The sequence below is a fragment of the Pseudaquabacterium terrae genome (assembly GCF_013266755.1).
In the GTDB taxonomy this organism is placed as follows: Bacteria; Pseudomonadota; Gammaproteobacteria; order Burkholderiales; family Burkholderiaceae_C; genus Pseudaquabacterium; species Pseudaquabacterium terrae.
In genome coordinates this window covers 1,065,059-1,112,709 of sequence record NZ_JABRWJ010000001.1, presented here as the reverse complement: position 1 = coordinate 1,112,709, position 47,651 = coordinate 1,065,059, and the positions used below count along the sequence as shown (strand labels likewise).

Annotated in this window: 41 protein-coding genes; 21 read left to right on the top strand and 20 right to left on the bottom strand. The window is 70.5% G+C overall.

Annotated features, from left to right (window positions below; genetic code table 11):
- Nucleotides 1–235 precede the first annotated feature (235 nt).
- A complete protein-coding gene (locus HLB44_RS05110; RefSeq protein WP_173121217.1) occupies nucleotides 236–1,003 on the top strand; it encodes a glucose 1-dehydrogenase in 768 nt (255 codons plus the stop codon).
- A 15-nt stretch (nucleotides 1,004–1,018) separates the two neighbouring features.
- Here HLB44_RS05110 and HLB44_RS05105 read toward each other — a convergent pair whose 3' ends face one another.
- Nucleotides 1,019–3,025 carry an OPT family oligopeptide transporter gene (locus tag HLB44_RS05105; RefSeq protein WP_173121215.1) on the bottom strand — a complete coding sequence of 669 codons (2,007 nt, stop codon included), beginning with the start codon at nucleotides 3,023–3,025 and terminating at the stop codon, nucleotides 1,019–1,021.
- 17 nt (nucleotides 3,026–3,042) lie between these two features.
- Entirely contained in the window at nucleotides 3,043–3,462 is a 420-nt protein-coding gene (locus HLB44_RS05100) for a VOC family protein (protein ID WP_173121213.1), read from the bottom strand.
- 169 nt (nucleotides 3,463–3,631) lie between these two features.
- Here HLB44_RS05100 and HLB44_RS05095 point away from each other — a divergent pair, with 169 nt between their 5' ends.
- Together HLB44_RS05095 and HLB44_RS05090 are read left to right on the top strand one after the other, a co-directional pair.
- On the top strand, nucleotides 3,632–4,954 hold the full coding sequence (locus HLB44_RS05095) for an MATE family efflux transporter (RefSeq protein ID WP_246312036.1): 1,323 nt from the start codon (nucleotides 3,632–3,634) through the stop codon (nucleotides 4,952–4,954).
- A gap of 89 nt (nucleotides 4,955–5,043) precedes the next feature.
- Nucleotides 5,044–5,628 (top strand): hypothetical protein, encoded by a 585-nt coding sequence (locus HLB44_RS05090; RefSeq protein WP_173121209.1) that lies wholly within the window; start codon nucleotides 5,044–5,046, stop codon nucleotides 5,626–5,628.
- Nucleotides 5,629–5,665: 37 nt separating this feature from the next.
- On the opposite strand, the gene pncB is transcribed toward HLB44_RS05090, so the two are convergent.
- The 3 genes from pncB to HLB44_RS05075 are packed head-to-tail and all read right to left on the bottom strand — an operon-like array spanning nucleotide 5,666 to nucleotide 9,839.
- The gene (gene pncB, locus HLB44_RS05085; RefSeq protein ID WP_173121207.1) at nucleotides 5,666–6,865 is read right to left on the bottom strand and encodes a nicotinate phosphoribosyltransferase; all 1,200 of its coding nucleotides are present in this window, start codon (nucleotides 6,863–6,865) and stop codon (nucleotides 5,666–5,668) included.
- A 57-nt stretch (nucleotides 6,866–6,922) separates the two neighbouring features.
- Nucleotides 6,923–9,130: a malate synthase G gene (locus tag HLB44_RS05080; RefSeq protein WP_173121205.1), complete on the bottom strand. Its 2,208-nt coding sequence runs from the start codon at nucleotides 9,128–9,130 to the stop codon at nucleotides 6,923–6,925.
- Nucleotides 9,131–9,149: 19 nt separating this feature from the next.
- The gene (locus tag HLB44_RS05075) at nucleotides 9,150–9,839 is read right to left on the bottom strand and encodes a haloacid dehalogenase type II (protein ID WP_173121203.1); all 690 of its coding nucleotides are present in this window, start codon (nucleotides 9,837–9,839) and stop codon (nucleotides 9,150–9,152) included.
- Nucleotides 9,840–9,929: 90 nt separating this feature from the next.
- Here HLB44_RS05075 and HLB44_RS05070 point away from each other — a divergent pair, with 90 nt between their 5' ends.
- Nucleotides 9,930–10,853: a LysR family transcriptional regulator gene (locus HLB44_RS05070; RefSeq protein WP_173121201.1), complete on the top strand. Its 924-nt coding sequence runs from the start codon at nucleotides 9,930–9,932 to the stop codon at nucleotides 10,851–10,853.
- Between the two features lie 17 nt (nucleotides 10,854–10,870).
- Here HLB44_RS05070 and HLB44_RS05065 read toward each other — a convergent pair whose 3' ends face one another.
- Together HLB44_RS05065 and HLB44_RS05060 are read right to left on the bottom strand one after the other, a co-directional pair.
- Nucleotides 10,871–11,185 (bottom strand): PsiF family protein, encoded by a 315-nt coding sequence (locus HLB44_RS05065; protein WP_173121348.1) that lies wholly within the window; start codon nucleotides 11,183–11,185, stop codon nucleotides 10,871–10,873.
- A gap of 120 nt (nucleotides 11,186–11,305) precedes the next feature.
- Entirely contained in the window at nucleotides 11,306–12,655 is a 1,350-nt protein-coding gene (locus tag HLB44_RS05060) for a serine/threonine-protein kinase (RefSeq protein WP_246312035.1), read from the bottom strand.
- A gap of 74 nt (nucleotides 12,656–12,729) precedes the next feature.
- Here HLB44_RS05060 and argS point away from each other — a divergent pair, with 74 nt between their 5' ends.
- From argS to HLB44_RS05025, 7 genes are all read left to right on the top strand, one after another.
- Nucleotides 12,730–14,436, top strand: a complete 1,707-nt coding sequence (gene argS, locus HLB44_RS05055; protein WP_173121199.1) for an arginine--tRNA ligase — start codon at nucleotides 12,730–12,732, stop codon at nucleotides 14,434–14,436.
- Nucleotides 14,433–15,080: an SPOR domain-containing protein gene (locus HLB44_RS05050; protein WP_173121197.1), complete on the top strand. Its 648-nt coding sequence runs from the start codon at nucleotides 14,433–14,435 to the stop codon at nucleotides 15,078–15,080. Before argS ends, HLB44_RS05050 begins: the two co-directional genes overlap by 4 nt.
- An 82-nt stretch (nucleotides 15,081–15,162) precedes the next feature.
- A complete protein-coding gene (locus HLB44_RS05045; RefSeq protein WP_173121195.1) occupies nucleotides 15,163–15,801 on the top strand; it encodes a thiol:disulfide interchange protein DsbA/DsbL in 639 nt (212 codons plus the stop codon).
- 114 nt (nucleotides 15,802–15,915) lie between these two features.
- On the top strand, nucleotides 15,916–16,539 hold the full coding sequence (gene lptA, locus HLB44_RS05040) for a lipopolysaccharide transport periplasmic protein LptA (RefSeq protein WP_173121193.1): 624 nt from the start codon (nucleotides 15,916–15,918) through the stop codon (nucleotides 16,537–16,539).
- Nucleotides 16,536–17,327 carry an LPS export ABC transporter ATP-binding protein gene (gene lptB, locus HLB44_RS05035; RefSeq protein ID WP_217283515.1) on the top strand — a complete coding sequence of 264 codons (792 nt, stop codon included), beginning with the start codon at nucleotides 16,536–16,538 and terminating at the stop codon, nucleotides 17,325–17,327. The genes lptA and lptB overlap by 4 nt, the downstream gene beginning before the upstream one ends.
- A 37-nt stretch (nucleotides 17,328–17,364) precedes the next feature.
- Nucleotides 17,365–18,909, top strand: a complete 1,545-nt coding sequence (locus HLB44_RS05030; RefSeq protein WP_173121191.1) for an RNA polymerase factor sigma-54 — start codon at nucleotides 17,365–17,367, stop codon at nucleotides 18,907–18,909.
- A gap of 8 nt (nucleotides 18,910–18,917) precedes the next feature.
- Complete coding sequence (locus HLB44_RS05025) at nucleotides 18,918–20,123, top strand: THUMP domain-containing class I SAM-dependent RNA methyltransferase (RefSeq protein WP_217283514.1); 1,206 nt, start codon at nucleotides 18,918–18,920, stop codon at nucleotides 20,121–20,123.
- A 33-nt stretch (nucleotides 20,124–20,156) separates the two neighbouring features.
- Here HLB44_RS05025 and HLB44_RS05020 read toward each other — a convergent pair whose 3' ends face one another.
- The 6 genes from HLB44_RS05020 to HLB44_RS04995 all read right to left on the bottom strand — a co-directional run bounded on the left by HLB44_RS05020 (nucleotide 20,157) and on the right by HLB44_RS04995 (nucleotide 26,437).
- Complete coding sequence (locus HLB44_RS05020) at nucleotides 20,157–20,498, bottom strand: TonB family protein (protein WP_173121187.1); 342 nt, start codon at nucleotides 20,496–20,498, stop codon at nucleotides 20,157–20,159.
- Nucleotides 20,499–20,514: 16 nt separating this feature from the next.
- Nucleotides 20,515–22,080 carry a methyl-accepting chemotaxis protein gene (locus HLB44_RS05015; protein ID WP_173121184.1) on the bottom strand — a complete coding sequence of 522 codons (1,566 nt, stop codon included), beginning with the start codon at nucleotides 22,078–22,080 and terminating at the stop codon, nucleotides 20,515–20,517.
- A gap of 140 nt (nucleotides 22,081–22,220) precedes the next feature.
- Complete coding sequence (locus HLB44_RS05010) at nucleotides 22,221–23,402, bottom strand: MFS transporter (protein WP_173121183.1); 1,182 nt, start codon at nucleotides 23,400–23,402, stop codon at nucleotides 22,221–22,223.
- The gene (locus HLB44_RS05005) at nucleotides 23,399–24,130 is read right to left on the bottom strand and encodes a 16S rRNA (uracil(1498)-N(3))-methyltransferase (protein WP_425500766.1); all 732 of its coding nucleotides are present in this window, start codon (nucleotides 24,128–24,130) and stop codon (nucleotides 23,399–23,401) included. The genes HLB44_RS05010 and HLB44_RS05005 overlap by 4 nt, the downstream gene beginning before the upstream one ends.
- A 52-nt stretch (nucleotides 24,131–24,182) precedes the next feature.
- Complete coding sequence (locus HLB44_RS05000) at nucleotides 24,183–24,722, bottom strand: hypothetical protein (RefSeq protein ID WP_173121179.1); 540 nt, start codon at nucleotides 24,720–24,722, stop codon at nucleotides 24,183–24,185.
- Nucleotides 24,723–24,760: 38 nt separating this feature from the next.
- Nucleotides 24,761–26,437 (bottom strand): long-chain-fatty-acid--CoA ligase, encoded by a 1,677-nt coding sequence (locus HLB44_RS04995; RefSeq protein ID WP_173121177.1) that lies wholly within the window; start codon nucleotides 26,435–26,437, stop codon nucleotides 24,761–24,763.
- A gap of 161 nt (nucleotides 26,438–26,598) precedes the next feature.
- Between HLB44_RS04995 and HLB44_RS04990 the strand changes: the two genes are divergently transcribed.
- The 3 genes from HLB44_RS04990 (at nucleotide 26,599) to HLB44_RS04980 (ending at nucleotide 32,132) form a co-directional block, all read left to right on the top strand.
- The gene (locus HLB44_RS04990) at nucleotides 26,599–28,800 is read left to right on the top strand and encodes a hypothetical protein (protein WP_173121175.1); all 2,202 of its coding nucleotides are present in this window, start codon (nucleotides 26,599–26,601) and stop codon (nucleotides 28,798–28,800) included.
- Complete coding sequence (locus HLB44_RS04985) at nucleotides 28,778–31,531, top strand: ATP-binding protein (protein ID WP_173121173.1); 2,754 nt, start codon at nucleotides 28,778–28,780, stop codon at nucleotides 31,529–31,531. Before HLB44_RS04990 ends, HLB44_RS04985 begins: the two co-directional genes overlap by 23 nt.
- Nucleotides 31,532–31,628: 97 nt before the next feature.
- Entirely contained in the window at nucleotides 31,629–32,132 is a 504-nt protein-coding gene (locus tag HLB44_RS04980) for a hypothetical protein (RefSeq protein WP_173121171.1), read from the top strand.
- A 10-nt stretch (nucleotides 32,133–32,142) separates the two neighbouring features.
- Here HLB44_RS04980 and HLB44_RS04975 read toward each other — a convergent pair whose 3' ends face one another.
- The 5 genes from HLB44_RS04975 to HLB44_RS04955 all read right to left on the bottom strand — a co-directional run bounded on the left by HLB44_RS04975 (nucleotide 32,143) and on the right by HLB44_RS04955 (nucleotide 35,845).
- Nucleotides 32,143–32,604: a type II toxin-antitoxin system VapC family toxin gene (locus HLB44_RS04975; protein WP_173121168.1), complete on the bottom strand. Its 462-nt coding sequence runs from the start codon at nucleotides 32,602–32,604 to the stop codon at nucleotides 32,143–32,145.
- A complete protein-coding gene (locus HLB44_RS04970; RefSeq protein ID WP_173121166.1) occupies nucleotides 32,601–32,894 on the bottom strand; it encodes a ribbon-helix-helix domain-containing protein in 294 nt (97 codons plus the stop codon). Before HLB44_RS04970 ends, HLB44_RS04975 begins: the two co-directional genes overlap by 4 nt.
- A gap of 74 nt (nucleotides 32,895–32,968) precedes the next feature.
- The gene (locus tag HLB44_RS04965; RefSeq protein WP_173121164.1) at nucleotides 32,969–34,405 is read right to left on the bottom strand and encodes an NAD(P)(+) transhydrogenase (Re/Si-specific) subunit beta; all 1,437 of its coding nucleotides are present in this window, start codon (nucleotides 34,403–34,405) and stop codon (nucleotides 32,969–32,971) included.
- The gene (locus HLB44_RS04960; RefSeq protein ID WP_173121162.1) at nucleotides 34,402–34,725 is read right to left on the bottom strand and encodes an NAD(P) transhydrogenase subunit alpha part 2; all 324 of its coding nucleotides are present in this window, start codon (nucleotides 34,723–34,725) and stop codon (nucleotides 34,402–34,404) included. Before HLB44_RS04960 ends, HLB44_RS04965 begins: the two co-directional genes overlap by 4 nt.
- A gap of 4 nt (nucleotides 34,726–34,729) precedes the next feature.
- The gene (locus HLB44_RS04955) at nucleotides 34,730–35,845 is read right to left on the bottom strand and encodes a Re/Si-specific NAD(P)(+) transhydrogenase subunit alpha (RefSeq protein ID WP_173121160.1); all 1,116 of its coding nucleotides are present in this window, start codon (nucleotides 35,843–35,845) and stop codon (nucleotides 34,730–34,732) included.
- A 106-nt stretch (nucleotides 35,846–35,951) separates the two neighbouring features.
- Between HLB44_RS04955 and HLB44_RS04950 the strand changes: the two genes are divergently transcribed.
- On the top strand, nucleotides 35,952–36,443 hold the full coding sequence (locus HLB44_RS04950) for an NUDIX hydrolase (protein WP_173121158.1): 492 nt from the start codon (nucleotides 35,952–35,954) through the stop codon (nucleotides 36,441–36,443).
- Here the strand turns inward: HLB44_RS04950 and HLB44_RS04945 are convergent.
- On the bottom strand, nucleotides 36,438–39,089 hold the full coding sequence (locus HLB44_RS04945; protein WP_173121156.1) for a M1 family metallopeptidase: 2,652 nt from the start codon (nucleotides 39,087–39,089) through the stop codon (nucleotides 36,438–36,440). The two genes, HLB44_RS04950 and HLB44_RS04945, sit on opposite strands and share 6 nt — an antisense overlap.
- Nucleotides 39,090–39,213: 124 nt before the next feature.
- On the opposite strand from HLB44_RS04945, the gene mnmA reads away from it, so the two are divergent.
- The 4 genes from mnmA to HLB44_RS04925 are packed head-to-tail and all read left to right on the top strand — an operon-like array spanning nucleotide 39,214 to nucleotide 44,220.
- Entirely contained in the window at nucleotides 39,214–40,317 is a 1,104-nt protein-coding gene (mnmA, locus tag HLB44_RS04940; protein ID WP_173121154.1) for a tRNA 2-thiouridine(34) synthase MnmA, read from the top strand.
- Between the two features lie 44 nt (nucleotides 40,318–40,361).
- A complete protein-coding gene (locus tag HLB44_RS04935; protein ID WP_173121152.1) occupies nucleotides 40,362–41,255 on the top strand; it encodes a DUF4394 domain-containing protein in 894 nt (297 codons plus the stop codon).
- Nucleotides 41,252–41,854: a methylamine utilization protein gene (locus HLB44_RS04930; protein WP_173121150.1), complete on the top strand. Its 603-nt coding sequence runs from the start codon at nucleotides 41,252–41,254 to the stop codon at nucleotides 41,852–41,854. Before HLB44_RS04935 ends, HLB44_RS04930 begins: the two co-directional genes overlap by 4 nt.
- Entirely contained in the window at nucleotides 41,851–44,220 is a 2,370-nt protein-coding gene (locus tag HLB44_RS04925) for a putative bifunctional diguanylate cyclase/phosphodiesterase (RefSeq protein WP_343051225.1), read from the top strand. The genes HLB44_RS04930 and HLB44_RS04925 overlap by 4 nt, the downstream gene beginning before the upstream one ends.
- Nucleotides 44,221–44,246: 26 nt before the next feature.
- Here the strand turns inward: HLB44_RS04925 and HLB44_RS04920 are convergent, their stop codons facing one another.
- Nucleotides 44,247–44,954 (bottom strand): alpha/beta fold hydrolase, encoded by a 708-nt coding sequence (locus tag HLB44_RS04920; protein ID WP_173121148.1) that lies wholly within the window; start codon nucleotides 44,952–44,954, stop codon nucleotides 44,247–44,249.
- 120 nt (nucleotides 44,955–45,074) lie between these two features.
- On the opposite strand from HLB44_RS04920, the gene HLB44_RS04915 reads away from it, so the two are divergent.
- A complete protein-coding gene (locus HLB44_RS04915; RefSeq protein WP_173121146.1) occupies nucleotides 45,075–46,031 on the top strand; it encodes a CysB family HTH-type transcriptional regulator in 957 nt (318 codons plus the stop codon).
- A 44-nt stretch (nucleotides 46,032–46,075) separates the two neighbouring features.
- Nucleotides 46,076–47,599, top strand: coding sequence for an amidase (locus HLB44_RS04910; protein WP_173121144.1), 1,524 nt, complete (start codon nucleotides 46,076–46,078; stop codon nucleotides 47,597–47,599).
- Nucleotides 47,600–47,651 lie beyond the last annotated feature (52 nt).

Below are 47,651 nucleotides of genomic sequence, written 5' to 3'. Positions count from 1 at the left end.
TGTCCGGTACATTCTGGATTCGGCATTGCCTCCGCCCTTCGTCAAGATTCAGCACCTCGACAAACGGGCATTCCAGGGGCAATGCCGTCCTCGCTTTCACGGGGGTAGCGTGAAATTTCCGGGCTAGAGGCGGTCTTCGATGCGGCCTACGCCGCGCGGCCGCTGGAGTGAAGTCCCCAGGATGCCGTCGCGTCGGTGACTGCCGGTGCGGCGGTGCCTGCCGCAGCATCGCCGGATGAACACTTCCACTCCCCTGGCCGGTCGCATCGCCCTGGTCACCGGTGCCGGCGGCGGCATCGGCCGCGAGATCACCCGGGCGCTGGCCACGGCCGGTGCCCAGGTGATCGCGCTGGACCTGTCGGCCGACGCGCTCGCCGCCACCGCGCAGGCGCTGCGCGAGCAGCAGCTCGCGATCACCACGCTGCAGGCCGACATCGGCTCGGCCGACGAGGTGCGCGATGCGGTCGCGCGCATCGTCGCGGAGCACGGCCGGCTCGACCTGCTGGTCAACAATGCCGGCATCGAGGAGGAGCACACGCGCCTAGCCGACGGCGACGAGGCGCTGTTCGACCGGCTGATGCGGGTGAACGTGAAGGGCACCTGGTTGTGCATGAAGCACGCGCTGGCGCCGATGCTGGCGCAGGGCGGCGGCTGCATCGTCAACATCGCCTCGGTCGCTGGCCTGGTCGGCGCGCCGCTGCAGAGCGTCTACGCCGGCACCAAGCACGCGGTGGTCGGGCTGACCAAGAGCGCGGCGGCCGAATACGCGCGCAAGAACATCCGCGTCAACGCGGTGTGCCCCGGCATCACCCGCACCGCGATGTTCGAGCGTGCGCTCGAACGCGCGCCGCAGCGCGCGAAGGCCATCGATCGCGCGCAGCCGATGGGCCGCATCGGCGAGCCGCAGGAGATCGCGCAGGCGGTGCTGTGGCTGGCATCCGACGCGGCGAGCTTCGTCACCGGGCAGGCGCTGGCGGTGGACGGCGGGCTCACCGCCGTCTGAGCCATTCCAGGCCGATCAGCCGATCAGCACGTTCAGGATCGCGTTGCCGATCCCCATCAGGGCCGCGCCGGAGATCAGCCCGGCGCAGATCGGCTCCATGCCTTCGACCCAGATCGCGTGGGCGCGGGTGCCGGGCGCCTTGTGGCGCAGGGCCATGCCCCAGAAGATCAGCGCGCCGACCCACATCGCGAAGGTCGACTCGGGCGGCAGCACGACGCCCAGGCCGATCGACACCGCCGTCAGCGGAAAGCGGCCCTTGGTCACGATGCGCGCGACTTCGATCACCACCGCGGCGATCGCGGCAATGACCATCGCGGTGATCGCCGACGCCGGCAGACCCTGCACGCCCTTGGCGATCAGCTCGGCGACGCCTTTCCACTGAATGATCGCCGGGAACGCGAAGGCGTCCGAGACCAGCGTCGCGGTCGAGCGCTGGCCGCTCGCATCGGGCGGCAGGAAGAGCAGGAAATACAGCGGCACGCAGGCCATCACGCCGGCGAACAGGCCGATCACGTGGCCGATGGCCTGGTGGCGCGGCTTGCCGCCGAGCATGTAGCCGGGCTTGATGTCCGACAGCAGGTTGGCCGCGTTCGACGCGATCTCGCTGGTCATGCCCGCCGGCAGCAGGTTGCTCGCCGGGTTGCTGCGGTCGAAGGCGCCGATCGTGAACTGCGTGATCTTCGACAGCGACCCGGTCGGCGTCCACGAGGTCAGCGCCATCGCGTTGGTGCAGATCACCGTCAGCACGAAGATCAGCGGCAGCGACACCAGCGCCAGCAGCCACGGCACGCCGAAGAAGGCATGCGTGATCCACGCGCCGAGCAGGCTGAACACCGGCACGCCGACCCAGGAGACCCACAGCGGCAGCTCGATCGCCGACAGCAGGTCGGGCCCTTTCGCCGGCGCGGCCGTCGCGGCCGCCGCCGGCGCACGCGGGCCCATCGACTTGAACGCGGCGCGGAACAGCTCCGGCCGCGCTCCCAGGCTGACCAGCGAGCCGACCACCATCATCGTCACGCCCCACCACATCGACCACTGGTTGACGATCTCGGCGCGCGAGATCGGCACCACCGCGCCGCTGGGCGAGATGCGCTGCACGATGTCGCCGGCCTGGATCATCCAGGGCGCGAGGATCACGAAATTGATGAAGGCGCCGAGCACGCAGCTGGTTGCCACCGCGATGCCCATCAGCCCGCCGACGCCGAGCATCGCGGCATCGAGCGTCAGCCGCAGGCCCAGGGCGCGGAAGTCGGTGCCGAGGATCTTCGGCGTCGCCCAGGCGAGCCTGGCGGCCGCTTCGTAGTAGTAGGTGTCGAGCCGCTCGTGGAAGGTCCACGGCTCCTTCAGGCCTGCCCACTGATGCAGCCGCAGCAGCTTGAACTGCACGAGCTTCATCCAGCCGTCGCCAACGAGCGCCTGGTACACCGCAGTGCCGACGGCAACGATGCCGAGCAGGCGCGCCTTGAACATGCCGGCGCCGGCGTGGCCCGAATACAGCGAATCGAGCACCACGCCGCTGGCGCGGCCTTCGGGGAACGGCAGCTGGTCCTCGTTGATGAAGCGCCGCTTCATCGGGAAGGCGATCAGCACGCCGATGATCGAGATCACGACCATCCAGACCATCATCTGCCACCACGGGATGATGTGGCCGGTGACCAGCATGTAGGCGCCGAGGCTGGAGTACAGCGGCGTGATCACGTAGCCCGCCGCGGTGGCGATCGACTGGGTGCAGTTGTTCTCGAGGATCGTGAAGTCGGGGGCCATGCCGACGCCGTGCATCAGCCGGTACATCGCGAAGGCCAGGATCACCGAGGTCAGCCCGACGCCGATGCCGATGCCGGTCTTGGCGCCGATGTACAGCGCGGTGGCCGCCAGCACGCCGCCGAGCAGGAAGCCGGTGAGCGCGGAGCGCAGCGTCAGCTGCGGCATGTCGCCGCGGAAGACGTTCTCCAGCCACCAGCGGTCCTTCTGCTCGCGGCTCCAGTCGCGGACCTGCTGCTCGTCGAGTTGCTGCAGCGCCATCTCTGGCTTCGCTGCGCCTACCAGGCGCCGGTGTTCGGCATCGAGGCCCACGGCTCGGCCGGGGCCAGCGGCGTGCCGGCCTGCAGCAGCTCGATCGAGATGTTGTCCGGCGAACGCACGAAGGCCATGCGGCCGTCGCGCGGCGGGCGGCTGATGAGCACGCCGTGGTCGACCAGGCGCTGGCAGGTGGCGTAGATGTCGTCGACCGCGTAGGCGATGTGGCCGAAGTTGCGGCCGCCGCCGTAGACCTCGGGGTCCCAGTTGAAGGTCAGCTCGATCTGCGCCTGGGCATCGCCCGGCGCGGCGAGGAAGGCCAGCGTGTAGCGGCCGGCCGGCACTTCCTTCTGCGACATCACCTGGAGGCCGAGGGCGTCGCGGTAGAAGCGCAGGGACGTTTCCAGGTCGGTGACACGCACCATCGTGTGCAGGTATTTCATCGTCGTTGTCCTCGAGAGCCCTGTTGGCGGGGCGATAGGGGCCGATCTTGCCGCGAAAGCAGTTACGTGACCTCGTCGATTCCACCGGGGGGCTGGATGCGCGTGCGTGCCGCGCTGGCTAGCATCGCCGGCTTTGCCGAAACGCATGACTGCCGCACACAAACCCCGTTTGACCAGCCTCGCTTGGCCACTCCTGGTCGAGCTGCTGCTCGGCATCGGGGTCGGCGTCGTCGGCACGGTGCTGGCGGCGAAGCTGTCCGATGCGAGCGGCGCGGCGTTCGCGCTGGCCAATCATGTCGCGGCCATGCTGTTCCTGCTGTTTCGCATCGTCGGCGCTGGCATCAGCGTCGTCGTGTCGCAGAACCTGGGGGGCGGCCGGCGCGACCGCGCCGACGCGGTGGCCTTGGCGACGCTGGGTGCCAGCGGCTGGATCGGCGGCGCCGGCGCGCTGCTGGCCGCGGCCGGCGCTGCGCCGCTGCTGCGGCTGATGAACGCGCCGGCCGACGTGCTGCCGCTGGCGCTGCCGTTCCTGGTCGCGCTGGCGCCGGCGCTGCTGCTCGACGCCTACAACGCCTCGATGTCCAGCGTGCTGCGCGCGCATCTGCGCACGCGCGAGACGCTGGCGGTAATCGTCGTGATGCATTGCGTGCACCTGGCGCTGCTGCTGCCGGCGGTGAAGACGTTCGGCCTGGTCGGCTATGCGCTCGCGCTGGCCGTCAGCCGGATGCTCGGCTTCGCGCTGCACCTCGTGCTGTGGCGCTCGCGGCTGGGCCTGAAGCCGCGCGGGCCCGACTGGCTGCGGCTGCCGCGCGAGGAGCTCGGCGCGGTGCTGCACATCGGCCTGCCGGCGGCGGCCGAGAACATGGGCTGGCGCGCGGCCTTCATGGTCAGCCTCGCGGTGGTCGGCCAGTTCGGTGCGCAGGCGCTGGCCACGCATGCCTACGTGATGCAGGTGATCCACGTGATCCTGCTGTTCGGCCTGGCGACCGGGCTGGCGGTGGAGATCGTCATCGGCCACCAGATCGGCGCCGGGCACTTGCACGACGCGCACAAGCTGGTGCGGCGCGCGCTGGCGCGCGGCATCGTCGTCAGCTTCGTGCTCGCGCTGGCCGCGGCGCTGGGCGGGCGTGCGCTGCTCGGGATCTTCACGCAGGACGAGCGCATCCTCGCGCTCGGTGTCACGCTGCTGTGGCTGACGGTGCTGCTGGAACCCGGCCGCACCTTCAACCTGGTCGTCATCAATGCGCTGCGGGCCACCGGCGATGCACGTTATCCGGTGGTCGCCGGCGCGGCGTCGATGCTGCTGGTGCTGGCCGGCGGCAGCTGGCTGCTCGGCGCTTACCTCGGCTGGGGCCTGCCCGGCGTGTGGATCGCCTACGCGGCCGACGAATGGATCCGTGGCCTGCTGATGTGGCGGCGGTGGGCGCGCCATGACTGGGTGCCGTACGCGCGCGCGACGCACCGGCGCATGCGCGCGAGCGCGCTCCCGTAGCGGTGCCGCTTGGGCGGTGCGCGTCACGTGCCTGGTCTTGACCCTGCGACGCGCGATCATCGGTGTCCAGCAACGGCGAAAGGCCTGCCATGCGACGCTCCACCTGCGCTTTCCTGGCCGCGATGGCCGGCGTCGCCACCGCCGGCGCGAATGACGCCCCGGACTTCGAGAACGGGCGGCTGACGCTGCCGCGCGTCGACACGCCGCAGCAGGTGGGCCGCTTCCAGGACGGCGTGCTGGAGGCGACGTCCGACGGGGTGTTTGGCTTGCGCAGCGTGCAGGAGCTCGGCAAGGGCCGGCTGGCGCCGGTGCTCGGCATCAGCACGGTCGAGGTGATCAAGACGGCGAGTGCGCCTGCGGCGGTCTTCGTGCGCGTCAGCGGCGCTGAACCGGGCTGCGGCTTCGCCGGCCCGGCGCGGGCGCATCAGCGGCGTGTGGGCACGAGCTTCGAGGTGCAGGTGAGCGTGCCTTACGTCAATCCGATCGATATGCCGCAGGTCTGTCCGGCGAACATCCGCCCCTTCCGCATCACGGTGCCGCTGGCGGTCTACGGCGCGCAGGCCGGGACCTACGGCGTCACGGTCAACGGCGTGCACACGGCGCAGTTCACGCTGGACCGCGTGAACGCCTTTGCGGACGACTGCGACGTGCAGAAGTACGGGAACTGCTCCTGACGCGCCCCGCCGCGCGGCGGCGGATCGGCGTCCCTCGTCAGCCCGGGTGGTCCGGCGGCACGTTGAACACCTGCCGCAGGTAGGCCAGGAAGGTCTGGTCCTCGCACAGGATCTTGCCGGGGCTGTCCGACAGCTTGGCCACCGGCTGGCCGTTGCACTGGGTCAGCTTCATCACGATGTGCAGCGTGTGCAGCCCCATGTCGTTGGTCAGGTACGTGCCGATGCCGAAGCCGCACTGCGTGCGGTCGGCGAACAGCCGGTAGAGGCGGAAGGCCTTCGGCAAGGTCAGGCTGTCGCTGAACACCAGGCGCTTGGTGTGCGGGTCGATGCGCAGCTTGGCGTAGTGCTCGAGTGCCTTCTCGCCCCAGGCCACCGGGTCGCCGGAGTCGTGGCGCAGCCCGTCGAAGAGCTTGGCGAAATAGAGGTCGAAGTCGGCGAGGAAGGCGTCCATGCCGACGACGTCGGTCAGTGCGATCCCCAGGTCGCCGCGGTACTCCTGCACCCACGACTCGAGCGCCGCCTTCTGGAAGTCGCGCAGCCGCACGCCGGTGGCCTGCCAGGTCTGCAGGTACTCGTGCGCCATCGTGCCGATCGGCACCAGGTTCAGGTCGCGCGCGAGCAGCACGTTCGAGGTGCCCTTGAAGTACTGCGGCACGTCGCGCTGCAGCTTGCTGACGACCTCGCGGTGCCACTCGCCCGAGAAGCGCCGCCGCACGCCGAAATCGAAGAACTCGAACGGATGGCGGCGCTTCGGCTCGCGGCCGATGTCGCGCAGCAGCTCGATCTTCTCGGCCAGGCGCCGCCGGCCCTCGGCCATCACCTGCGGCGTCTCGAAGTGCCGGAAATACAGCTCGTTGACGATCGCCAGCACGTGGATCTCGAAGGCCATCACGTGCACCTGGGGCCCGCGGGCGACGATCTCCAGCGTGCCGGCGTTGTCGCGCACCTCGATGAAATCGCGCTGGAACTGGAAGATGCGCAGGAAGTCGACGAAGTCGCTCTTGATGAAGCGCAGGCCCGCCAGGTAGTCGAGCTCGTCACTCTGGAAGCGCAGCGTGCACAGGTGGTCGAGCTGCTCGTTGATCTCGGCGATCAGGTGCGTCAGCGGGTAGTCGTGCGCATTGCGGCAGACGAAGACGTATTCACTTTGCACCGCGGGGTGCCGATGCAGCATCGCCTGCCACATCGTGAACTTGTACAAGTCTGTCTCGAGCAGACTGCGGATCACCGGTTGCATGGCGCAGTATAGAAGTGGGCCCTGCTGCGAAGGGCCCATTGGGACACCGGGGAAACCTCAGGCCGCCTTGACCTTCAGGCGCCAGGCATGCAGCAGCGGCTCGGTGTAGCCCGACGGCTGCTGCTTGCCCTTGAAGACGAGATCCAGCGCCGCGCGATAGGCAAAGCTCGAAGCGAAGTTCCCGGCCATCGGCCGGTACAGCGCATCCCCGGCGTTCTGCTGGTCGACCACCGCTGCCATGCGCTCGAAGGTCGCACGCACCTGCGCTTCGGACACCACGCCGTGGTGCAGCCAGTTGGCGATGTGCTGGCTCGAGATGCGCAGCGTCGCGCGGTCTTCCATCAGGCCGACGTTGTGGATGTCCGGCACCTTCGAGCAGCCGACGCCCTGGTCGACCCAGCGCACGACATAGCCGAGGATGCCCTGCACGTTGTTGTCGAGCTCCTGCTGGCGCTCGGCGTCGGACCACTTGGCCGCGGCGACCACCGGGATCTGCAGCAGCCCGCCGAGCAGCGCCTCGCGCTCGCCGTCGGCATCGATCTTCTCCAGGTCCTGCTGCACGCTGGCCACGTCGATCTGGTGATAGTGCAGCGCGTGCAGCGTCGCGGCGGTCGGGCTCGGCACCCAGGCGGTGTTGGCGCCGGCCTTCGGATGGCCGACCTTCTGCTCCAGCATCGCCGCCATCAGGTCGGGCATCGCCCACATGCCCTTGCCGATCTGCGCGCGGCCGCGCAGGCCCATGCCGAGGCCCACCAGCACGTTGTTGCGCTCGTAGGCCTGGATCCAGGCGCTGGACTTCATGTCGCCCTTGCGCAGCATCGGGCCGGCCAGCATCGCGGTGTGCATCTCGTCGCCGGTGCGGTCGAGGAAGCCGGTGTTGATGAAGGCGACGCGATTCGCCGCCGCGGCGATGCAGGCCTTCAGGTTGACGCTGGTGCGGCGCTCCTCGTCCATGATGCCGAGCTTGACGGTGGCTTCGGGCAGACCGAGCAGCTGTTCGACGCGGCCGAACAGCTCGCTGGCGAAGGCCACCTCGGCCGGCCCGTGCATCTTCGGCTTGACGATGTAGACCGAGCCCTTGCGCGAGTTGACGATGCCGTTGGCGCCCCGCTTCTGCAGGTCGACCAGCGCGATCGTCGTCGTGATCACCGCATCGAGGATGCCCTCGGGGATCTCGCGGCCATCGGCGCCCCACAGGATCGCCGGATTGGTCATCAGGTGGCCGACGTTGCGCACGAACATGAGGGACCGGCCGTGCAGCCGCACCTCGCCCTGGCCGTTCGGCGCCGTGTAGATCCGGTCCGGATTCAGCCCGCGGGTGAAGGTCTTGCCGCCCTTGGCCACGCTTTCGGTCAGCGTGCCCTGCAGGATGCCGAGCCAGTTCGAGTAGGCCAGCAGCTTGTCCTCGGCATCGACCGCGGCGATCGAGTCCTCGAGGTCGAGGATCGTCGACAGCGCCGATTCGATCACCACGTCGGCAATGCCGGCGGCATCGCCGGCGCCGATCGTCGTGGCGCGGTCGATGCGGATGTCCAGGTGCAGGCCATGGTGCCGCAGCAGCACCGACGACGGCGCGGCCGGGTCACCCTGATAACCCACAAGTTGCGCGGCATCGACGAGTGTCGCGCTGCGGCCCCAGGGCAGCGACACGATCAGCTGGCCGCCCTGGATGCGGTAGCCGGTGGCCTGTGCGTGCGAGCCGGCCGCGCCGTTGCAGATCAGCGGCGCCGCCTGGTCGAGCACGCGCCGCGCATAGGCGATCACCTGGTTGCCGCGTGCCGGGTTGTAGGCGCCGCCGCGCTCGGCGCCGCCGGTCTCCGGGATCACGTCGGTGCCGTAGAGCGCGTCGTACAGCGAGCCCCAGCGGGCGTTCGCCGCGTTCAGCGCATAACGCGCATTCAGAATGGGGACGACGAGTTGCGGCCCGGCCTGCAGCGCCAGCTCGTCGTCGACGTTGGTGGTCGTCGCCCGCGCGCCCGCGGGCGGGGCCTGCAGGTAGCCGATCTGCTCGAGATGGGCGCGATAGGCGGCCTGGTCGGCAATCGGGCCGGGATGGGCGCGGTGCCATTCGTCGAGCGCGGCTTGCAGCCGGTCGCGCTCGGCGAGCAGCGCGGCGTTCTTCGGCGCCAGATCGCGCACGATGGCGTCGAAGCCTTGCCAGAAGGCGGCTGAGTCAACGCCGGTGGCCGGCAGCACGCGGTCCTCGATGAAACGGTACAGCTCGGTCGCGACCTGGAGCGAGTGGCAGGAAGTGCGCGCGGTCATGGTGATGTCCTCGAAAGTGTCAGGAGTCGGGGAAGAACGAGAGCACGTCGCGCAGGCTGCTGCCGATGCGCGAAGGCTCGGTGTCGAGTTGTTCCAGCGGTGCGCCGGCTCGGTTGACCCACAGCGTCGTGAAGCCGAACCAGGTGGCGCCGATCGCGTCCCAGCCGTTGCTGGAGACGAACAGGATCTTCTTCGCCGGCAGGCCGAACGCCGCGGGCCCCAGCGCATAGACCACCGGATCGGTCTTGAAGCGCTGCACGGCGTCGGCGCTGAGCAGCGGGTCGAGCAGCTCGGCGAAGCCGGCGCTCTTGACGGCGACGGCCAGCATGTCGGGATCGCCGTTGCTCAGGATGCCGGCGCGGATGCCGCGGGCTTTCAGCGCGGCGAGCACGTCGCGGTTCTCCGGAAAGGCCGACAGGTGCCGGTACTGGTTCATCAGCCGGTCCTCGGCCTCGCGCGCGAGCGCCAGGCCGAGCTTCAGCGCCGCGAAGCGCAGCCCCGCGCGCGTGAGGTCCCAGAACGGCCGGTAGCGGCCGCTCATCGACAGCAGCCGTGCGTACTCGATCTGCTTGTCGCGCCACAGCGCCGCCAGCGCATCGCCGCGGCCGGGGAAGAGCTGCTCGGCCAGCAGCCCGACGCTGTAGACGTCGAACAGCGTGCCGTAGGCGTCGAACAGCACGGCTTCCGGCGATTGTGTCTTGGGCAGCATGACCCCGGACTGTATTGCGAACTTGACTCCGTATTAACTTCCGAAATTGCGATTGATTCGTGACTGATTGATGTGTAATCATCCGCGGCCATGGATCGCCTGAAGCAGATCGAATCCTTCACCGCGGTGGCCGGCAAAGGCAGCCTGACCGCCGCCGCGCAGGCCGAAGGGGTCGCCCCGGCGGTGATCGGCCGGCGCATCGATGCGCTGGAGGAGCGGCTGGGCGTCAAGCTGCTGGTGCGCACGACGCGGCGATTGACGCTGACCCATGAAGGCAGCGCCTTCCTCGAAGATTGCCAGCGCATCCTGGCCGAGATCGCCAATGCCGAAGCCAGCGTCAGTGCCGGCGGCGTGAAAGCCAGTGGCCACTTGCGCATCACGGCGCCGGCCGGCTTCGGGCGCCGCCACGTCGCGCCGCTGGTGCCGAAGTTTCTCGCGCTGCATCCCGACGTCAGCCTGTCGCTGAACCTGTCGGACCGCGTCGTCGACATCGTCAACGAAGGCTTCGATTCGGCCGTGCGTGTCGGCGACCTGCCCGATTCGAGCCTGGTCAGCGTGCGGCTGGCCGACAACCGGCGGCTGTGCGTCGCGGCGCCGGCTTATCTGAAGCGTGCCGGCACGCCGAAACATCCGCAGGAGCTCGGCCGCCACGAGTGCCTGCTGCTGTCATCGGACGCCAGCCAGACCCGCGGCTGGGCCTTCACCGTCGATGGCGATGTGATCCACCTGCGCCCGGGCGGACGCCTCGATTGCAGCGACGGCCAGGTGTTGCACGCCTGGTGCCTGCAGGGCCTGGGGCTCGCCTGGCGCAGCACCTGGGAGGTGGAGCAGCAGATCGCTGCGGGCCAGCTGCTGGAAGTGCTGGCCGATTTCGCTGCACCGCCGAACGGCATCTATGCCGTCGTGCCGCAGCGCAAGCACCTGCCCTTGCGCGTGCGGTTGTGGATCGATTTCCTGAAGCACAGCTTCGGCGACGCCACCTACTGGAAGGGGCCGCCGCCGGCTGCCGCCTGAAGGTTCAGGCCTCAGGCTCAGGCCTTCAGGCACTCCGACATGAACTTCTTGCGCTCGGCGCCCTTCTTGTCGCCGGCGTCCTTGTTGCAGGTCGTCATCTTGCTCTGCTGCGTTTCCTTCTTCGCCGACAGGCAGGTCTTCATGAAGGCCTTGCGCTCGTCGCCTTTCTTGTCGCCGGCCTCCTTGTTGCACGCGCCCATCTTGGTCTGCTGAGCGGTTGCCGCCTTGGGCGCGCTGGCGGCCATGTCGGGGGCTGCCTTGTGGGTCGACGCCTGCGCCAGTCCGGCACACAGCACGAGCGACGCCAACGCGACGCTGATCTGCTTGAACATCATGGGATCTCCTTCCTCGTGTGATCGGCCCACCCAGGGCCGCAGCCGATTGGAGCACCGCGCTCCAGGGCCGGCAACGAGACAACGCGGCACGCTGTCGCGCCGCACACACGCCATTCGTTACAGGATGCGCCGCGGATGCGCCAACGATTCGTGCGCCGCATGCAGCCGGCGTACGAGCACGCGGATGAACGCGCCGTCGAAGAGATGGCGCGTCGCCTGGCTCAGCGATTGCATCGTCTCGGGCGTGAAGGCCAGCGTCGTCGCCTGCTCCGAGACGATCACGTCCGCGGCATGGGTGCGCAGGTCCGGGTTCGGCGCGAGGTACGCCATCTCGCCGACGGAGGTGCCGGCGCCGAGCTGCGCGACGCGATTGCCGTCGCGGTACACGTCGATGCGGCCCTGCGTGATGATGTGGAAGGTGCGGCCTTCCTCACCCTTGCGGTACAGCGCGGCGCCGAAGGCATGGCGCTGCCAGCGCCCGCGGTGCACCACTTCCCAGATCTCGACATCGCCGAAGTCGGCAAAGAATTCGAGCGAGCGCAGCAGGTTGAAGCGCTCGGAGTGCAGCACGTCCTGCAGCTGGCCGCGCGGCACCTCGGCGTTGGCGACCAGCGAGGACCAGTCGCGCGCGAATTCGTCCCAGTCGGCGTAGCGGTCCTCGCGGCTCTTCGACAACGCGCGTTCGAGGATCGCCTGCATGCGCGGCGGCACGTCCTCGCGCAGCAGCGTCAGCGGCGGCGCCTCGCCGTTGTAGATCTGGTGCATCAGCGCCGGCTGCGTCACCGCATCGAAAGGCGGCCGGCCGGCGACCAGGTGATACAGCACCCCGGCCAGCGAATACTGGTCGGCGCGCGAATCGAGCGCGCTGCCATCGAGCTGCTCGGGCGACATGTAGGCCAGCGAGCCGACGCGGAACACCTGCGTGCGCTCGCTCATCGTGTCGAGCACGCTGCCGAAGTCGCTGATCTTGACGTCGATCACGTGCTCGCCCTGCATCACGGCGAGGATGTTGGCCGGTTTGACATCGCGATGGATCAGCCCCTGGCGCGCGACATACCCGAGCGCCATCGCGCACTTGAAGCCGATTTCGACGATCTGGTCGAGCGACAGCAGCGCGTTGCTGCGGCAGAAGCGCCGCAGCGTGACGCCGCCGACGTACTCCATCACCAGGTAGGGCATCACCGGGTCGGGCACCGCGTCGAAGATCTCGACGACGTTCGGGTGCTTCAGCTTGCCGGCCAGCGCCGCCTCGGCATCGAAGAAGTGCGCGCGGTAGTGGTTGTCGGCGCTTTCGCCGCCGGTGGCCGCGCGCACGCGCTTGACCGCCACCAGCCGGTCGCGGAAGTCGTCGCGGGCGAGGAACACCTCGCTCGTCGCCCCTTCGCCGAGCCGCGATTGCACGCGGTAGCGCCCGATCCAGGCTGGATGATCGGCTGGGGGCGAGGTGGCTTCGGGTGTCGAGCTCAAGGTCAGGCCGCAAGGGGTCGGTCGATTATGCAGGCCGGGTGCCGCCCAAAGGGCGAACCTTAGAATCCGCGCCCATGATCCAAGCCAAGCAGGAGCTGTTGCAGACGCTGCAAGCCACCGTCGCGCAGCTCGCGCCCGACGCCGGTTTCACGCCGGCCTTCGAATCCCCGAAACAGGCCGCCCACGGCGATTTCGCGATCACCGCGGCGATGCCGCTGGCCAAGGCGTTGAAGCGCAACCCGCGCGAGCTGGCCGCCGAGTTGGTCGCCGCGCTGCAAGCGCAGCCGGCGTTCCAGCGCTGGGTCGAATCGCTCGAGATCGCCGGCCCCGGCTTCATCAACCTGAAGCTCAAGGCCGCGGCGCGGCAGGCGGTGGTCGCCGAGGTGCTGCAGGCCGGCGACAGCTTCGGCCGCCGCGCGGCCAACGGCCGCAAGCTGATGGTCGAGTTCGTGTCCGCCAACCCGACCGGGCCGCTGCACGTCGGCCATGGCCGCCAGGGCGCGCTCGGCGATTCGATCTGCCGGCTCTTCGAGTCGCAGGGCTGGCAGGTGCAGCGCGAGTTCTATTACAACGATGCCGGCGTGCAGATCGCCAATCTGGCGCTGTCGGTGCAGAGCCGCTTGAAGGGCCTGCAACCCGGCGACGCCGCGTGGCCCGCCGATGCCTATAACGGCGACTACATCGCCGACATCGCCGCGGACTTCCTGGCGAAGAAGCTGGTGCATGCCGACGACCGCGAGTTCACGGCCTCGGGCGACATCGACGACCTCGACAGCATCCGCCAGTTCGCGGTGGCCTACCTGCGCCACGAGCAGGACCTGGATTTGCAGGCCTTCGGTGTGCACTTCGACCACTACTTCCTCGAATCGAGCCTCTACACCGAGGGGCGAGTGGATGCCACCGTCGCGCGGCTGCAGGCCTCGGGCAAGACCTACGAGCAGGACGGCGCGCTGTGGCTGCGCTCGACCGACTACGGCGACGACAAGGACCGGGTGATGCGCAAGGGCGACGGCACCTACACCTATTTCGTGCCCGACATCGCGTACCACGTCACCAAGTGGGAGCGCGGCTTTCACAAGGTCATCAACGTGCAGGGCACCGACCACCACGGCACGATCGCCCGCGTGCGCGCCGGGCTGCAGGCGGCCGGCGTCGGCATCCCGCAGGGCTGGCCCGACTACGTGCTGCACAAGATGGTCACCGTGATGAAGGGTGGCGAGGAGGTCAAGCTCTCCAAGCGCGCCGGCGGCTACGTCACGCTGCGCGACCTGATCGACTGGACCAGCCGCGACGCGGTGCGCTTCTTCCTGATCAGCCGCAAGGCCGACACCGAGTTCACCTTCGATGTCGACCTGGCGGTCAAGGCGAGCGACGAGAACCCGGTCTTCTACGTGCAGTACGCGCACGCGCGCATCTGCTCGGTGCTGGCCGAATACGCCAAGCGCGGCGGTGCGATGGCCTCGACGAGCGCTGATCTCGGACTGCTGACGGCGCCCACCGAGCAGGCGCTGCTGCTGAAGCTCGCCGCCTACCCGGACATGCTGTGCAGCGCGGCGGCCGACATGGTGCCGCACGACATCGCCTTCTACCTGCGCGACGTGGCCGCGGCTTTCCACAGTTATTACGCCGCCGAACGTTTCCTCGGCGTCGATCCGCCGCTCGAGCGCGCCCGCATGGAGCTGCTGTCAGCGACGCGCCAGGTGCTGCGCAATGCGCTCGACCTGCTCGGCGTCGGCGCGCCGGAAGCGATGGCGCGCGAGGCGTCCCCGGAGGTTGCATGAAGGGGAAGCCACAACGCGGTACGCAGCGCGGCGGCTTCGTGATGGGCCTGATCGTCGGCCTGCTGCTCGGGCTGGCGCTGGCGCTCGGCGTCGCGCTGTACATCACCAAGGTGCCGATTCCCTTCGTCAACAAGGTGCCGATGCGCACGGCAGAGCAGGATGCCGCGGAAGCGGCGAAGAACAGGAACTGGGACCCGAACGCACCGCTGGCCGGCAAGAATCCGGCGCGCCCGGCGCCGGTGGCTGCTGCCGCCAGCGGCGTGGTCGAAGCGGCCTCGGCGCCGCCGCCGCGGGTAGCGGCCAGCGCGCAGGCGCCGGCCCAGCTCGCTTCGGCGCCGAAGCCGGGCCGCGATCCGGCGGCGATCCTCGCCGGCCAGGCGCCCAAGTCCACCGCTTCGGCGCCCGAGGCGTTCAGCTACTACGTGCAGGCCGGCGCGTTCGCGCGGCCGGAGGATGCCGAGCAGCAGCGAGCGAAGCTGGCGATGCTCGGCGTCGGCGCCCGCGTGATGGAGCGCGAGCAGGCCGGCCGCATGGTCTACCGCGTGCGTGTCGGCCCGTTCGATGCGCGCCAGGAGGCCGAGGCCGTCCAGGGTCGCCTGGCGGCGTCGAGCGTCGAGGCCAATCTGGTGCGGGTCGACCGCTGAAAAGCGCACGCCGATTGAACTTCGGCCGCGCGGCCGGGTCCCTCGCGCCGCGGACAATGAACGTACCGAAAGGACTGATCGAATGAAGCGTCGTGAATTTGCCCTCGGGGTCGGTGGTGGCGTGGCCTCGCTGCTGGCGATGCCGGCCTGTGCCCAGGGTGACCCGGCCGAAGGCAAGGAGTACACGCGGCTGCAGTCCCCGGTGGCGCCGGGCACGCCGGCCGGCAAGATCGAGGCGGTCGAGTTCTTCGGCTACTGGTGCCCGCACTGCCATGCCTTCGAGCCGGCGCTCGACGCCTGGGTGCGCAAGCTGCCGGCCGATGTCGTGTTCCGGCGCGTTCCGGTGGCCTTCAACGCGCCGCAGGAGCCGTACCAGAAACTGTTCTACGCGCTCGAGGCGTTGGGCCAGCTCGAGGCCATGCACCGCAAGGTGTTCAACGCGATCCACGTCGACCGCGTGCGGCTCGACAAGGACAGCGAGTTGCAGAAGCTCGCCGGCGCCAACGGCATCGACTATCCGAAGCTCAAGGACACGATGGCCAGCTTCTCGGTGGCGACCAAGTGCAACCAGGCCAAGCAATTGGCCAACGCCTACAAGATCGACGGCGTGCCGACGCTGGCGGTGCAAGGCCGCTACATGACCTCGGTCGGCCAGGCCGGCAGCCACGAGGGCGCGCTGCGCGTGATGGACGGTCTGATCCAGAAGGCCCGCAAGGGTTGAGCAGCCGGCCCCGGGAGTACGCGGGCCGATGAGTTCGCGCAGGAATTCCCACCTTCCGCGCACAGGGCGGCACGAGCTTGCGTCTAGAATGGCCTGCAAGTTTTGTGCCGCCAAATGACGCCTTCATTCCCCATTCGACCCGCCGCCTTCTGTTGCGCCGCAGCACTGGCCGGCGCCATGGGCGCGGCGCAGGCCGAAAAGACCGACCGCAGCAAGCCGATGACGCTCGAGTCGGACAAGCCCTGCGTGGTCAATCTGGTCAAGCAGACCAGCGCCTGCAGCGGCAACGTCGTCATCACGCAGGGCACGCTGCTGATCCGCGCCGACAAGGTCGAGCTTCGCGAGACAACCGATGGCTACCAGGTCGCCAGCGCGACCGGCGCCGACGGCCGCCCGGCGCAATACCGGCAGAAGCGCGACGGCGTCGATGAGTATGTCGAAGGCGCCGCAACGCGCATCGACTACGACAGCCGCGCCAACACGCTGCGCTTCGAAGGCCAGGCCACCGCGCGCCGGCTGCGCGGCACCGTGACGGCCGACGAGATCCACGGCGCCGTGATCGTGTGGGACAACACCGCCGAGATGTTCAGCGTGCAAGGCGGCGCAGCCACCGCGGCCAACCCCGGCGGCCGCGTTCGCGCGGTGCTGGCCCCGCGCGACGCCGCCTCGGCGCCGCCGGCGGCCGCGGCCAGCGCGCCGCTGCTGCGCAGCACGCCTTCGCTCGGGGAGCGGCGTTGAACGCACGCGGCCCGTCGGGTCTCGCGGCCGCCGTGCGCGCGCTGCCGGCGAGCCGGCTCGAAGTGGCGGGGCTGCAGAAGACCTACGGCTCGCGCAAGGTCGTCAAGGAAGTGCACCTGGCCGTCGGCGGCGGCGAGGTCGTCGGCCTGCTGGGCCCGAATGGCGCCGGCAAGACGACCACCTTCTACATGGTGGTCGGCCTGGTGCGCGCCGACGCCGGCGAGATCCACATCGACGGCGTCGCGGTGCACGGCAAGCCGATCCACCAGCGCGCGCGCATGGGGCTGTCCTACCTGCCGCAGGAAGCCTCGATCTTCCGCAAGCTCAACGTCGCCGAGAACATCCGCGCAGTGCTCGAGCTGCAGACCGGCCCCGACGGCAAGGCGCTTCGACCCAAGCACATCGAGCAGCAGCTCGAACAGCTGCTGCACGACCTGTCGATCGAGAAGCTGCGCGACTCGCCGGCCCCGGCGCTGTCCGGCGGTGAACGCCGGCGCGTCGAGATCGCCCGCGCGCTGGCGACGCAGCCACGCTTCATCCTGCTCGACGAGCCTTTCGCCGGCGTCGACCCGATCGCGGTGATCGAGATCCAGCGCATCATCGGCTTCCTGAAGAGCCGCGGCATCGGCGTGCTGATCACCGATCACAACGTGCGCGAGATGCTCGGCATCTGCGACCGCGCGTACATCATCAGCGAGGGCCGCGTGCTTGCCGAAGGCACGCCGTCCGAGATCGTCGAGAACCCGGACGTGCGCCGGGTGTATCTCGGCGAGCACTTCCGCATGTAGGCGCCATGAAGCCGCCTTTTCAGTTCCGCAGGCCCGCATGAAGCCGTCCCTACAGGTCCGGCTGTCGCAGCATCTGGCGCTGACGCCGCAGCTCCAGCAATCGATCCGGCTGCTGCAGCTGTCGACGCTGGAGCTGCACCAGGAAATCGAGCAGATGCTCGAGCAGAACCCCTTCCTGGAGGTCGAGGGCGACCAGGCGCCGATGGAGTTCGGCCTCGAACGCGTCAGCGCGCCGGAGAAGGTGGCCGACAGCGCGGTCGACCGCCCCGCTGAGCGCGACGAGCCGGCCGGCGACTCGGGCGGCGACGAGCCGGCCGGGGTCGACTCGGCCGAGTTCGGCGTGGCCGAGCGCGAGGACTGGGACAACGGCACCGAGGCCGAGGACTTCGACGGCATCCGCGAGCTGCCCTCGTCCAACTCCAGCAGCACCAGCGGCAGCGGCGGCGACGACGAGTTCGAGCCGATCGAATCAGCCGATGCCGGGCCGACGCTGCAGGAGCACCTGCGCCGCCAGCTGCTGGGCATGCGGCTGTCGCCCGAGGACTTCGCCGCGGTCACGATCCTGATCGAGTCGTTGAACGACGACGGCTACCTGGCCGACCCGCTCGAAGAGATCGCCGAACGGCTGGTCGGCAGCGGCGAGGAATTCGCCGAGGGCCGCGAAGAGCTGCTCGAGCGCCTGCGCTGCGCGCTGAAGTGGCTGCAGAGCCTGGAACCCGCCGGCGTCGGCGCGTCGAACCTGGGCGACTGCCTGGTGCTGCAACTGCGCCAGCAACCGCGCTGCGAAGCGCAGGCGGTGGCGATCATCATCTGCAAGCAGCACCTGGAGCTGCTGGCGCGGCGCGACGCCAAGAAGCTGATGGCCGCCACCGGCGCCGACGAGGTGCTGCTGCGCGCCGCGCAGGCGCTGATCGTCGCCTGCGAACCGAAGCCGGGGCGGCCGTTTTCGCGCGCCGAGGCGAACATCGTCGTGCCCGACGTGATCGTCACGAAGTCGGGCCGCGGCTGGAAGGTTCAATTGAATCCCGACGTGATGCCCAAGCTGCGCATCAACGACCTCTACGCGCAGGCGATCCGCGGCCAGCGCAACGGCTCGGGCACCGGGCTGTCGTCGCGGCTGCAGGAAGCGCGCTGGTTCATGAAGAACATCCTGCAGCGCTTCGACACCATCCTGCGCGTCAGCCAGGCGATCGTCGAGCGCCAGAAGGCCTTCTTCACGCACGGCGCGATCGCGATGAAGCCACTGGTGCTGCGCGAGATCGCCGACGAGCTCGGCCTGCACGAATCGACGATCTCGCGCGTGACCACCGCCAAATACATGAACACGCCCTACGGCACCTTCGAGCTGAAGTATTTCTTCGGCTCGTCGCTGAACACCGAGGCCGGCGGCAACGCGTCGAGCACCGCCGTGCGGGCGCTGATCAAGCAGCTCGTCAGCGCCGAGAACCCGGCCAAGCCGCTGTCGGACAACCAGCTGTCGGACATGCTGGCCGAGCAGGGCATCCAGGTCGCGCGGCGCACGGTGGCGAAGTACCGCGAGGCGCTGAAGATCGCGCCGGCGAACCTGCGTAAGGCGATGTGAAGGCCGCGTTGTTTCTTCCCTGCGCCGCGGGCGTCGAGGCGCTGCTGGCAGCCGAATGTGCCGACATCCTGGGCGCCGAAGTGCGCGTCCAGGCGGCGCGCGGCGGCGTCACGGTGCATGGCGACGCCGTCACCGCGATGCGGCTGAACCTGCACAGCCGGCTCGCGCAGCGCGTGCTGTGGCCGCTGGTGCACGGGCCCTACCAGAGCGAGCACGATCTCTACGCGCTTGCCGGCCACGTGCCCTGGGGCGACTGGATCACGCCGCGGCACAGCTTTCGCATCGACACGACGGCGCAGCGCTCGCCGCTGCAGAGCCTGAATTTCGCCACGCTGCGCGTGAAGGACGCGCTGTGCGACCGGGTGCGCGATGCCACCGGCGAGCGGCCCAACGTCGACACGCGCTTTCCGGACCTGTCGCTCGCGCTGCACCTGTCGCCGACGCACGCCACGCTGTACGCCGACACCTCCGGCGAGGCGCTGTTCAAGCGCGGCTGGCGCGAAGCCAAAGGCGAAGCGCCGCTGAAGGAGACGCTGGCCGCCGCGATGCTCGCCGCCGCCGGTTGGCGCGGTGCGCCTGAGGACGGCCCGCTCTTCGACCCCTGCTGCGGCGCCGGCACGATCGCCATCGAGGCCGCGCAGATCGCCTGCGGCATCGCGCCCGGGCTGCAGCGCCGTTTCGGCTTCGAGAAGATGCTGCCCTTCCGCACCCACCAGGCGCTGTGGCAGCGGATGAAGACCGAGGCCCGCGCGCAGCAGCATGCGCCGGCGGTGCCGGTGTACGCCGGCGACGTGTCGTTCCGCATGACCGACTTCGCCACGCGCAATGCCGAGCGCGCCGGCGTCGCGAAGGCGATCGAGTTCAAGACCGCCGATGCGCTGCAGCGGATGCCGCCGGCCGAAGGCGGCACGATGATGTTGAACCCGCCTTACGGCGAGCGCATAGACGCCAAAGGACGCGGCAGCCAGAACAGCCGCGAGTCCTTCCAGGACGAAGGCTCGCCGGCCGACTTCTTCCGCCAGCTCGCCACGCACTGGAAGCACCACTACGCCGGCTGGACCGCCTGGGTGCTGAGCCCCGACATGAAGCTGCCGCAGGCGCTGCGGCTGAAGGAAAGCCTGCGCGTGCCGATGTGGAACGGGCCGATCGAATGCCGGCTGTTCCGCTTCGAGCTGGTCGCGGGCTCGGCACGCACGCCGAAGCCGGAAGCCTGACGACCGCGCCACGCGTGACGCGGTCTTTGCAGGTTACTCCTGCGCGAACACCAGCTTGATCTCGACGCTCTCGGCCTTGCCCGAGGCTTCGAACTTCCACTTCGACAGGGCGCTGACGGCGGATTCGTTGAAGACTCGGGCCTTGGCCGGCATCGCTTCGACGATCTGCACGTCGGTGACCGCGCCGCTGCCGTCGATCGACAGCTTGGCCTTCAGCACGCCGTCGGTGACCTTCTTGCGCACGGCTTCCTCGGGGAATTCGGGCGGCACCTTCTTGATCACCTTCGGATCGGCGAGCGCCGCGCCGGCGCAGCCGATCGCCAGCAGCAGCGCGGCTGCGGCGGCGCGCAGGGTCTTGTGATGAACGCGGGTCATTTCAGGCTCCTTGGGGTCAGGCCACCGATGCGGCATCGGCAGGCAGGCGGAAGAACTCGACCGTCGACACCAGCCGCTTGGCATGCGTCTTCAGCGATTCGGTGGTCGCAGTCAGCTCCTCGACCAGCGCGGCGTTCTGCTGCGTGGTCTGGTCGAGGTCGGTCACGCTCTGGTTGATCGAGCCGATGCCGCTCTCCTGCTGCTGGCTGGCGAGCGACACCTCTTCGATCAGCTGGCGCACGCCGACGACCTCGGTGACGATGCCGCGGATGCGTTGGCCGACCTCGGACACGGTGTGCGTGCCCTGCTCGACCTTGGCGGCCGAGTCGTCGATCAGGCCCTTGATCTCCTTGGCCGCGGCGGCGGCGCGCGCAGCGAGCGAGCGCACCTCGCCGGCGACGACCGCAAAGCCGCGGCCATGCTCGCCGGCCCGCGCCGATTCGACCGCCGCATTCAGCGCCAGGATGTTGGTCTGGAACGCGATGCCGTCGATCACCGAGATGATGTCGCGGATGCGGTGGCTCGACTCGGCGATGCGCGTCATCGTGCCGACCAGGCCCTCGACCGTCTCGCCGCCCTCGATCACCGCGCTGCGCGCCTTGGCCGCCACCTCGGCCGCCTGGCGCGACTTCTGGCTCGAGCCGGCGACCGTCGCCGAGATCTCTTCCATGGCCGACGCCGTCTGCTGCAGGTTCGTCGAAGCGCGTTCGGTGCGCGTCGACAGGTCGGCATTGCCATGGGCGATCTCGTCGGAGCTGGTCGAGACGTCGCGCGCCGCGCTGTGAACGTCCTCGATGACCCGCCTCAGGTGCTGCTGCATCTCGCCCATTGCGCCGAGCAGCGTACCGATCTCGTCCTGCGCCGAGCTCTGCACGCGCTGCGACAGGTCGCCGTCACGGATGGCGCGCGCCGCGGCGATTGCCGACTGCAGCGGCACGGTGATCGAGCGCGCGATCAGCACCGATGCGACAACGGCCAAGGCGACCGTCAGGCCACCCAGCGCCACCAGCGCGAGCGAGCTGGTTTCGGCCAGGCGCTGGCCGGCGACCGCGCGTTCGGCGGCCAGCTTCTGCACCGCAGCGTTCAATGCGGCGAGCGATTTCTCGTAGGCCGCCTGCACCGGGCGCAGCTCGACCAGCAGCGCGCGGCGTGCATCGTCCGGGCTGCCGTCGAGCGTCGTCAGGTAGGCGCCGGTGGCCTTGGTGAAATCGTCCTTGCCGCTCTTCACCGCGGCGATCAGCTGCTGCAGCTCGCCGTCGCCGCCGAGTGACGCGAGCTTGCCGAAGCGCTCCTCGCTGTCGGCAAAGGACTTGGTGATCAGCTCGCGCTGGCGTTTCAGGCCGCCGGCGGTTTCCAGCAGCAGCAGCTCGCGGCTGGCGCGGGCAATCAGCCCGGCATTGCGGTCCAGCGCATTCGCCAGGTCGACCCTCGTCAGGTCCTGGCCAGCGGTGGCTTCGAGGTCCGCCGCGAGGCGGCGGGCATTCCAGGCGCTGAACGCGCAGATGGCGGTCAGCAGGACGATCAAGGCCCCAAAGGCAAGGCCCAGGCGTGTTCCGATGCGGAACTTCCACAACCAGTTCATGACACTTCTCCTCAGCGCTCCCACGCTGTGGGGAAGTATCGACAGCGGTCTGTCGGGCTTAAGGGCCCAAGAAGCGGGGGAAAGTGAATCTTCTTTGGACGAGCGGCCGTTGGCGTGACGTGTTTGTGGTTACCACGTGGTTACGGCGCTGGGGCGCTCGCCAGCTGCCGCCCGGCCACCATCATCCAGCCCAGCGCCGCGGCCAGCAGCGCCAGCGGCAGCAGCGCGCCCAGGTTCATCGCCGTCCAGCCGCCGGTCGTCACCAGCGCGCCGCTGGCGAACGAAGTGAGCGTCATCGTCAGGTAGACGCAGAAGTCGAGCGCGGCCTGCGCCTGCGTTTTCTCTTCCGGCCGCCAGGCCTGCGTCGCCAGGCTCGAGCCGCCGATGAAGAGGAAATTCCAGCCGACCCCGAGCACCATCAGCGCGCCGAGGAAGTGCATCACGTCCTGGCCCGACAGCGCGAAGGCGACGCAGGCCAGGTTCAGCAGCAGGCCGATGCCCATCACCGGCAGCGGCCCGAAGCGCTGCACCAGCCGGCCGGTGAAGAAGCTCGGCACGAACATGCCGAGCACATGCCACTCGAGCACCAGCGCGGCATCGGCGAACGGGTGCTTGCACTGCTGCATCGCGATCGGTGTCGCCGCCATCAGCAGGTTCATCACGCCGTAGCCGATCGCGCAGGCGCCGGCGGCGACGATGAAGACCGGCTGGCGCACGATGTCCTTCAGCGGCCGGCCTTGCGCGCCCTGGCCGCCCTGGCCCGGCAGCGGCGGGAAGGTGATGAAGGACATCACCACCAGGCTCAGCAGTGCGACGCCCGCGAGCACGGCATAGGCACCGGCGAAGGGCTGCGCGAGCAGCGCGCGGCTCTGCTGCGCGAGGTTCGGCCCGACCACCGCACCGAGGATGCCGCCGGCCAGGATCCACGAGATGGCGCGCTCCTTGAAGTCGGGCCGGACCAGCTCGACCGCGGCGAAGCGGTACAGCGAGCCGTTGGCGTTGTAGTAGCCCGCGACCAGCGTGGCTGCCGTCAACAGCCAGAAGTCGCGGGTCACCGCCGCATAGGCGCTGACGAGCGCGCTGGCGATCGCCACCAGCAGCCCGAGCTGGAAGGCGCGGCGGCGGCCGAAGCGGCGCTGGTGGCGCGCGACCAGGCCGGTGGCCAGCGCACCGCCGGCAACATAAGCGGTGATCGGCAGCGTCGCCATCCAGCCCACCGGCGCCAGCGCCAGGCCGACCAGGCCGTTGATCGCGATGAAGGTCACGTTGTTGACCATCAGCAGCCCGCTGCACAGCGTCAGCAGTACCAGACGCGGGTTCATGCCGCGGCTTCCAGCGCCGCAATGACGGCGAGCGCCGCCAGCGGCGCGGTCTCGGCGCGCAGCACGCGCGCGCCGAGCGACACCGGCTCGAAGCCGCGTTGCCGCGCGAACGCCTGCTCGGCCTCGGTCAAGCCGCCTTCGGGGCCGCTGAGGAAGGTGACGTTGCGCTGGTCGCCGCGCGCCGCCGCCAGTGGCCGCGCATCGGCGTCCAGGCTCAGCAGCAGGCGCTGGCCGCTGTCTTCATCGCCTCGCGATTCGAGCCACTCGCGCAGCGGCAGCGGCGCGTGCACCGTCGGCACGCGGTTGCGGCCGCATTGTTCGCAGGCGGCGATCACGATCGCCTGCCAGTGAGCCGCCTTGCGCTCGGCGCGCTCGCCGGCCACGCGCAGCACCGAGCGTTCGCACACCAGCGGCTGAATCGCCGTGGCGCCGAGCTCGGTGGCCTTCTCCACCAGCGTGTCCATGCGCTCGTTGGCCGGCATCCCGAGCGCCAGCGTGACCGCGCGCGCCAGCTCACGTTCGACGCTCGCATGCGCGAGCGCACGCACGACGACCTCGCGGCGGCCGATTGCGCGCACCTCGGCACGCCATTCGCCGCCGCTGCCGTCGAACAGGCACAGCTCGGCGCCCGGCTGCAGCCGCAGCACCTGGACGTGGCGGGTCGCGTTCGGCGGCAAGACGGTATCGAGGCCGGCGGCGAGCGCGGCCGGCACGTGCAGGCGGGGAATCATTCGCCGCAGTGTGCACCAGCGGCGGCCCTGCGCCGGGCGGCGCCCTGCGCTACTCGGGCGTGGCTGCGCGGTGGTGGACCACCAGGCCGCGGCAGAACGCCTCGGCCGCTTCGGCGCCCTTTTCCTTGCGCACCATCTCGATGAAGCGGTTCGCCAGCACGCGCAGCTCATCGGTTCCGTTGCACTTCTCGATGTCGAGCACCACGCGGTAGCCGGCGACCAGGCCCAGCAGCGGCCGTGCCTGCGAGGTCATTTCGTCGTAGAGGTCGCGGTAGTTCATCGTCGCCAGCAACTCGGCGAGCGCCGGTCCGCTGGACAAGGCGTCGGCCGGCGGCGCGGGCACGGCGGAGGCCGCGCGAGCCGCTGCCGCGGAGGGTGCGGCCGGTGCTGCGCCGGCGGCGATCAGCCCGCGCTCGACCAGCAGCTGCAGCGTTTCCGCGGTGCTGCCGGCAACCAGGCCCAGCCATTCGACGCCGCTGCGGCTGCCGTCGATGATCAGCAGCAGCGTGCGCGCGACCCGCGGCAGGTCAGGCGTGCGCTCCCGCAGAGCAGCTCGGCCAACATCGGTCTTCAGATAACGCGCATCCATGGGGACGGGGGTGCCGCTGTCGTGCAACGGTCCGGCGGTCAGCGCCGGGCGTCGCGCAATTCACGGCGAAGTATCTTGCCTACCGGAGTTTTCGGCAGTTCGGTCCGGAACTCAATGACCTTGGGGCGCTTGTAACCCGTGAGGTTTGCCTCGCAGAAGGCGCGCACGTCGGCCTCGGTGACCGCGCCGTCCTTCTTGACCAGCACCACCTTGACGGCCTCGCCGGCCTTTTCGTCGGGCACGCCGACCGCGGCGCATTCGAGCACGCCGGGCATCTGGCTCAGCACATCCTCGATCTCGTTCGGATAGACGTTGAAGCCCGAGACCAGGATCATGTCCTTCTTGCGGTCGACGATCTTGAAATAGCCGCGCTCGTCGACGACACCGATGTCGCCGGTGCGGAAGTAGCCGTCGGCGGTCATCACCTTGGCCGTCTCGTCGGGCCGCTGCCAGTAGCCGGCCATCACCTGCGGGCCGCGGATGGCGATCTCGCCGGGCGTGCCGGGCGGCACCTCGTTGCCGTCGTCGTCGAGCAGTTCCAGCTCGGTCGAGGGCATCGGCAGGCCGATCGTGCCGGTGTAGGTGGTGGTGTCGACCGGGTTGCAGGTCGCTGACGGCGAGGTCTCCGACAGGCCGTAGCCCTCGCAGATCGGGCAGCCGGTCTTCTCGAGCCACAGCCGCGCGGTGCCCTGCGTCACCGCCATGCCGCCGCCGACCGAGATCTTCAGGTGGCTCCAGTCGACCTTGTCGAAATCGGCATGGTTGGCGAGCGCGCCGAAGAGGGTGTTGACCGCCGGCAGGCTGTGGAAGGGCTGGCTCGCCAGCTCCTTCAGCACCGCCGGGATGTCGCGCGGGTTCGGGATCAGGATGTTGCAGCCGCCCATGCGCAGCGACAGCATCATGTTCGTGTTGAAGCCGAAGATGTGATACAGCGGCAGTGCGCAGACGGTGACGATCTGCTCGCCCGACGGAATCTTCTTCAGCGCCGGCTGGTACCAGGCCTCGGCCTGCAGGATGTTGGCGACGAGGTTGCGATGCAGCAGCACCGCGCCCTTGCTGACGCCGGTGGTGCCGCCGGTGTATTGCAGCACGGCGATGTCGTCGGGCCCGACCGAGGGCGGTGTGTAGCGCATGCGGCGGCCCTTGGCCACCGCATCGTTGAAGCGCACCGCGCCCGGCAGCGAGAAGGCCGGCACCATCTTCTTCACGCGCCGCACGACGTGATTGACGATCATGCCCTTGACGAAGCCGAGCGAGTCGCCCATCGCGGCGAGCAGCACCTTCTTCGTCGGCACGTTGTCGATCACCTGCTGCAGCACCGAGGCGAAGTTCTCGATGATGACGATCGCCTTGGCGCCCGAGTCCTTCAGCTGGTGCTCGAGCTCACGCGGCGTGTACAGCGGATTGACGTTGACCACCACGAACCCGGCCCGCAGGATGGCCGCTACCGCGATCGGGTATTGCGGCACGTTGGGCATCATCACCGCGACGCGGTCGCCGCGCTCGAGGCCGCTGGCCTGCAGGTAGGCGGCCAGCGCGCGCGAGGCCTCGTCGACCTCGCCGAAGCTGACCGAGCGGCCCATGAACTTGTAGGCCGAGAGGTCACGGTACTTGCGGAAGCTCTCGTCGACCAGCGCCACCAGCGACGGGTAGACGTCGGTCTTCACCTCGGCCGGCACGCCGGCGGGGTATTGCTTCAGCCAGATCTTCTCCATCAGTCGCTCGCATCCCGAAATTGGCCTCGGATTCTGACCGAGCAGCGTGTCACGGGTGATCAGGGCATTCGATAGCGCCACACGGGTAATCCCCAGGCGCAGCGTGCGAGACGAGCGCTTCAATCGTTGCCGCAGGCCATGAGGCGCGGGGGGACCCAACCATGCGTGATGCCGTCATCCGGAGGTGGTCATTCGTGCTGCGTGTGCTGTTCGGCGCCTGGCTCGTCGCGCTGGCCGGGGCCGGCACCGCGGCACCGGCCGGCTTCAGCGCCTGGGCCGATGCGGCCGGGCCGCGCCACCGCACCAGCCTGACGCTGCAGCTGCAGGCCGGCAATGCCGATGTCGGCCGCAGTGGCCAGCTGTTCATCGCCGCGCTGACGCCCGGCGGGCAGTGGTACGGCTTCACGCCGGCCGGCTGGACCCCGGTGAGCGGCAGCTTCCCGCCCTACCAGCAGGTCACGCTCGGCACGCACACGGTGCCGCTGCTGCAGGCCACCGACCTGCAAGGCCTCGAAGGCACGCAGGTCTACGCTGGCTACGGCAGCCACCTCGACGACCTGCTGGCGCGCCAGGCCTACGCGCGCATCTACACGGTCGGTGGTGCGCTCGCCGGCGCGGCGGCGGCCGGCGACTTCATCACCTTCTCGATCAACGTGCAGGATTTCAGCTACCCCGAGCTCAGCGCAGTGACGGTGCAGCGCATCGTCGAGCTGCACGAGCAGTACCGGCTGCCGGTCGACATCTACCTGAGCGACACGATGCTCGATGTCTACCAGCGCGACCATCCGGCGCTGATGAGCCGGCTGACGAGCTCGCCCTACGTGGGGCTGAGTTACCACATCCGCCCGCCGAAGCCGTACTACCTGAACTACGACTGGGCCAATCTCGCGGCGCTGCCGCTCGCCGAGCAGGTGGCGCGCATCAAGACCTACGAATCCAGCGTGGTCGACTTGGCGACCGGCCAGCCGACCAGCCGCGCGGGCGGCTACCAGCAGCTGGTGGCGCTGCCGAATGCGCGGCCGGCGATCACCGCCGCGCTGCAGGTCGACCAGCCGCTGCTCGATGCCGCCGCCACCGCCTTCCGCGAGCTCGGCGCCACCTGGTCGCTGGCGCACGGTCTCGGGTCGCTCAATCTGGGTGATAGCGTGCGCGGGCTCTATCTGCGGCCGGAGCATTACGACCTGAAGCTGTTCGAGCTGGCCGGCCAGAGCGCGGCGTCGGTGATCGATGCGGCTTTCGCCTCGGCGCACGATGCGGCCGGCGCGCGTGCGCCCTTCTTCGTCGGCGCCAAGATGCACGACAACGACTTCTTCGCGCAGAAGTCGGCCTGGAATGTCGTCTACGTCGACGGCGGCAAGCGCCCGCCGTGGGACCCGGCGCTGAAGTCGGCGCTGAAGTCGGCGGCCGACCAGGCGGCGCAGTGGACGATCTACGAGGGCGCGCTGCAATACGCGCAGTCGCAGTCGGCGCGGCTGGGCGTGGCCGGCGCGGCTGGCATCGCGCAGCTGCGCGGCACCGCTGCGGCGGCCGGCGGCGCGCAGCTGCACGTCTCCGGCACGATGCACATCGAATCAACGGTCACCCACTGGCCGAACATCGATGCGCTGATCAGCTTTTTCCAGCGCGCGGTGCAGGCCGGCCGGGTCGGCAGCCAGGCCAGCGGCATGAAGTGGTCGATCGGCGCCGACATCAACTGGCTGCTCAACGAGCCGCGCGCCGGCGAGGTGATCAGCACGCTGCGCCCGCTCGGCGTCGAGTTCGACGTGCATGCGCACAGCGCGACCGACCGCGCGCGCTGCGCCGAGCGCATCGTCGCGCTCGGCGGCGTGCCGAGCACGGTGGCCTCCGGCCTGCTGACGAGCGAAATCGATGGCCTGCGCGAGGCGCAGGTCGGTGCCAACGACTACCGCTGGCGGGCCCAGACGCTGTGGGGCATCGTGCTCTCGACCGGCCACGGCACGGGCAGCGACGACACCGCGGCGGGCCTGTGGCGGCCGCGTTCGACCGCCGACTGGAAGGCGCACGATCCGCTCGCCAACCTGGTCGCCGTCGGCAATGGCGGGCGCACGCTCGCCGCGGCCGAGGCGCTGGCCAACCAGCTCGCCGGCGGCGCGCTGGTGCAGCCGGTCTACAGCAGCACGATCAACGTCGCGCCGAAGACGCTGACGGTGATCGATACCAGCGACGGCATCGCGCAGATCGAGAGCTGGGCGGCGCGGGTCGGCCAGATCGCCGGCGTGCGCTGGAACACGATCGCGGCGACCGCGGCGGCGTTCAAGGCCGCCGGTGCGCTGCCGAGCCGCATCAATCCCCAGACCGCGGCGCCGGGCCGCACGGCCGATGCGCGATCCGGCCGGCGTTGAGACGGCCTGGCAGCTGCGCCTGCTCGGCGACCTGCGGCTCGCCGGTCGCGCCGGCGATGTGCGCCTGCCCAGCCGCGCCGCGACCGCCTTGCTGGCGCGCCTGGCGATGGCGCCCGGGCGCGCGTTCGGCCGCGAGGAGCTGATCGAGCTGCTGTGGCCCGGCGTCGCGCTGGAGGTCGGCCGCAACCGCCTGCGCCAGGTGCTGTCGACGCTGAAGAGCCTGCTCGAGCCGCCCGGCGCACCGCCCGTGCTGCAGGCCGACCGGCTGGCGCTGCGGCTGCGCGATGGTGCGCTGGCCTGCGACGTGCCGGCCTTCGAAGCGGCCTGCCGCGCCGGCCACACCGATGCGGCGCGCGCGCTGTACCGCGGCGAGCTGCTGCCGGGCTTCTACGACGAATGGATCGGCGACGAGCGCCTGCGGCTGGCCGCGCTGGCCGATCGGCTCGACAGCGGCGTCGCAGCCGCGGCGCGCATGCCGGCATCCCCTTCAACGCGCACGCCGCCGGCGCCTGCCGCGCCGGGCTCAGCGCCGTCGCCGCCCGACATGGCCTGGTCGGCGCCGCCGCTGCCGCGCTACCTGACGCGCCTGCACGGCGTCGAGGCGCTGGCCGAACAGTTGCAGCAGGCGGTGCGCGAGCATCGCCTGGTCACCGTGCTCGGCCCCGGTGGCCATGGCAAGACGCGGCTGGCGGCCGAGGTGGCGCAGCGCTTCGCCGCCGCCGAGCCGTGCTTCGACACCATCGCCTTCGTGCCGCTGGTGGCGTGCCGCGGGCGCGAAGCGCTGCTCGATGCGCTGCTCGTCGCGCTGCGCCAGGAAGGCCGCGCCGGCACGCCGCTGGCGCTGATCGGGGCGCTGCTGGGCGATCGCCGCGCGCTGCTGGTGCTCGACAACCTGGAGCAGCTCGACGATGCCGGCGTCGGCGTGATCACCACGCTGCTCGAACGCAGCGCCGGCCTGCACGTGCTGGCGACGTCGCGCCGCGCGCTCGGGCTGGACGGCGAGCGCGAATTCGTGCTGCCGCCGCTGCCGCTGCCGGCCGCGGCGGACGACGGCGACGACGTGGCGCTGGCCGCCAACCCGGCGGTCGCGCTGTTCGTCGACCGCGCCCGGGCGGTGCGGGCAGACTTTCACTTGAGCAGCCGCAACCGCGACGCGGTGCGCGCGCTGGTGCGGCTGGTCGAGGGCATGCCGCTGGCGATCGAGCTGGCCGCCGCGCGCGTGCGCAGCCTGCCGCCGCCGCAGTTGCTTGCGCTGCTGCAGCAGGCGGCCGCCGCGCCGCAAGGCGATGCGCTCGCGCTGCTGGCGCGCAGCGGCCCGCGCGGCGGCAGCGATCCACGCCACGCGTCGATGCTGGCCGTCGTGCAGTGGAGCTGGCAGCTGCTGACGCCCGAAGCGCGCGGCCTGCTCGGCGCGCTGGCGGTGTTCGCCGGCGGCTTCACGGCCGCGGCGGCGCAGGCCATGGGCTCGCCAGCCGCCACGCCGACCGGCGTCGCGCTGGCGCTCGACGAGCTGGTCGCGCAGTCGATGCTGCGCCTGGCCGCTGATGATGAGCGTTATGAGCTGCCCGAGCTGATCCGCCTCTTTGCCGCGGCGACGCTTGCCCCGGCCGACGCGCCGGCGCTGCGCGAGCGCCATCGCCGCTGGGTCACCGACTGGGCGCGCGGCCTGCCGCTCGACGCGCCGCTGCACGAGGCGCGCGCCGAGCTGGCCAACATCGCGGCGGCGATCGCCAGTGCCCATGCCGATGGCGCGCCGGGCGATGCCGCGGCGCTGGCCGGCGCGCTGCAGGGAGCCTTGACCGATCTGTCGCTGCCGCCGGGCGCGTTGCGCGCGCTGGCCGACAGCGCCGCGGCGATGGCGCACGCCGAGCAGCGGGCGCTGACACGCGCGTTTGTCGCCCGCGCGCTGCTGCGCGCCGGCGACCCGGCCGGCGCGACGCAGCAGGCCGACGCGGCGCTGGCCGAGCTGCCGCCCGGCGGCCTGGCGCGCGCGCAGGTGCTGGCGCGGCTCGCCCACCTGCGCTGGCGCACGCGGCGCGATGCGGCGGTGCTCGGCTGGCTCGACGAGGCTGCAGGCCTGGCCGACGCCGCCGGCGCGCGCTCGCTGCAGGCCAGCATGCTGGCGACGCGCGGCGCGATCATGCGCCCGCGCGACCGCGCCGCGGCGATCGCGCTGCAGCGGCGCTCGCTGGCGCTGTGGGCCGAGGCGGGTGATCGCCACGGCGTCAACACCGGCCGCGCGAACCTGGCGATCGCGCTGGCCGAATCGCCCGCCGGCTGCGCCGAAGCGTTGGGCCTGCTCGACCAGGTGCTCGCCGACACGCGCGCCGGCGGTGATGGTGCACAGCATGCGCACGCCAGCAATGCGCGCGGCGAAGCGCTGAGCCGGCTGCGGCGCTGGGACGAGGCTGCCGACGCCTACCGCGACTGCGTGCGCATCGCCTTCGCGCTGCCCGAGCCGCTGCCGCTGGCCTACGGGCTGTGGAACCTGCCGCGCATGCTGGCGCGGCAGCGCCGGCCGCTCGACGCCGCGCGGCTGATGGGTTTTGCGGAACGCCATGCGCCGGTGCACTGCGGTCCGCTCGGCCGCTCCGACCGCCGTGACCTGCTGCGGCTGCGCCGCCTCTGCGCGCGGCAGCTCGAAGCGGCGGCGGTGGCCGCGGCCTGGCGCGAAGGCGCCGCGTGGACGCTGGCCGAGGCGGTGCGTCACGCGCTGGAGCCACCCCCCTGAACGAGGGGATCGGCGGCCCGCCGGATCTAACGATCGTCTAACGGTCGCTCGCGACAGTGGGCCCCAAGCCAAGCCCACCGCCTCGAAAGGACCGACCATGCATCCGATCACCACGCTGACCCCGAGCGCCACCGCCGACCTGGCCGCCGCCGGCCTGATCGGTGACCTGGCCGAGGGCGACGAGGCCGAGGCGCTGGACGACGCCGGCTGGGCGCCCGAGCAGTCGTTCAGCACGCAGTTCTGCTTCGCTTTCGAACGTCCGCAGGACGGCCCCGCTGACGGCGCGGCGGGCGACCTGCGTTCGGCCGCGCGCATCGCCGGCACCTACACGGTCGGCTACAACGCCGCCAGCGGCCTGCTGGTGCTGTCGGGCACCTTGAACGTCGACGGCGCCACCTACTTCATCGACGACCAGCTGACGATCGACCAGGCCTCCAGCTACGACGCCTACCTCAGCGCCGGTGCCGGCCGCGCACCGTCGAACGACGAGCGCCGGCTGACCGCGTGGTCGGTCTCCGGCATGCCGGAACAGAACGGCTCGCTGAAGCTGCTGGCCGGGCTGGCGGTGATGGCGCACCTGGGGCTGCGGCGCCACGGCTGAAGCGGGGCGCTCAGCGCGACAGCAATTCGAGCTCGAAGCGCCTGCGGCCGCCGATGCGGTAGACGCTGAAGTCGGCCACGTCCAGCGTGGCGATGCGGTGAATACCGGTGTGCTCCGCCAGCCAGACGAGCTCGAGGTCGGCCCAGTCCGGATCGACATCGGCGTACTTGTCGAACAGCCCGGCGATGCGTGCGTGGCCCGCCGCGTCGGGCGCCTGCACCTGGATCACGCCGCGATCGGTGAGACCGGCCAAAGCGGCGCGTTGGCGCGCCGGCAGGAAGTGCGCCGCCTCGCACAGCACCGGCGCCACCGTCAGCCACGCGTCGTGGTTTTGCGCGGCCCACGCGGTGACCGACGCGTGGAAGGCATCGAGCCGGTCGAACAGCGCGACCAGCACGCCGGTGTCGATCAGCAGGCTCGGTTTCGGCGCCGCCGATGGTGGCGCCGCAGTCCGTCGTGGAGCGCCTTTCAAGTCCGACGGCGAGCGGCACGCTCGCGCACACGCAAGCGCACAGCGGCCTTGTCAGCGCCGGTTCCCAGCGCCACCGCGCCGATCAATCCCGCATCGGAGAGCGCGCGGTAGTTGGCACTCGGCTCGGCCGCGTGCACCGGCGTCGCACCGGCCACCGCTTCGGATGCCGCCGCGACCAGGTAGGCCGCGAGCGACTCCTGCACCACCAGGCTCTTCGTGACGCCGCGCTCGGCGCAATAGCGCTCGAGCGCCGCTTCCAGCCCGCCATCGAGACGAACAGTGAGGGTCATGGCCTACCCCTGTAATACAACTCGTTGGGGAGCGTATTACATCCAGCCGGCCGTCGGTCGGCCGGGAGCCCGCACTACTCGACTGCTTTGACCATGTCCTCGACCACCTTCTTCGCATCGCCGAAGACCATCATCGTCTTGTCCATGTAGAACAGCTCGTTGTCCAGGCCCGCGTACCCCGCGGCCATCGAGCGCTTGTTGACGATCACCGTCTTGGCCTTGTAGGCCTCGAGGATCGGCATGCCGTAGATCGGCGTGCCCTTGATCAGCGCGGCCGGGTTCACGACGTCGTTGGCGCCGAGGATGATCGCGACGTCGGCCTGGCCGAACTCGCCGTTGATGTCCTCCATCTCGAACACCTGGTCGTAGGGCACCTCGGCCTCGGCGAGCAGCACGTTCATGTGGCCCGGCATGCGGCCGGCGACCGGGTGGATCGCGTATTTCACGTTCACGCCCTTGTGCATCAGCTTCTCGGCCAGCTCGTTGACCGCGTGCTGCGCACGCGCCACCGCCAGGCCGTAGCCCGGCACGATGATCACCGTCTCGGCGTTGCCGAGGATGTAGGCCGCGTCGTCGGCCGAGCCGCTCTTGACCGGCCGCTGCTCCTTCGAGCCGACCGCCGGCCCGCCCGCCTCGCCGCCGAAGCCGCCGAGGATGACGTTGAAGAACGAGCGGTTCATCGCCTTGCACATGATGTAGCTCAGGATCGCGCCCGAGCTGCCGACCAGCGAGCCGGCGATGATCAGCATGCTGTTGTTCAAGGAGAAGCCGATGCCCGCGGCGGCCCAGCCGGAGTAGCTGTTGAGCATCGACACGACCACCGGCATGTCGGCGCCGCCGATCGGGATGATGATCAGCACGCCCATCACGAAGCTCAGGGCCAGCATCGCGTAGAACGCGGTCCAGTCGCCGGTGAAGGTGAACACCAGGCCCAGGCCGACCGTCAGCAGCCCCAGCACCAGGTTCAGCATGTGCTGGCCGCCGAAGACCACCGGCGCGCCCTGGAAGAGGCGGAACTTGTAGGTGCCCGACAGCTTGCCGAAGGCGATCACCGAACCGCTGAAGGTGATCGCGCCGATCGCCGCGCCGAGGAACAGCTCGAGCCGGTTGCCGGCCGGGATCGGCGAGCCCTTCGGCGCGATGCCGAAGGCCGCCGGCTCGGTCACCGCAGCGATGGCGATGAACACCGCCGCCAGGCCGATCATGCTGTGGAAGAAGGCCACCAGCTCCGGCATCTTGGTCATCTCGACCGTCTTCGCGCGCCAGGCGCCGTAGGCACCGCCGGCGACGAGACCGAGCAGCACCCAGCCCAGGCCGATCGCGACGTTGCCGCCCATCTGCTGCGCCAGCTTGACGATCAGCGCCGCGGTGGTCAGCGCCGCGATCGCCATGCCGACCATGCCGAACAGGTTGCCGCGGATCGAGGTCGTGGGGTGCGACAGGCCTTTCAGGGCCTGGATGAAGCAGATGCTCGCGACCAGGTACAGCAGCGCGACGAGGTTCATGCTCATTGCTTGTTCCCCTCGAGCAGCTTGGGCGCCTTTTCTTTCTTCCTGAACATTTCCAGCATGCGCCGGGTCACGAGGAAGCCGCCGAAGATGTTCACCGCCGCCAGCGCGACGGCGAGCACGCCCATCGACTTGCCGAGCGTGGTCTCGGTCAGCGCCGCGGCGAGCATCGCGCCGACGATGACGATCGCCGAGATCGCGTTGGTCACCGCCATCAGCGGCGTGTGCAGCGCAGGCGTGACGGTCCAGACCACGTGGTAGCCGACGTAGATCGCCAGCACGAAGATGATCAGGTTGGTGATGGTCGGGTTGACGATGTCCATGGCTTCACTTCCTCTTCACTTCACCCGACTGGGTCATCAGGCAGGCCACGACGATGTCGTCGTCCATCGGCACGTTGAACGTCGCTTCCTTGGTCAGCACCAGCTTCAGGAAGTCGAGCACGTTGCGGGCGTACAGCGACGACGAATCGGCCGCCACCAGCGCCGGGATGTTGGTCTCGCCGACGAGCGTCACGCCATGCTTGACGACGGTCTTGCCGGCCTCGGTCAGCGGACAGTTGCCGCCGGCGGGTGCCGCCATGTCGACGATCACCGAGCCCGGCTTCATCGACTTCACCATCTCCTCGGTGATCAGCACCGGCGCGGCGCGGCCCGGGATCAGCGCGGTCGAGATCACGATGTCGGCGGCGGCGACGCGCTTGGCGACCTCGATCTTCTGGCGATCGAGCCAGCTCTGCGGCATCGGCCGCGCATAACCGCCGACGCCCTCGGCCGCTTCTTTCTCTTCTGCCGTCTCGTAAGCCACGTCGATGAACTTCGCGCCCAGCGACTCGACCTGCTCCTTCACCGAAGGCCGCACGTCCGACGCTTCGATCACCGCGCCCAGACGCTTGGCGGTGGCGATCGCCTGCAGCCCGGCGACGCCGACGCCCAGGATCACGATGCGCGCGGCCTTGATCGTGCCGGCGGCGGTCATCAGCATCGGGAACAGCCGCTGGTACTTGTCGGCGGCCATCATCACCGCCTTGTAGCCGGCCACGTTGGCCTGGCTCGACAGCACGTCCATGCTCTGCGCACGCGTGGTGCGCGGCGCGGCTTCGAGCGCGAAGCTGGTCAGCTGCGCGGCGGCGATGCGCGCCAGGGCGTCCTTGTCGAAGGGGTTCAGCATGCCGACCAGCGCCGTGCCCGGTTTCATCAGGCTCAGCTCGTCAGCATCGGGTGCACGCACCTTCAGCACCAGCTCGCAGCCGAAGGCGCCGGCACGGTCGGTGATCTCGGCACCGGCGGCGGCGTAGGCCTCGTCGGTGGCTGCCGCCGCGATGCCGGCGCCCGATTGCACCCGCATCGTGTGGCCCTGGGCCTTGAGTTTCTTGGCCGTCTCGGGGGTGACGGCGACACGGGTTTCCCCCGCCACCGTCTCGAGCGGTACGCCGATCAGCATGCTTTCTCCTCGCTCGCCCCCTTCAAGTACGGGCTTGTACGGCTGGGGCACTTCCTGCAAGAAGCTTACCTGAGTTCCCTTGCACGACCGCCGCTAGGATCGGCGCATGAGCACCGAGCGTTGGAAACCCAGCGTCACTGTCGCCGCGGTGATTGCCGACGGCAACCGCTTCCTGCTGGTCGAGGAGCACACCGCGGAGGGCTTGCGGCTGAACAACCCGGCCGGGCACCTCGACCCCGGCGAATCGCCGCTCGAAGGCGCGGTGCGCGAGGCGCTGGAAGAGACCACGCGGGTCTTCGTGCCCGACGCCTTGCTCGGCATCTACCTCGCCCGCTTCCAGCGGGCCGGCACCGGCGAGGACATCACCTACCTGCGTTTCGCCTTCACCGGCACGGCGGGCGAACCGCTGCCCGGCCGCACGCTCGACCACGGCATCGTGCGCACGCTGTGGCTGACGATCGACGAGATCCGCGCGCGCCGCGCCGAGCACCGCAGCCCGCTGGTGATGCGCTGCATCGACGACCACCTGGCCGGCCGCCGCTTTCCGCTCGACCTGGTCAGCGCCGATCCGTCGCTGTACGCGCCCCTGCCGTCATGAGCCGGACTCGAGCGCAGCCGCGGCGCGCGGCCGCATCGCCGCGCGCAGCGCGATGCGGGCGGCGATGCGCGACGCGGCGGCCGTGCCCGGGGCGCCGGCCAGCGCGTGCTGATCGGCGACCAGCTGCGCGGCCTGCGCCGGATCGTTGAAGGACTTCGCGGCACTCGGCAGCAGCCAGACATTGCCGCCGAACGGGCCGGTGCCGGCCAGCTTGGCCAGCGCCGCCCAATGCTCGCGGCTGAAGGCATACGCCTCGGCGCCGAACACGCCGGCTTCGCCGACCAGGCCGGGCAGCGCCGATGCGATGTTCGGCGGCAGCGTGCCGGCGAGCGACAGCGCCAGCACCTCGTCGACCAGCGCGCGCGTGCGGCCGCCGGCCAGCGCGCCGGCCAGCAGCCAGCGCTCTTCCTCGCCGCCGGCGGCCAGCAGCTGAGCGCGCAGCCGATCGAACTCGGCGCGCGTCGCGTGCATGCCGACAGCGCCCAGCACGCCCGGGCGCAGTGCCGCCGGCAGCGCCGCACGGCCGGCGGCATCGGCGTCGAAGCGTGCGCGCGCCTCGCCGATCACCGCGGCATCGTCGAAGCGCGCCAGCAGCTCGATCAGGCGGGCGCGCAGGCTGGTGTCCTCGGACGCCTCGCCGGCTTGCACCTGCCAGCCCAGGCGCTGCAGCTCCGGCGCCAGCAGCGCGCGTGCACGCTCGCGCAGTCGCTGCTGCACCGGCAGCCCGGCCAGCGCCTCGTCGAGCAGCACCAACGCATCGCCGGCCTGCGCGAAGAGCGCACCGCGCCCGGCGCCCTGCGCCGCCGGCAGGCGATCCAGCAACGCGAGGTAGGCGCCGAAGGGCAGCGCGCCGGCCTGGGCCAGCGCAAAGCTGTCGCTCAGCAGGGTGCTGCGGTCGGCCGGCGCCAGCGTGTGAAATTGCGCCGTCAGCTGCTGCAGCGCCGTGGACGCGTACATCACGCGGTAATAGCCGCGGCCGCCGGCATTGGCCAGCACCGGCGGGCCGTCGCAGCCGGCGAAGGTCTGGCGTGCCGTGTCGCCGGCGAGCAGCACGGTGGCACTGGCCTGGCCCTGCTGCAGGCGCACCGGGATTTGCCAGCGTTGTGCCGACGGCGCGGCGCCGGCGTCGGCGCTGAAACGCTGCTGGCTCAGCGTGACCACGCGCTGCCCGCCCTCGCAGGCCTCGTCCAGTTGCACCAGCGGCACGCCGGGCTGGTCGGTCCAGCTCGCGGCCAGCGCGGCGACGTCGCGGCCCGAAGCCCGGCCCATGAAGTGCCACAGGTCGCCGGCGCTGGCATTGGAATGGCGCCGGTCGCGCATGTAGGCCGCGAGACCGCGGCGGAAGGTCTCGTCGCCGAGCCACTGCTCCAGCATGCTGAGCACCGCGCCGCCCTTGGTGTAGGTGATGTCGTCGAACTGGTCGCTGACCTGCCGCTCGTCGACCGGGCCGGAGCGGATCGCGCGCGTCGCACCGCTGGCATCGCGGGCCATCGTCTGGTCGATCCAGCGCCGCGTGTGCAGCGGGGTCTGCCACTGCGGGTTGAAGTGCTCGCTGGCCTTGTTTTCCATCCAGGTCGCGAAGGCTTCGTTGAGCCAGATCTCGTCCCACGACGAGGCCGTCACCAGGTTGCCGAACCACTGGTGGGCGATCTCGTGCGCCAGCAGCGCGAAGACCCAGCGCGGCGTGTCCGGGCCGCTGTGCTTCGGGTCGACCAGCAGCAGCGACTCGTTGTACGAGATCAGCCCCCAGTCCTCCATCGCGCCGTCGCGCACGCCGGGCACGGCGATCTGGTCGAGCTTGGGCAGCGCGTAGGGCTGGCCGAAGTAACGGTTGTAGTAGGGCAGCAGCAGCTGCGTCGCGCCGAGCGCGTAGCGTGCCTGCGCGGCCTTGCCCGGCGCCGTCAGGAAGCGCAGCGGCACGCTGGCGGCGCGGCCGGTGAGCGTCTCGAAGTGCCCGACGGTGACGGCGACCAGGTAGCTCGGCATCGGCGGCGTCGGCGCGAACGTGTGCAGCGCCTGCGCACCGTCGCGGCGCACGCGCTCGACGGGCATGTTCGACGCCACCTGCAGCCCCTGCGGCGCGCGCACGGCGATGCGGAACACCGCGCGGAACGCCGGTTCGTCGAACGATGGGAACAGCGTGCGCGCGAACACCGCCTGCAGCTGCGTGGCGAGCATGCGATCGGCGCCGCTGCCGATGCGGTACAGCCCTTCGCCGGAGTTGCGCACGCGCCCGCGGTAGGTGATGTGCACGCAGTGGCGGCCGGCCGCGATCGGTGCGCCGTCCGCCGGCACCAGGCGCCACAGCGAGGCGGCGGCATCGGGCTCGATGCGCAGCGTGCGCTCGGCGCCGCGTTCGCTCTTCAGCGTGACCGCGCCGGTGGTTTCGAGCTCGTGCGCGTGCAGCAGCAGCGCCGGCAGCGCGCGGCGTGCGCGCAGCTCGATCGCCACCGTGCCGTCGAAGTGCTCGCGCTGCGGGTCGAGGTCCAGCGTCAGCGTGTAACGCAACGGCAGCGCGTCCTTCGGCAGCCGGCCCGGCGTGCGGTCGAAATCAAAGCGCGGCTGCGCCTGCGCGACGGCCAGCGCCAGCAGCGAGACGAACGCGGCGACAACGGCCCGAAACCCGGTGATCGACAGTCGGCCCATGGCCCATCCCCCCTTGAGGGCGCCGACTCTACGCGCAGGTTTGGCCGGCCGCACTTCCTAGAATCGCAGCCAGCATGATCAGCCCCCAGCTCCCTTCGTTCGCGGCCCCCAAGGGGCGCTCCTGATGAAACAGCGCATCGTGGTGGGCCTGTCCGGCGGTGTCGATTCCGCGGTCACCGCTTGGCTGCTCAAGCGCGCCGGCCACGAGGTGGTCGGCATCTTCATGAAGAACTGGGAAGACGATGACGACGACGAATACTGCTCGTCGAACGCCGATTTCGTCGATGCCGCGGCGGTCGCCGACGTGATCGGCATCGAGATCGAGCACGTCAATTTCGCCGCCGACTACAAGGACCGGGTGTTCGCCGAGTTCCTGCGCGAGTACCAGGCCGGCCGCACGCCGAACCCGGACGTGCTGTGCAACGCCGAGATCAAGTTCAAGGCCTTCCTCGACCATGCGATGCGCCTGGGCGCCGGCAAGATCGCCACCGGTCACTACGCCCGCGTGCGCGAAACCGCCGGCGGCCGTTTCGAGCTGCTGAAGGGCCTCGATCCGGCCAAGGACCAGAGCTACTTCCTGCACCGGCTGAACCAGACGCAGCTGGCGAAGACGCTGTTCCCGGTCGGCGAGCTTCGAAAGACCGAGGTGCGGCGCATCGCCGAGGAGATCGGGCTGCCGAACGCGAAGAAGAAGGACTCGACCGGCATCTGCTTCATCGGCGAGCGGCCGTTCCGCGAGTTCCTGAACCGCTACCTGAGCCACGAACCGGGCCCGATCCTCGACGATCGCGGCCGTCAATTGGGCCAGCACGTCGGGCTGTCGTTCTACACACTCGGCCAGCGCCAGGGCTTAGGGATCGGCGGCGTCAAGGAGCGCGGTGCGCCGCGCGGCGGTGGTGAGCATGCGCCCTGGTTCGTCGCGCGCAAGGAGCTGGACACGAACACGCTGCGCGTCGTGCAGGGCCACGACCATCCGTGGTTGCTGTCGTCGGCGCTCGTGGCCGACGACCTGAGCTGGGTGGCCGGCCGGGCGCCCGAAGCCGGCCTGCTGGCCGCCAAGACCCGCTATCGCCAAGCCGACGCGGCCTGCCGCTTCGCGCCCGCCGAAGACCGCTTCGCGCTGCAGTTCGAGGCGCCGCAGTGGGCTGTCACGCCCGGACAATCGGCGGTACTCTACGACGGCGAGGTCTGCCTGGGCGGGGGTGTGATCGCCGGCAGCACGGCTTGATCCGAACCGCGCGCCGCCTCGTATCCGCAGGGAGAGTTCACCGCATGTCGTCGACCGTTCACCGCTCGATCCCGCGTCGGCTGGCCGCACCGCTGCTGGCACTGCTGCTGGCCGCCTGTGCCACCCCCTCCGAGCCGCCGCCCAGCAACCGCAAGGAAGTCATCCACGTGGTCACCGCCGCCGGCGAGCTGCAGCGCTTCAATGCCGGCCGGCCGCAGCAGCCGCTGGCGAAGCTGCCGTTGCGCGGGCTGCCACCCGGCGAGCGGCTGTTCGGCATCGACTTCCGGGTCTCGCGCGGTGTGCTGTTCGCACTCTCCTCGGTCGGCCGGCTGTACACCATCGACACGCGCAGCGGCCAGCTGACGCCGATCGGCACCACGTCGATCGCCCTGCCGCTCGAGGGTGAACGCTTCGGCTTCGATTTCAACCCGGTCGCCGACCGCATCCGCGTGGTCAGCGACAAGGGCCAGAGCCTGCGCCTGCATCCGGAGACCGGCGCCGCGATCGACGGCGATGCGGCGGTCGACGGCCCCCAGCCCGACCCGGTGCTGCATTTCGCGCCCGGCGATGCCCACGTCGGCCGGCTGCCGCAGGTGGTGGCCGCCGCCTACACCTACAACAAGCGCGACGACAAGCTGACCACCAACTACGCGCTCGACGCCGGCATCGGCGCGCTGCTGATCCAGGGCTCGCGCGAAGGCGCGGTGCCGGTGGTCTCGCCCAACACCGGCCGGCTGACGACGGTCGGCAGCCTGGGCGTCGGCGCGCTGCAGGACGCCGCCTTCGACATCGCCGACATCGACAACAGCGCGCTCGCCGCGCTGCGCATCGGCGAGCGCACGCGCCTCTATGCGATCGACCTGGCGAGCGGCCGGGCGACGCTGCTCGGCACGCTCGGCGACGGCCAGCCCGTGTGGGGCATGGCGATCGAGCCATGACCGGGCCCGCCCCGCTCATCGCGAGCCTGCTCTGCACGGCGCTGCCGCTCGCCGCCGCGCCGCTCGAAGTGCGCGTCGCCGACGCCGCGGGCAAGCCGATCGCGGGCGTCGTCGTCTTCGTCGAATCACCGGAAGCGCGCTCGGCGATCCGCCCGGTCGCCGGCACCGAGATCGCCCAGGTCGGCAAGCAGTTCGTGCCGCCGGTCACGATCGTGCCGGTCGGCAGCGCGATCAACTTTCCGAACCGCGACACGGTGCGGCACCATGTCTATTCGTTCTCGCCGGTCAAGCCGTTCGAGATCAAGCTCTACGTCGGCACGCCGGCGAGCCCGGTGGTGTTCGACAAGCCGGGCATCGCGGTGCTCGGCTGCAACATCCACGACAACATGGTGGCCTGGGTGGTGATCGTCGACACGCCGTACTACGGCCAGACCGGCGCCGACGGCAAGCTCACGCTGCCGAACCTGCCGACCGGCAACTATCGGCTCCGCACCTGGCATGCCGGGCTGCCGGTCGGTGCCGCGCCGTCGGACCAGGCGCTGGTAATGGGCAGCGGCGCTCAGCAGGCGGCGGTGACGCTGGCCGGCCTGCGGCCGTGAAGCTGAGCAACGGGCTCCGCTTCGGGCGCTGGCGCCTGTCCAGCCGCATCGCCGGCTTCTCGCTGCTGCTGCTGCTGCTGGTGCAGTTGGCCGGCTTTGCCGCGATCCGCGCCAGCATCCAGCGCAATGCGCAGGCGCAGCTCAGCGAGCAGCTCGCAGTCGGCGAGCGCACCTGGCGGCGCCTGCTCGACCAGCGCGCGGCCAAGCTGACGCAGGGCGGTGCGGTGCTGGCGGCGGACTATGCGTTCCGCGAAGCGGTCGGCACGCAGGACATCCCGACCATCGTCTCGGTGCTGGACAACCACGGCGCGCGCATCGATGCCAACCTGACCGCGCTGCTCGGCACCGACCTGGCCGTGCGCGCGACCGGCGACTCCAGCGACGCCGCGCTGCTGCCGGTGCTGACGCGCCTGGCGCCGCAACTGGCCAGGCAGGGCAGCGCGATCGCCGCTGTCGGCGACCGCGCCTACCAGTTCGTGATGGTGCCGATGCGCGCGCCGGTGCTGGTCGGCTGGGTGGTGATGGGCTTCGTGCTCGACGCCTCGGTCGCCGCCGACATCCTTGCCGTCAGCGGCGTGCACGGCACGCTGGTGCTGGAGCCGGCGAACGGCGCGCCGCGCGTGCTGCTGACCAGCCTGCCGCCGGCGCTGCCGGCCGCCGCGGTGGCCGCCGGGCCGTCCGAAGGCGAGCTGCTGCTGGCCGGCGCGCAGTACCGCGTGCACGGCACCGTGCTGTCGGACGAGGCCGGCCAGCGCCTGGGCCTGCGGCTGACCGGCTCGCTCGAGCGCGCGATCGAGCCTTACCGCGACCTGCAGGTCACGCTGGCCGGGCTGACCGCGCTCGGCGTGTTCCTGTTCGGCCTGGGCAGCGCCTGGACCGCACGCCGCGTGACGCGGCCGCTGTCCGACCTGGCCGAAGCCAGCGAACGCCTCGGCCGCGGCGACTATGCGGCGTCGCTGCAGCACACCGAGCGTGCCGACGAGGTCGGCGACCTGGCGAAGGCCTTCGACCACATGCGCGTCAACATCGCCGCGCAGCAGACCGAGATCCGCCAGCTCGCCTACTGGGACCGGCTGACCGACCTGCCGAACCGCGTGCAGTTCCGCGACGCGGTGCGCTCGGCGATCGAGGCGGGCAGTGGCAACGTCGCGGTGCTGATGCTGGACCTGGACCGCTTCAAGAACGTCAACGACGCGTTGGGCTACGCCAGCGGCGATGCGCTGCTGAAGGGCGTCGCCGCCCGGCTGCAGGAAGTCGCGCGCAGCGGCGACATGGTCGCGCGCCTCGGCGGCGACGAGTTCGCGCTGCTGATGCCGCAAGCGGATGCGGCGCAGGCGGTGGCGCTGGCCGAGCGGCTGGCGCAGGCCTTCGAGCAGCCGCTGACGGTCGAGGACCAGATGATCGACCTGTCGGCCGGCGTCGGCATCGCCTGCTGGCCCGAGCACGCGGCCGATGCCGATGCGCTGCTCAGCCGCGCCGAGGTGGCGATGTACGCCGCGAAGGCGCGCACCGCCGGCGCCCAGGTCTACGACCCGGCGACCGACTCGAGCAGCGCGACCAACCTGTCGCTGCTCAGCGAGCTGCGCCACGCGCTCGATCACCAGGAGCTGCGGCTGTTCCTGCAGCCGAAGATCCATCTCGCCAGCGGCCGCGCGATCGCTGCCGAGGCGCTGGTGCGCTGGCAGCATCCGCAGCGCGGGCTGGTGCCGCCGATGCTGTTCATCCCGTTCGCCGAGCAGACCGGCTTCATCCGCCGGCTGACGCTGTGGATCTTCGAGGAAACGGCGCGCGTGCAGCCGGCGCTGCAACGCCTGGGCGTGCAGCGCATCTCGGTCAACCTGTCGACGCGCGACCTGCTCGACCAGGAGCTGCCGGACAAGCTCGATGCGCTGCTGCGCCGCCATGGCGCGCTGCCCGAGGCCTTCTGCCTGGAGATCACCGAGAGCGCGATCATGGACGACCCGCAGCGCGCCGAGGCGACGCTCAATCGCCTGTCCGAGCGCGGCTACAAGCTGTCGATCGACGACTTCGGCACCGGTTATTCGTCGCTGGCTTACCTGAAGCGGCTGCCGGTCGACGAGTTGAAGATCGACAAGAGCTTCGTGATGGCGATGGAGGGCGAGGCCGGCGACGCGAAGATCGTGCGCTCGACGATCGACCTCGCGCACAACCTCGGGCTGACGGTGGTCGCCGAGGGCGTCGAGAACGCCGCGATCCTCGAGCAGCTGCGCCTGCTGCACTGCGACGAGGCGCAGGGCTACCACATGAGCAAGCCGCTGCCGGTGCCGGAGTTCGAGGCCTGGGTCGTGAAGTGGGCGGCACAGGCGCCGCACGCCGCGGCGTCAGCCGCGGCTTTGGGAAGCTAGGCGGCGCCAGCCGCGGCTTTCGGTAGTTAGGCTTCCGCGCGCCAGTCGAGCAGCAGCGCGGCGACGCGCTCGGGCTGCTCCATCGTCAGCAGGTGGCCACAATCGACCAGCCGTTCGAAGCGCGCCTGCGGCACCGCGGCGGCGATCTCCTCCGAGCACTCCGGCGGCGTCAGCACGTCCGAGTCGCCGCAGGCCACCAGCAGCGGGCAGCGGATCGTCGCCAGCAGCCCCCGGCTGTCGGCGCGCGCCATGATGGCGCGGTTCTGTCGTGCCAGCTGGGCCGCGCCGGCCCGGCGCACCATCGCCAGGTAGTCGCCGACCAGGTTCGGCAGCCGTGCCGGCGCGCTCGGGTGGAAGGCGAACGGCAGGTTGGCGCGCAGCACCTCGTCCATGCGGCCGGCCTCGAACAGCCCGACCGCCTCGCGGCGCAGCGCCAGCATCTCCGGCGTGTCGGGCCGGGCGGTGGTGCCCAGCAGCGCCAGCGCCTGCACGCGCTGCGGTGCCTGGCGCAGCACCTCGAGTGCCAGGATGCCGCCCATCGAGGTGCCGGCCAGCGCCAGCGGCCCGGCGTGCTCGGCCAGCAGCGCGGCGGCCATCTCGGGCAGCGTCGCAAAACGCCCATGCGCGTCGGTGACATGGACCGGCCCGCGCGCGGCGGCAGCGAGCGGGTCGGCGATGCCGCGCCACAGGGTTTCATCGCTGGCGAGGCCGGGCAGCAGGAGCAGGGTCGACATGGCGCGGCAGTGTGCCAGTGCGCTTATTCGGATTCCGCGCATGCATAGCGCAAACAATTCGCTTGCCGAACTTGGGCCAGCTCGAATAATTCGCTTTTCGCATAAGAACGATGGCTCGCCATGAACTTCCAGCAACTGCGCTCGGTGCGCGAGGCCGTGCGCCAGCGCTTCAACCTGACCGAGGTCGCTCAGGCGCTGCACACCTCGCAGCCGGGCGTCAGCCGGCAGATCCGCGAGCTGGAAGAAGAGCTCGGGATCGAGATCTTCGTGCGCGCCGGCAAGCGCCTGACCGGCCTGACGCCGCCGGGCGAGACGGTGCTGCCGATCGTCGAGCGGCTGCTGCAGGAAGCGGCGAACCTGAAGCGCGCCGGCGACGATTTCGCGCGCAGCGGCTCGGGCGCGTTGACGATCGCGGCCACCCACTCGCAGGCACGTTATGCGCTGCCGGCGGCGGTGCGCGACTTCCGCGCCAGCCATCCGCAGGTGCAGCTGCATCTGCACCAGGGCTCGCCGCAGCAGGTGGCGCGCATGCTGCTCGACGGCGAGGCCGACATCGGCATCGCCACGGAAGCGCTGGCGCAGCACAGTGAGCTGCTGGCGCTGCCGTGTTACCGCTGGACCCACTGTGCGGTGGTGCCGCCGGACCATGCGCTGGCTGCGGACGCCGCCGCCGGCAAGCCGCTGACCTTGCAGCGCCTGGCGCAGTTCCCGCTGATCACCTACGAGGCCGGCTACACCGGCCGCGCCCACATCGACCAGGCCTTCGCGCGGGCCGGCCTCGATCCCGAGGTCGTGCTGGTGGCAATGGACGCCGACGTCATCAAGACCTATGTCGAGCTCGGCCTGGGCGTCGGCATCGTCGCGGCCATCGCCTACGACGACGAGCGCGACCGCCACCTGCACGCGATCGACGCGCGCCACCTGTTCGCCGCCAACATGACGCGGCTGGCGCTCAAGCGCGGCAGCTACCTGCGCGACTACGTCTACGACTTCATCACCACGTTTGCGGCGCCGCTGACGCGCTCGGTCGTCGAGCGGGGATTGGCGAGTGAAGAGGGCGAGGACCCCGAGCTCTAGTCGAGCGACCGTCGGCGACACTCGGCCCGCCAGAAGGAGGACCGATGACGCCCGACGAATACGAACAACACGATGCCCTGGGCCTGGCCGCGCTGGTGCGCAGCGGCGAGGTGGACCCCCAGACGCTGATCGACGCTGCCGCGCGCCGCATCGACGCCGGCAACCCGGCGTTGAACGCGGTGATCGCCGACTGCCGTGACTACGCGACATCGGCGCTCGCCAAGCGCCGCGCTGCCGGCCGCGAGCGCGACGGCGTGTTCGCCGGCGTGCCGGTGCTGGTCAAGGACCTGCTCGCCACCGTCGAAGGGCTGCCGACCTGGCATGGCAACCGGCTGCTGCAGCGTTCGCTGCCGGTGGCCACGCACGACAGCGAATTCATCCGCCGGTTGCGCGCGACCGGCGCGCTGATCGTCGGCAAGACCAATACGCCGGAGTTCGGCCTGACGCCGTTCACCGAGCCCGAGCTGACCGGCCCGACGCGCAACCCCTGGGACACCACGCGCACCGCGGGCGGCTCCAGCGGCGGCTCGGCCGCGGCGGTGGCGGCGGGTTTCGTGCCGCTGGCGACCGGCGGCGACGGCGGCGGCTCGATCCGCATCCCGGCCTCGTGCTGCGGCCTGTTCGGCCTGAAGCCGACGCGCGGCCGCGTGCCGAGCGGCCCGGACCTGGGCGAGCTGTGGAGCGGGCTGGCGATCGAACACGGCCTGACGCGCACGGTGCGCGACAGCGCCGCGCTGCTCGACGCGGTGGCCGGCGCCGACAGCGGGCCGCCTTGCGCCGCGCCGTCGCAGGCGCGCGCGTTCGTCGACGAGGTCAGCACCGCGCCCGATCGACTGCGCATCGGCGTGTCGACGGAGCCCTGGCTCGGCCATGCGGCGGTGAATCCCGACTGCCTGGAGGCGGTGACGCGCAGCGCGGCGCTGCTGCGCTCGCTCGGCCACGAGGTCATCGAGACGCGCGTGCCGGTGAACGGTGAAGCCTTCGCGATGGCCTTCCTGCAGGTGCTGGCGGCCAATGTACGCGGCGAGATCGAGACCATTGCCCACGCGCTGAAGCAGCGCGCACGGCGCCAGGACTACGAGGCGACGACCTGGGCGCTCGGACTGCTCGGCCGCGCCGTCAGCGGCGACGAGGTGATCAATGCGCAGCGCACGATCCAGCTGACCGGCCGGCGCGTCGGCGCACTGTTCGAATCGATCGACGTGCTGCTGACGCCGACGCTGGCGACGCCGCCGCCGCTGATCGGTGCCTTGAAGCCGACGCCCGCCGAGCAGCGGCAGATCGAGTTCCTCGGCGCGATCGGCTCGCCGTGGCTGCTGCGCAAGTTCGGCGCCTTCCGCCAGATCGCCGACAAGGCCTTCGACTTCATCCCGTACACCGCGGTCTTCAACGGCACCGGCCAGCCGGCGATGTCGGTGCCGCTGCACTGGAACGCCGCCGGCCTGCCGATCGGCGTGCAGTTCGTCGGCCGCTTCGGCGACGAGGCGACGCTGTTTCGGCTGGCGGGGCAGCTCGAGGCGGCGCAGCCGTGGGTTCAGCGCCGGCCGCCGCGATCGTTGATTGCCTGACGGCGGCTGGCATCCTGGGGCAAAGCACCGATGTCGTCACTACGACTTGACC

Bases quoted from the DNA above. Each gene is read 5' to 3' on its own strand.
- HLB44_RS05110 (WP_173121217.1), top strand. From the start codon at position 236: ATGAACACTTCCACTCCCCTGGCCGGTCGCATCGCCCTGGTCACCGGT.
- HLB44_RS05105 (WP_173121215.1), bottom strand. From the start codon at position 3,025: ATGGCGCTGCAGCAACTCGACGAGCAGCAGGTCCGCGACTGGAGCCGC.
- HLB44_RS05100 (WP_173121213.1), bottom strand. From the start codon at position 3,462: ATGAAATACCTGCACACGATGGTGCGTGTCACCGACCTGGAAACGTCC.
- HLB44_RS05090 (WP_173121209.1), top strand. From the start codon at position 5,044: ATGCGACGCTCCACCTGCGCTTTCCTGGCCGCGATGGCCGGCGTCGCC.
- pncB (WP_173121207.1), bottom strand. From the start codon at position 6,865: ATGCAACCGGTGATCCGCAGTCTGCTCGAGACAGACTTGTACAAGTTC.
- HLB44_RS05080 (WP_173121205.1), bottom strand. From the start codon at position 9,130: ATGACCGCGCGCACTTCCTGCCACTCGCTCCAGGTCGCGACCGAGCTG.
- HLB44_RS05075 (WP_173121203.1), bottom strand. From the start codon at position 9,839: ATGCTGCCCAAGACACAATCGCCGGAAGCCGTGCTGTTCGACGCCTAC.
- HLB44_RS05070 (WP_173121201.1), top strand. From the start codon at position 9,930: ATGGATCGCCTGAAGCAGATCGAATCCTTCACCGCGGTGGCCGGCAAA.
- HLB44_RS05065 (WP_173121348.1), bottom strand. From the start codon at position 11,185: ATGTTCAAGCAGATCAGCGTCGCGTTGGCGTCGCTCGTGCTGTGTGCC.
- argS (WP_173121199.1), top strand. From the start codon at position 12,730: ATGATCCAAGCCAAGCAGGAGCTGTTGCAGACGCTGCAAGCCACCGTC.
- HLB44_RS05050 (WP_173121197.1), top strand. From the start codon at position 14,433: ATGAAGGGGAAGCCACAACGCGGTACGCAGCGCGGCGGCTTCGTGATG.
- HLB44_RS05045 (WP_173121195.1), top strand. From the start codon at position 15,163: ATGAAGCGTCGTGAATTTGCCCTCGGGGTCGGTGGTGGCGTGGCCTCG.
- lptA (WP_173121193.1), top strand. From the start codon at position 15,916: ATGACGCCTTCATTCCCCATTCGACCCGCCGCCTTCTGTTGCGCCGCA.
- HLB44_RS05030 (WP_173121191.1), top strand. From the start codon at position 17,365: ATGAAGCCGTCCCTACAGGTCCGGCTGTCGCAGCATCTGGCGCTGACG.
- HLB44_RS05020 (WP_173121187.1), bottom strand. From the start codon at position 20,498: ATGACCCGCGTTCATCACAAGACCCTGCGCGCCGCCGCAGCCGCGCTG.
- HLB44_RS05015 (WP_173121184.1), bottom strand. From the start codon at position 22,080: ATGAACTGGTTGTGGAAGTTCCGCATCGGAACACGCCTGGGCCTTGCC.
- HLB44_RS05010 (WP_173121183.1), bottom strand. From the start codon at position 23,402: ATGAACCCGCGTCTGGTACTGCTGACGCTGTGCAGCGGGCTGCTGATG.
- HLB44_RS05000 (WP_173121179.1), bottom strand. From the start codon at position 24,722: ATGGATGCGCGTTATCTGAAGACCGATGTTGGCCGAGCTGCTCTGCGG.
- HLB44_RS04995 (WP_173121177.1), bottom strand. From the start codon at position 26,437: ATGGAGAAGATCTGGCTGAAGCAATACCCCGCCGGCGTGCCGGCCGAG.
- HLB44_RS04990 (WP_173121175.1), top strand. From the start codon at position 26,599: ATGCGTGATGCCGTCATCCGGAGGTGGTCATTCGTGCTGCGTGTGCTG.
- HLB44_RS04985 (WP_173121173.1), top strand. From the start codon at position 28,778: ATGCGCGATCCGGCCGGCGTTGAGACGGCCTGGCAGCTGCGCCTGCTC.
- HLB44_RS04980 (WP_173121171.1), top strand. From the start codon at position 31,629: ATGCATCCGATCACCACGCTGACCCCGAGCGCCACCGCCGACCTGGCC.
- HLB44_RS04970 (WP_173121166.1), bottom strand. From the start codon at position 32,894: ATGACCCTCACTGTTCGTCTCGATGGCGGGCTGGAAGCGGCGCTCGAG.
- HLB44_RS04965 (WP_173121164.1), bottom strand. From the start codon at position 34,405: ATGAGCATGAACCTCGTCGCGCTGCTGTACCTGGTCGCGAGCATCTGC.
- HLB44_RS04960 (WP_173121162.1), bottom strand. From the start codon at position 34,725: ATGGACATCGTCAACCCGACCATCACCAACCTGATCATCTTCGTGCTG.
- HLB44_RS04955 (WP_173121160.1), bottom strand. From the start codon at position 35,845: ATGCTGATCGGCGTACCGCTCGAGACGGTGGCGGGGGAAACCCGTGTC.
- HLB44_RS04950 (WP_173121158.1), top strand. From the start codon at position 35,952: ATGAGCACCGAGCGTTGGAAACCCAGCGTCACTGTCGCCGCGGTGATT.
- HLB44_RS04945 (WP_173121156.1), bottom strand. From the start codon at position 39,089: ATGGGCCGACTGTCGATCACCGGGTTTCGGGCCGTTGTCGCCGCGTTC.
- mnmA (WP_173121154.1), top strand. From the start codon at position 39,214: ATGAAACAGCGCATCGTGGTGGGCCTGTCCGGCGGTGTCGATTCCGCG.
- HLB44_RS04935 (WP_173121152.1), top strand. From the start codon at position 40,362: ATGTCGTCGACCGTTCACCGCTCGATCCCGCGTCGGCTGGCCGCACCG.
- HLB44_RS04930 (WP_173121150.1), top strand. From the start codon at position 41,252: ATGACCGGGCCCGCCCCGCTCATCGCGAGCCTGCTCTGCACGGCGCTG.
- HLB44_RS04920 (WP_173121148.1), bottom strand. From the start codon at position 44,954: ATGTCGACCCTGCTCCTGCTGCCCGGCCTCGCCAGCGATGAAACCCTG.
- HLB44_RS04915 (WP_173121146.1), top strand. From the start codon at position 45,075: ATGAACTTCCAGCAACTGCGCTCGGTGCGCGAGGCCGTGCGCCAGCGC.
- HLB44_RS04910 (WP_173121144.1), top strand. From the start codon at position 46,076: ATGACGCCCGACGAATACGAACAACACGATGCCCTGGGCCTGGCCGCG.